The organism is Plantactinospora solaniradicis (assembly GCF_042658085.1).
GTDB classification, from domain to species: Bacteria; Actinomycetota; Actinomycetes; order Mycobacteriales; family Micromonosporaceae; genus Plantactinospora; species Plantactinospora solaniradicis.
Genome location: NZ_JBHSPR010000008.1, coordinates 420,615 through 476,800 on the forward strand (window position 1 = coordinate 420,615; position 56,186 = coordinate 476,800).

Below are 56,186 nucleotides of genomic sequence, written 5' to 3' on the forward strand. Positions count from 1 at the left end.
GCTGGTCGACGGCCGGATGCGGGACCGGTTGGCGGCCACCGGCGCGTTGGCGGTGGACACCGAATCGGCGGCGCTGCTGGCCGGCGCCGCCGGCCGACCCACCGCCTGCGTCCGGGTGGTCGCCGACGTGCCGCCGCATCCGCTGTACCGGCCCGCGACGCTGGGCCGGGTCACCGCCGCCCTGCGGGTCCTTCCGGAGATCGCTCCGGCGCTCGTCGAATGGGCCGAGGCGACCACGGCCCGGCAGGTCGTGCTGGCCTCGCCGCGTTCGTTCTGCGCCGGGGTGGAGCGGGCGATCAGCACGGTCGAGCAGGCGCTGGACCGGCACGGCCCACCGGTCTACGTACGCAAGCAGATCGTGCACAACGCGCACGTCATCGCCGACCTGCAGCGCCGGGGCGCGGTCTTCGTCGACGAACTGACCGAGATCCCCGACGGTGCCCTCACCGTCCTCTCCGCGCACGGGGTGGCGCCGGCCGTCCGGGACGCCGCCGCCGAGCGGGGACTGCCGGTCATCGACGCCACCTGCCCGCTGGTGACCAAGGTGCACAGCGAGGCCCGCCGGTTCGTCGGGCGGGGCAACACCGTCCTGCTGATCGGACACGCCGGCCACGAGGAGACCGAGGGCACCCTCGGCGAGGCGCCCGGACGGATCGCCCTGGTCGAGTCCGTCCGGGACGCGGAACGGATCGAGGTCGCCGACCCGGACCGGGTCTCCTACCTGGTGCAGACCACCCTCGCCGTGGACGAGGTCGCCGGGGTCCTCGACGTGCTCCGGCGGCGCTTCCCGGCGCTGACCGGGCCGTCCTCCGACGACATCTGCTACGCCACCACCAACCGCCAGGCGGCGTTGCGCGAGGTGGCCGCCGTCGCCGACGTGGTGCTGGTGCTCGGCTCGGAGAACTCCTCGAACTCCCGGCGGCTGGTGGAGGTGACCGAGCGCGGGGGGACCCCCGCGTACCTGGTCGACGACGTCGACGCGGTCGACCTCCGCTGGCTCGCCGGGGTACGGACGATCGGCGTGACCGCCGGTGCCTCGGCACCGCCCCGACTGGTCGACGAGACCGTCGCGGCGTTGACCGGGCTCGGCGCCGACGCGGTACGGGAGCACACCACCCGTACCGAGGATGTGCATTTCACCCTTCCCAAGGAGATCCGAACATCATGACGGGGAGCATTTCGCAGGGCGTTTCATCAGACCGCACGACCGGCGGCTCGACGGCCGGACCGACCGGGACGGGGTGCTGAGATGGGTATGCCACTGCGCCAGAGCATCCGGGTGGGCCGCTATCTGCTGGAGCAGAAGCTGCGCCGCCGGACCCACTTCCCGCTACTCGTCGAACTGGAACCACTGTTCGCCTGTAACCTCGCCTGCGCCGGCTGCGGCAAGATCCAGCATCCGGCGGACGTGTTGAAGCGGCGGATGCCGGTCGAGCAGGCCCTCGCGGCGATCGAGGAGTGCGGGGCGCCGATGGTCTCGATCGCCGGCGGCGAGCCGCTGATGCATCCGGACATCGACAAGCTGGTCGCCGAACTGGTCCGTCGACGCAAGTACGTCTTCCTCTGCACCAACGCGGCGCTGCTGCGCAAGAAGCTGCACAAGTTCACCCCGTCCCGCTACTTCTCCTTCGCCGTGCACATCGACGGCCTGCGGGAACGGCACGACGCCTCGGTCTGCAAGGACGGCGTCTTCGACGAGGCGGTGGAGGCGGTACGCGAGGCCAAACGGAAGGGTTTCCGGGTCACCAGCAACACGACCTTCTTCTCGACCGACACCCCGCAGACCGTGATCGAGGTGCTCGACTACCTCAACGACGACCTCGGCGTCGACCAGATGATGCTCTCGCCGGCGTACGCCTACGACAAGGCACCGGACCAGGAGCACTTCCTGGGCGTGACGGAGACCCGGACGATGTTCAAGAAGGCGTTCGCCGACGGGCGGCGTCGCCGCTGGCGCCTGAACCACTCGCCGCTGTTCCTGGACTTCCTGGAGGGCCGGATCGACTTCAAGTGCACCGCCTGGGCGATCCCCTCGTACTCCCTGTTCGGCTGGCAGCGCCCCTGCTACCTGCTGGGGGACGGGTACGCGCAGACGTACAAGGAGTTGATCGAGACCACCGAGTGGTCGGCGTACGGCCGGGGTCAGGATCCGCGCTGCGCCAACTGCATGGCGCACTGCGGCTACGAGCCGACGGCCGTCCTGGCCACCATGTCCTCGCTCCGCGAGTCCCTACGCGCCATCCGCGCCAACTGAGATGTAAGGAAGGGCTGTAAGGAAGGGCCCCCTATTATCGTTTTCTGTAGAAGAAGGGCCCCTTCTTAACACCTCAGCCGAATCGGTCGGCGAGCCGCCGGTAGGTCGCCGGCAGGGTGGCACGGACGGCGATCGGCAGGTACATCCAGCGCGGCAGGCAGACCTCGTGCCGGCCGCTGAGCATGCCGCTGACCAGGGCGGCGGCGGCTCGGTCCGGTGGCACGGGCCGGGGGCGTCGGCGCGGGTACGGGCGACCCCGGCGGGCGAAGAACGGAGTGTCCACGACCGCCGGAACCAGTTCGGTGACCACGATTCCCCGGCCCGTCACCTCCTTGCGCAGGCTGTCGGCGAAGACGCTGAGTCCCGCCTTCGTTCCCGCGTACACCGCCTCTTCGCGTACGCCGAGGCGGCCGGCGATCGAGCCGACGAAGCCGAGGTGGCCGATGCCCCGGGACAGCATGCCGGGCAGTACGGCTCGGGAGAGCAACATCGGGGCGGTCAGGTTCGCGGCCACCAGGGCCTGGATCTGCGCGTCGGTCATTCCGGTGATCGGACCGGCCCAGCCCTGGCCCGCGTTGTTGACCAGGATGTCCACCCGACCGGCGAGGTCGAGGACCCGGGCGGCCAGTTCGGCGGTCCGGTCCGGATCGGTGAGGTCGCAGGGGAGCGCCGTACCGCCGGACAGGCCGGCGGCTTCCGCGAGCCGTTCGGCGTCCCGGCCGCTGAGGAAGACCCGTGCGCCGGCGTCGGCCAGTCGACGGGCCGCGGACGCGCCGATCCCGGACGACGCGCCGGTGACCAGGGCGACGGCGCCATCGAGCCGGCGCGAATTCATACCGGTAGTGTGGCTCATTCGATGCTGGCGTACGGCGCGGAGCGCCGATTGCGCCGGGACGGTTTCGGGATGCGTCCGGACAGTTCGGGATGCGCGCCGATGGCGGGCGGGATGCGTCCGGGGAGCCGCAGGATGCGTCCGGGTGGCCCGGGGGACGCGTCCGGAGGGCCGGGGATGCGTCCGGATGGCCCGGGGATGCGCGTGGCAGGCTTCGGTCAGGAGCCGGCGGACTCGAGGTCGCGCAGCGCGGCTCGGAGGAAGGCCGGCGTGTCGGCCGGCGAGTTGGCCTCGACACAGAGCCGTTCCATCGCCGCGGCGTAGTAGTCCACGTCGTCGCGCTTGTCGAGGTAGAGCGCGCTGGTGAGCTGTTCCATGTAGACGACGTCGGGCAGTTCCTGGTCCGGGAACCGGAGCAGGCTGAACGCGCCTCCGGCGGCGGCGTGCCCACCGGCCTGGAACGGGATCACCTGCACGGTGACGTTGGGCAGCTTGGCGACCTCGATGAGGTGCGTGATCTGACCGCGCATCACGTCGAGTCCACCGATCGGGCGGCGCAGCGCTGCCTCGTCCACCACGACCCAGAGCTGCGGGGCGCCGGGTCGGATGAGCACCTTCTGCCGGTCCATCCGTAGCTCGACCCGACGGTCGATCTCCTCCTCCGGTGCCCCGTCATGGGCGAGCAGCACGACGGCGCGGGCGTAGTCCCGGGTCTGGAGCAGACCGGGGATGTACTGGACCTCGTACGTCCGGATCAGGGCGGCCGAGGCCTCCAGCCCGAGGTACGACTGGAACCAGTGCGGCAGGACGTCTCCGTACCGGTGCCACCATCCCGGGGTGTTGGCCTGACGGGCCAGGGCGAGCAACGAGGCCCGTTCCGCCTCGTCGGTCACCTGGTAGAGGGTCAGCAGGTCCGCGACGTCGCGCTCCTTGAATCCCACGCGGCCCAGCTCCATCCGGCTGATCTTGGAACCGGACGAGCGGATTTCCCAGCCCGCGTCGTCGCGGCTGACGCCTCTGGCCTCACGCAACTTACGCAGCTGGCTGCCGAGCAGGATGCGCAACACGGTCGGGCCACCGGCCATCGCGGCGTCCGCGGCCGCGCCACCCGCATAGACCGGCCCGTCGCCGAGGGTTGGCGCGCTGTCGGCCACCTCGCCGTCCGGGACGGAACCATGGCCGGATGGAGCCATTGTCACGTGTTGCCTCCACATGCTCGACGCAGCCCGCCGGGGGCTGGGCCCAAATCCGTCGGTAAGCATGCCATGGCATGACGGTGAGGAGGGTAGACCGACCGCGCTATTTTTCTCGACCGTCGTCGAACCGGTGGGCCTGAAGGTGTGGAGTAGAAGGCGACTGCCGTCGGCGGCCGGGGTGCGGGGGCACCCTGGACGCCGATGAACCGGCGCTACCGGCGCTACCGGATGAGGTGATCGAAGTCGCCGTCCCGGGCGCCGAGGATGAACGCGGTGATCTCGTCGATGGTGTAGATCAACGCCGGTCCGTCGGGATCCCGCGAGTTCCGGATGGCGATGCCGGCGCCACCGGGTAGCTCGGCCATCTCGACGCAGTTTCCGCTGGGGTTGCTGCGGCGGCTCTTCTGCCACGCGACGGCGGGTAGCTCGCCGGTGGACATGCCGTTGTAGGTCTGATTCATCGGAGTCTTTCTGGAGATCCCGGATGGCTGGTGGTGGGCGTCGCGTAGGCCCGGCTGCGTAGATCCCTCCCCGTGGACGCGTCCTCAGCCGTGACGGTGGGTTCACACCGCCCTCAGGTCACGTCTGCATGACCATCTGCACGTGCATTCGCTCTTGCGTCTGCACCTGACAGCGAGCATGATAGCGCTTGTAAGGGTGTGTCCGTTTGTTCACTTTTCGTGACGGAGGCGGGGGAGCCATTGCCAGCGCAGCGGCAGTGTTGGGGAGCAGGTGGGAGCGCCTTTATGCCCACCGGCCTGGGCAGATGGTCGCCAACACATCGCAACGAAGCGGTTCCGGCCCGTGCTGGGGTAGGCGAACTTCGATCACGGACAGTCATGAACTCGCCTTGGCTACCGGCCTTCGGACAGGGTGGCGGTCCGTCCCCCGACCCGTCCCGGGCCTCCTGAAGGGACACACCACAGTGGACCCCTTCACCCTCGCGGCCGGCGCCGCCGCGGTAGCGGGATTCGGCGCGGCCTGGCGGATGCACAACCGGGTCCGGACGGTGCAGGCCGAGGTGGTGCGACTCCGGGACGAACTCCAGGCGGAGCGGCACGCGGCCAGCCACGATCCGCTGACCGGGCTGCCGAACCGGCGGGCCTTCTATCAGCTCGGCGCCGCCCTGGTCGCCGACCCGGGACGGCCGCAACTGGTCGCGGTGGTCCTCGATCTCGACGACTTCAAGCAGATCAACGACCGCTTCGGCCACGCCGCCGGCGACCAGGTGCTGATCGCGGTCGCCTGGCGGTTCGCGGCGTACGCCGGCAACAACAACCTGGTCGCCCGGCTCGGCGGTGACGAGTTCGCCGGACTGCTCACCGGCGTTCGGAGCGACGGTCGCTGGCTGCACCAGGCCGCGCGACGGTTGGCCGAGGTCGTGTCGGCACCGATTCAACTCGCCGAGCGCGACCTGCGGGTGACGGCCTCGATCGGCCTCGCCCCGGTGCACGGTTGCGCACAACTTGCCGAGGCGCTGAACCTGGCCGATGCCGCGATGTACCGGGTGAAGACCGGCCGAGGCCGGCTTTCCCCGATCGACGACAACGGCTCGATCGCCGTCCGGGCCGCCGGCCCGCTGCCACCCCGCTGTGCGCCGGCCACGGCGCCGCTCAGCTTGCCGGGCACCCTGGGTGCCCGGTTACCGGGTACGTCAACCGTGCCACGCGAACTGATTGAGACGACACCGGGCGCCGAGTCAGGAGGGCAGTGAATATGCCAGTACCCACCGTGGATCCGCACCGACGCGACCCGGCCGAAATCGATCCCGCCGCCAGTTACCGACCGACCGATCCGGTCTGGGTCTACCGGTCCGGCACGTGGCGGGCCGGTGTGGTCGAGGCGGCCTCGGCACTCGCCGCCACGGTCACCTACCGACCGAACAGCGCCCGGGGCACCGGCGTCGACACGCTGACCGCCCAGTACATGATCCGGCGGGCCGACCCCGACCCGTTGCTCGACGAACCGAACATCATGCCCGTCGGGAGGCGCTGAGGGTCGCGTCGTCGGGCGCCGGTGAGGGTCACCGCGCCCGGTGCCGCCGCCCCAGGGCGGCACCGATCCCCGCCACCAGGCCCGTGCCGAACAACGAACCGACCGCGACGAGTGCGGCGCCGATGGGCCACAATCCGTCGCCGTCCGCGTCGGTCGCGGCGTCCACCGTGAAGGACACGGTGAGGACGACCGACACCACCAGGACGGCCAGCCAGGGCCGTCCGCGCCGAGCGGCCTCGAACACCAGCACGGCCAGGACCAGGCCGAGGCCGACGACCTGCCACGCCTGATACGGCCCGGTCTGTGATCCCGTCAGCGGATCAGTGTCCTTGTGCTGGTCCCAGCCGAGGAACGCCCAGTAGGCGAGCACGGTGACACCGGCGAGCGCCACGGCCCAGAGGGGCGCGGATCGGCGGAACTGCGGTACGTCCGTCATACCGTCGACTCTCGCCCAGTCCGGCCGTCCAGGCACGAGTACGCCTACTCAGTCCGGGAACGTCCCGGGGTCAGCCCTTCACCCCTTCACCCCTTCAGCCCTTCACCCCTTCAGGCCGGAGGTGGCGACGCCCTGCACCAGGAACCGCTGGAAGAACAGGAAGAACAGGATGACCGGCACCAGGGCCAGCATCGACATCGCCATCAGCGCCCCGTAGTCGGAGATGGTGGTCTGGTCGATGTAGAGCTGGAGCGCCAGCGGCAACGGGTACTTCTCCGGACTGCTGACGTAGATCAGCGGACCGAAGAAGTCGTTCCAGGTCCAGATGAAGGTGAAGATGGCCGTCGTGACCATGGCGGGTCGGGAGAGCGGCAGGACGATGTGCCAGAAGGTGGCCCAGTGCCCGGCGCCGTCGATCCGGGCGGACTCGTCCAGTTCACCGGGGATGTTCCGCATGAACTGCACCATCAGGAAGACGAAGAACGCCTCCCCGGCGAGGAACTTGCCGATCAGCAACGGCAGGTAGGTGTCGACCAGGCCGAGCCGCTGGAACACCGCGTACTGGGGGATGATCAGTACGTGGAACGGCAGTAACAGCGTGGAGATCATCAGTACGAACATCGTGCCCCGGCCCCGGAATCGGAGCCGGGCGAAGGCGTACCCGGCGAGCGCCGACGACGCCACGGTGCCGAGCACGGACAGCACGGCGAGCACAGCCGAGTTCCAGAAGAAGCGCAGCACGCCGATTCCGGCCAGGCCCTCGGCCGCGCGGCGGTAGTTCGCCACGGTGGGTTCGGTGGGCAGCAGTTGCAGGCTGCCCAGGATGGACTGGGACGGCTTGAAGGAGGCGGCCACGAGCCAGCCGACCGGGTAGAGCACCACGGCCAGGATCGCCAGCGCACCGAGGTGCCAGCCGAGGCTGCCCAGCCAGCGGCGGGACGGGACCCGGCCGGTACGCGGAACGAGGCTGCCGCCGTCCGGGCCCGGCGTTCCGTCGCTCATCGGTTGTCTCCCGCGTAGTGTACCCAGCCTCGGGCGGTACGGAACAGGAAGGCGGTCACCAGACCGACTCCGAGCAGCAGCATCCAGGCCAGCGCCGAGGCGTAGCCCATCCGGAAGTCGGCGAAGCCGCGGTCGTAGAGGTAGACGGTGTAGAACAGCGTCGAGCCGGCCGGGCTGCCGTTCCGCCCACCGATCACGTACGCCGAGGTGAAGATCTGGAACGAGTTGATCGTCTCCAGCAGCAGGTTGAAGAAGATCACCGGCGAGATCATCGGAATCGTGATCGAGCGGAACCGCCGCCAGCGGCCGGCGCCGTCCACCTTCGCCGCCTCGTACAGTTCCGTCGGCACCTGTTTCAGCCCGGCCAGGAAGATCACCATCGGCGCGCCGAACTGCCAGGCCGCGAGCAGGACCAGCATCAGCAGCGAGAAGTCGGGATTGCCGAACCAGCCGCCGGTGTGGATCCCGATTGCGCGGAGCAGGCGGTCGACCACCGCGTCGTCGTTGAACAGTGCCCGCCAGACGATCGCGACGCTGACGCTGGCACCGACCAGCGACGGCCCGTAGAACGCCGCCCGGTAGAAGCTCTGGCCACGGCGGCGGTGGTGCAGCAACAGCGCCACCGCGAGTGCGGCGGCCAGTTTGACCGGCACCGCGACCAGGACGTATCCGCCGGTCACCCGGACCGACTGGAGCCAGCGCGAGTCGTCGAACATCCGCCGGTAGTTCTCCAGCCCGATCCAGTTCGGCGCGGTGAACAGGTTGTAGTCGGTGAACGACAGGTACAGCGAGGCGGCCATCGGCCCGATGGTCAGCAGCAGCATGCCGAGGATCCACGGGGAGAGGAACAGGTAGCCCGCCGGCCCGTCGCCCGGCCGACGGCGCCGGACGACGGGCGTTCCCTCGGCGGTTGCCCCGGTCAGGAGAGGGTCTCCTCGGCCTCGGCGAAGAACCGGTCCACCGCCTGGGCCACCGAGATCCGGCCGTAGTGGAGTTCCTCGCTGATCCGGATGAAGGCGGTCTCCACCGTGCCGGCACCCTTGGGTGGGGCCGGGGGAGCCTTGGTCAACTGGTCGGCGATGCCCTTCTCGTACGCGGCGACCTCGGCGAGCGGGCCCTGGAGCTGGGCGGCGGCGCGTTGCGCGTTGGTTGCCGGCAGGCCGCGGTTGCCGCCGAAGATCCGGCCCACCTCGGGGTCGTTGATCAGGAACGAGATCAGTCTGGCCGCCGCCTCCGGATGCTTGGTCCGGCTGGAGGCGCTGAGCAGCATGGCCGGCTTGAGGTACTGGCCGAGCTGTCCGGGGTTGTCGGTCGGCACCGGGGCGAGCTTCAACGGGGTCTTGGTCTCGGCCGCGTACCGGACGAGGAAGTTGTCCCAGCCGAGTTCGGAGGCGATCAGGTCGTCGACGAAACCGGACCGGGGTTTGATCTGTACCGCCTTGTCGACCGGCAGTACCACCTTCGCCTTGATCAGCTCCTGGCCCTCGGTCCAGAACGCGGTCAGCTGTTCCTTGGTGAAGCCGAGTTTGCCGTCGGCGGTGAAGAGTTGCCCGCCGCGCTGACGCAGCTGGACCTCGAGGTTGTAGATGATCCCGGTGTAGTTGCCGCCGCCGTAACTGCCGGTGGCTCTGGTGACCTTCTCCATGGCGTCGCGGTAGTCCTGCCAGGTCCAGCCGACGGCGGGCGCCGGTACGCCGGCCCGGGTGAAGAGCGCCGGGTTGTAGTACATGCTCCAGGTGTTGCCGCCGACCGGTACGCCGTACAGGGCGCCGTCGACCTCGCCCGCGCCCTGGAAGCCGGGAAGCAGGTCGCCGAGTACGAGGTTGTCGCCGGTCTGCTTCTTCAGGTCGTACAGGACACCGCGGTCGGCGTACTCGCGCAGATAGGAGAAGTCCATCTGGAGCACGTCCGGGGCGTTGCCGCCGGCCGTCTCGGTGGCCATCTTCTGCCAGTACGCCTCGTACTCCTGAAAGCTCGGTGTGACCTTTATGTCCGAGTTCTTCGACTCGAAGAGGGCGATGGCCTGTTTCATCAGGTCGGCCCGTTCGGCATTGCCCCACCACGAGTAGCGCAGGGTGCGGGGGCCGGAGTCCGCGCCGTCGTCACCGCATCCGACGAGCGCCGGCGCGAGGCAGGCGATTACGGCGGTGCCGGCGAGGAATCTGCTGAATCGTTTCATCATGACCTGCGAAGCCTCCCGTCCCAGCGGGCGAAGCACGGGCGTCGAGTACGACCCGGGCTGCTGGTATGAGCCTGTCAGGTACGTTAGGAGATTGATCTACATTCGTCAATGGCTCAATAAAACGTTACAAATCTCGGCGCCGGATGGGACGGGTGTGGTGTGGCGGAGTGCGTCGGCACAGGGCGCCAAGATGGAGCTAATAGGAATAATCCCCATCTTTCTGATCTATAGGATGTTACGGTCCAACTCAGCAGCGCTCTCTGTATCAAGTCGAACCTGGGGAGAGGCCGGACATGCCTAGCCAAGAGGTCGCCCGAGACGTCAAATCTCCGTCCCGGACCAGAGGAAAGCGTCCCGATCCGACCCCCGGCGTATCAATGCCGGATCTGGTCAGGTACCGGGCGGCGGTGGCGGATCTGCTGATCGAGGTGGCGGGACACGCGGGCCCCGACGACCTGCCCAAGCTCGAGACGATCCTGACCGACCGGATGACCGGGCCCGAACTGGGTACCGTGCTCGGCACCCTGCCCGGCGGTGCCGCCGAGGCCGCCGCGCGGCTGCGCCTGGAGGTCCGCGACTACCGCCCGAACAACCGCAGCTCGGCCCGGGACCTGTCGGCGCTGATCAGAATCTTCCTGCTGTCCCGGATCGACGTCATGTGGTGGGGACATCTGCCGGGCTACCCGACCGACGCCGCGCTCTGGAACTCACCGGAACTGGTCGACCTCGACGCGCTGCGGCGCAGCGGACTGCTCCGGTTCCGGTACCGCCGGCAGGCCGACGGCCTGGTCAACCGGGCTGCCCGGGCGGTGGAACGCCGGATCTGGCCACACCGGACGCCCCGCACGGCAGGGCTCCGGTTCGCCCGTACCCGGCCGGAGGTGGTGGCCATGTTGAACGAGCTCGCGGTCGACTTCGCCCGGCGCCGCACCGGCCCCACCCTGCCGCTCTGGGTGACCAGCCTCGCGCGCAGCCTCGAACACCAGCACCGACTCCGCGCACTCGGGTACGCGGCCATGCTGCCGAGCGGACACTGCCTCGGCTACGCGGTGGACATCGAGATGTCGTGGTTCCGCCGGTTCGACGCGCACGGACTGCTCGCCGCCCTGCTGCTGGAACGGCAGGGCTGGGGAGACGTCAACGTGATCGACGAGGGACAGGCCTGGCACGTCTGCGTCAGCCCGCGCGCCGCCATCCGGCTCCGGCGCGACTTCCGTACCGCGCTGGGGGGTTGACGGTCATGTGTGGTCTCGCCCTCGTCCTCGGCCCCGGCGCCGACCGGCCCACCTTCCACCGGATGATGGCGGCGCTCGCGCCGCGCGGCGACCTGGCGGAGACCCGGCTCGACGCCGACCTGCTGGCCGGGGTCCAGCGGCTGCGGATCGTCGACCGGGAGCACGCGGTGCAGCCCTGGCGCTCGGCCGACGGCCGCTGGCTGCTCTGCTACAACGGCGAGGTCTTCAACCATCACGAACTCGCCGCCGAACTCGACCGGCTCGGCCGCCGGCTGCGGACCGCGAGCGACACCGAGGTGGTCCTGGAGGCCTTCCTGGCCTGGGGGCCGGACGCGGTCACCCGGCTGCGCGGGGAGTTCGCCTTCACGATCGCGGACACCGCCACCGGACGGGTCTACCTGGCCCGCGACCCGCTGGGGGTGAAACCGCTCTACTGGTCGCGCCACCTGCGTCGACTGCACATCGCCTCCGAGGTCAAGGCACTGGTGCCGGTCGGCGCGTCGATCACCGAGGTGCCGCCGGGGCACCATGGCTGGGCCGATGCCGTCGCCGGGCCGGACCTGGTGCCCTACGTGGACCTGTCGCGGCTCGGCTGGGGGCCGCGGATCGGTGATCCCGAGGAGGCGGCCGGCCTGGTCCGCGAGGCACTGGCGGACAGCATCCGGGTCCGGGTCGACACCGACCTCACCGTCGGAGTCATCCTCTCCGGCGGGCTGGACAGCACGCTCGCGCTGCTGCACGTCCGGCAGATGCACCACGACTGCGTGGCGTTCACCATCGGCGCCCCGGACAGCGAGGACCTGGCTTACGCCCGCCGGCTCACCGCCGACCTCGGCGTGCACCACGAGGTGATCGAGCTGCATCCCCGGAACATCCGGCTCGAAGAGGTCCGGGAAGCGATCCGGATCTCCGAACTCACCGAATACGGCGACATCATCAACGCCGTCGTCTCGGTGCCGCTGTTCCGGCGGGTGCGGGACCTCGGCGTCCGGGTGGTGCTCACCGGCGACGGCTCCGACGAACTCTTCGGCGGCTATCCGATGTACCACCAGGTCGGCCCCGAGGCGGCCCGCCGGCTGTTCCTACACAAGATCCGCAACCTCTGCCGTACGGAGTTGCAGCGGGTCGACCGGACCAGCCTCGGGCACGGGGTGGAGACCCGGGTGCCGTTCCTCGACCCCGCGCTGGTGGAGCTGGCGATGCGGATGCCGGTCGACCTGAAGATGCGCGACGGCCAGGAGAAGTGGATCCTTCGACACGCCTTCGCCGACATGCTCCCCGACTACATCCGCGACCGGCCGAAGAATCCGATGTCGTACTCGTCGGGTCTGCACGAGCGGGCCCGGCTCTACAAGCCGCTCTTCGCCCGCCAGTACCGCTCCTTCGGCTACGAACTGCTGGAACCGGTACGCCGGGACTTCGACACCGTACTGATGCGTTGCGACCACGACCTGGACCGGGCCGTCGCCGAGGGGGCCGCCCGGCCGGACTACACGGTGTTCGAACACGCCCGCGACCTGGCCGGAGCGGCGAAGTGGAACGTCGCCCCGGCGCTGCGCCGGCTGACCGGCTCCGGCCGGCAGAACTGACCTCCTCCACCGGCCGGAGCACCACGACAGGACCGGTCCGGTCAGTCTTCGCCCCAGTTGTCGACCTGCATCCCGGGTCCTTCCGAATCGGCGACGTCGCCGGTACCGACAACGGCGCCGGTGGAGTCGATCGCCTCCAGGACCAGTCCGCCGACTCCAGGGACGGTCAGCACCAGGCCGGCGTCCCGGACCCGGCCACGGGCGATTTCCTGGCCGCCGCGCACCGCGCGCACCTCGGCGGCGCCGGCCGGGGCGACCACCAGGAGCGACACGGCCGGAGGGGCGTCCGTTTCGGCGGACGTGGGGTCCCGGTCGAGCCTCACCGCGAGCAACCCGTCCGGAGTCGCGGGGTCGGTCCGGGTCCGGAAGAGCACCCCGGTCCCGATGGTGCCGTCGGAGGCGGGTGCCTCGTAACTGATCTCCACCTGGCCCAGCCAGCCGCCGTCGACGGCCGGAGCCGCCAGCACGGTGGCACGGCCGTCGAATCCGCCACCGGCACCCGTCGTCCGACCGCTCCAGACAACGGTCGGTAGGGCGCTGACGGCGTAACCCCAGCCTCCGGTGGCAACGTTCAGCGCCCGCCGGCACTCCGGCTCGTCCACCCTTCCCCGGGCTCCGGCGACGGCCGCCGCGAACTGCGCGTCGCTGACGCCCGTCGGTGCCCAGGAGCCGGGCCCCCGCAGCCGCTGCCGGACCACTCCATCACAGCTGACCTGGAACCACTCCGGTCGCAGGTTCCCGGGTGGGCGAACCAGATAGGAGCCGGTCGGCTCCGGCGTCCAGTCGTCCAGGTCGGTGACCGCAGCGGTGGTGAGGACACAGCCCTCCGGCGCGACCCCGACGTACGCCACCTCGTCGGGCCGGTGCAGAGCGCCGATCGTGAATTCCTCGTACGGCGCCAGTCCGTCACCAACCCGGTCGACGGCGGTGCGACCCAACTCCTGCGGACCGGCGCCCCGGTCCGCCAGCATCCATGCCACGGCGTTCGGCCAGCCGGTGCCGGGATCGGGCTGGGCCCGGACGAATGCGGCGAGCGCGACCCGGTGCGGGCCCACGTCGTCGACGAACAGCACCCGCACGTCCCGGACCGGTGCGGTCAGCCGGTCGAACCGGCCGGCGCGCTGCTCGGCCAGCAGGGTGTCGGAGAGTGCCGCGACGTATGCGGCGTCGCCGCCGACCGTGCCGCGCGGTTCGGACCGGATCAGCCGATCTCCCCAGGCCAGCATGTTCTCCCACGGCTGCCGGGCGGCGGCCGGCGGTGCGTCGGACCCGCCGCCCGGCCGGGTACCGGCGATCGCCACCCCGGTGGCCGCGAGCAGGAGCACCGCGCAGAACGCACCGGTGATCGCCCGCCGCCGGCCCCGGCGGTGCCGGGCCAGCACCCGGCCGTACGGATCCGGTCGCGGTGTCAGGTCTTCGGTCAGCTCGGTCAGCAGCCGACCGATCCGCTCGTCAGGCACCATGATTCCCCCTTGCCGGCATCGCCGCGCCGTGCAACGCCACTCCCGGTGGTGTTTCCAATGCCGCGCGCAGCCGGGCCAGCCCCCGGGACGCACGGCTCTTGACCGAGCCGACGGAGCAGCCCAACGTCTCGGCGACCTCCGACTCCGGCAGGTCGGCCACGTAACGCAGCACGATCACCGCCCTGGTACGCGGAGCCAGTGTCCGCATCGCCTGGTGCAGAACCTGCCGCTCGGCAACGCCGTCCGCCAGGTCCCGCACCGGCCGGTCCGGCAGCACGGCCGTGACCACCTCGCGGGCGCGGTACCGGCGCCACAGGCTGATGTGCTGGTTGACCATCACCCGGCGCAGGTAGGCCATCGGCTCGTCGACCCGCCGCCATCGACGCATCACCTTCACCAGGGCGGACTGCACGAGGTCCTCCGCCTCGTCCGCCGACCCGGTCAGGTGGTACGCCACCCGTAACAGGTCCGGGTAGCGCGCGTCGACGAACTCCCGGAATCCGCCGTCGTCCGATGCCATCTGCTCTCCGCTTCCGTCGACTACCCACCAGGACTCGGGCGTGGGCGGGAAGGTTGAAGGGCGGCGGTGAATATTTTCGCGACCGGCCGGCGGACGCGGCGGTTCAGCCGGGCGGTGCGGTGGACCCGACCGCCCGGTACGCCTCGCCGAGCCGGCGTACCCCGGCGGCCAGCGTCTCCGGATCGAACAGTGAGAAGGACAGCCGCAGGTACCGGTGCCCGGTGTCGGCCACGAAGAACTGCCGGCCGGGTACGTAGGAGACTCCGGCGGCCTCCGCGTAGGGCAGCAGTTCGGTGCCGCCCTGCGGAGCCGGCAGCCGCAGCCAGAGGAACCAGCCGCCGGCCGGTACGGTGAACTCGGCCTGCGGCAGGTCCCGGCGCACGGCGGAGGCCAGCGCGTCGCGCTGCCGACGGTACCGGGACCGGATCGCCTCGACGTGTCGCCGGTACGAGCCGGATGCCGCGAACTCGGCCAGCGTCAACGCGTTGGTGTGGTTGACCCCACCGCCGCTGTCCACATAGCCGCGCGCCGCCAGCGCCCCGACGACCGGTGCCGCCGCGGTCAGCCAGCCGAGCCGGAGTCCGGGCGCGACGCTCTTGGCGAACGATCCGATCCGGACCACCGTCCCGGTCTCGGCGCTGCTGAACAGCGAGGCCGGTGCCGGTGCCGGGTACGCGAGTTCCCGGTACGTGTCGTCCTCCACCAGCGTCATCCCGGTCCGCTGCGCCGCCGCCACCAGCGCGGTCCGGCGTTCGACCGACAGGGACCGCCCGGTCGGGTTGTTGAACGTGGGCACCAGGTAGAGCATCGGTACCCGGCGTCCCTGCCGGGCGATGGCCCGCACCAGTTCGGCGGTGGCAACCGGGTCGATGCCGCCTGCGTCGACCGGGGCCGGCACGATGTCGACCCGATGGTCCGCGATCACCCGCAGGGCGAGATGGTAGGTCGGCGAGTCGACCAGGACGACGTCGCCGGGTCGGCAGAGGATGGACGCGATCAGGTCGAGCGCGTGCGACGCGCCAGCGGTGACGAACGTCTGGCTGGGATCGGGCGCGGCGGCGTCCACCTCGCCCAGCCGCCCGCACAGCCATTCGATCAACGGCCCCGGCCCGGTCGAATGGCCGTAGGTCAGTGCCGAGGCGCCGTACCGGCGCAGCGCGGCCTCGGTCGCCTCGGCCCAGGCCTCGACGGGCAGCGAGGCCGGATGTGGATGCCCCCAGCCGAGGTCGATCGTTCCTTCCCCGGTCCGGAACTGCACGGTGGGCAGCGTCGTCGGGCCCGGTGCCGTCATCGGACCACCATAGCCAGACGTCGGTGGACGGGGTCGGTCCGCCGAACCGGATCGGTCGGCACCGGCACGTGAGTGAACGGGTGGCTCACCGGCGCTCCCGCGAGCCGGAGAGCGCTGCACCGCGTGCGACGTGATAAACACTGCGTTACGATTTCGTCTCTGTCCGCCTGTTCAGAGGAGTGCCTTCGCGACATGGCCGCGGTGACAGCAATCCGGCGCGTGCGGGGTTCGGCCCGGCCGAACCCACCGGCACGCCTCGTCCGGCTGCTTGCCCGTCTCGCCCTGCTCGGCGGCTGTGCGCTCGCCGGATACGTCGTACTCGCCATGTTGGACGGCCCGGCCTTCGCGGATGGACGTACCGGTCCGGACGCCCGGCCGGGGCTGCTCGGCTCGCTGGCCGGACCGGAGTCACCGCTGCCGCGCACCCTGTTGGGCGATCACACTCCGTCCGTTCCGAAGGCCCCGCCGGTACGGGACAGGTCGGCCGCCCGCCCCGAGCGATCGTCGAACGGGTCGGATCGGACCCTGCGGGTCCGGACCACCCGGGACCGGACCGCTCCGCGCGAGGTCGAACGGACCCGGACCACCCCGCGCCGCGTCGAACGGGCCGGGTCCACGTCGGATCGGCACGCTCAGGACCGGCGCACTCCTATCCGGACCGTGCAGGTCCGGGCCGGCTCTGATCGGGCCGGCTCTGATCGGGCCGGTTCTGATCGGGCCGGTTCTGATCGGGCCGGTTCTGATCGCGCCGGTCCCGTCCAGGCCGGTCCCGTCCGGGCGGCTGCCGCGCGGTCACTTCCGCGCGACGCCACTCCCACTTCCACCCGCGACCCGGTCACGCCGAGTCGGGTGCTGGGACTGGTTCAGACGGTCACGGTGCGGGTGCCCGTCGTCGTGGCCGCGTTGCCGGCCGTGGTCGACGGGTTGCCCCAGGTGCTGCCGTCCGCGGTCGAGGGACTTCCCGAGGTCGTCGGTCGGGTACCGACCCTGGCCGCCGCGGTACCGGGCGTGGTCGAGACCATGCCGGAGGTGATGAGCGCCGTTCCCGACGGCGGCAGCGGCAGTGGGACGCTCTCGTCGACAGTGCGAACGGGGCAGCCGGTACATCCGATCCCGCTGGCCGGTCCACCGCCGTCCCAGCCCGCACAGCCGACGTCGGTGCTGGCCGCGGTGGCCGTACCGGCCTTGATCCCGGCGTCGGAACCGGTGGGCCCACCGGCACCGCGAAGCGATCGGATCTTCGAGACCGGGGCGGCGGGGGCCACGAGCCGCACCGTCGCCCGGGTCGCCGACTCCGAGCCACCGTTCGGCCCCAACCCGCCGGTCGGCACCGGCCCGGCCGGACAGCAGGCCACCCCGGTAATCGTCAACGGCGGCCAGTCGGTCACCATTCCGGCCACGATCGGCTGGCAGAACCCTCCCCGGTTCCCGCTGAGTTTCTCCCACCGGGACCTGATCCGTGCCGGCCGCTGGCCCGGCGTGCCGGCCCTGCCCGGCTGACCTCACTCCGTCGGCCTGTTCCCCAGGCCATTCTCGGCTTCCGTCGGGTCCGTGCCCTGACCGGGCGGCGGGCGGAAGCCTCCCGTCGGTCCGTTCCACCGTCGCCGTGCTCGTCGTACGGCGCCCGGCTGGCCGACGGTGCCGTACTCAATCGTGCTCGTGATCGGATCCGGTCGGGTACTCCCCGCCGGACGCCGAGGTTGTCGTTGAGTTTGTGTAGCCGAGATCGGAGTGACTTCGTGATCCGCATTGTGATCGTGGAGGAGATGGGTTTGTTGCGGGGGGCCCTGCGCGCGGTGCTGTCGAATGAGGAGGACCTGGACGTGGTGGCCGACCTCCACGAGGCCGGTGAGCTGGTGGCGGTGGCCCGGGCGCGACGTCCCGATGTTGTCGTGGTCGACCTGGAACTACCGGGTGCCGACATGCTCGCCGTGGTCGCCCGGCTTGCCGAGGCGGCACCCGGCAGCGCGGTGCTGGCGCTGAGCACGCAGCTGACGCCGGAGGCCCTGCAACGGGCCATCAGGGCCGGGGCCCGGGGGTTCGTCGACAAGAATCTGCCGCCGGCGGAGTTGGCCCGGCTCGTCCGGGCGGTGTCGCTCGGGGAGCGGGTGTTCGACCCGGTGGCCGCGGTGGCCGCGCTGAACCCGCCGGAGAGTCCGTTGACCGACCGGGAACTGGAGGTGCTGCGGATCGTCGCCGAGGGTCTTCCGTTGAAGGAGATCGCTCGGCGGCTCTTCCTGGCGCACGGCACCGTGCGGAACCACCTGTCGGTGATCATGCGCAAGACCGGAACGCGTAACCGGCTGGAGGCGGTGCGGCAGGCCCAACGCGCCGGTTGGCTCTGAGTAACTGCCAACCGGTGGTGGCTTCGACCGTTTGTTCGGATCCCAGGTGCCGGGGCCGCCCCCTCGGCACCGCCTCCGACCAGTAATCGGAGCCGGCTCGGGGGGCTGTCGGCGGACAAGCCGCGCCGGCGGCCCCCGGCCGCTTCAACGGGCGTACTCGGCGGGTTCGTGTTTGAATGTTCACGCGGGGTGATCTAGCGATGACGTATAGCAGGGGGGAACGTGATTCGGACGCTGCTCGCTCTGAACGGCGCTCTCATCCGTGGCGCTCTGGCCTTCGTGCTGACCACTCAGGAGGATATCGAGGTAGTAGCGGAGGTCGAACGGGCCGAGGACATCGGTACGGCGTTGCGGACGCAGCGGCCCGACGTGGCCGTTGCCGACGTCAAGCTCTTCGAGGCCGGCGTGCTTTCCAACGGGGGTGCGTCGTCCGGCCCGCCCCCGGTGCTCGTGCTGGTGGATCCGCGTCGGCCGAAGGTGCTCGGCGACGCGCTCCGGGTCCGGTGCCAGCGGCTCGGTTTCCTCGGCAGCGACGTCGCACCGGAGCGGGTGGTCGAGGCCGTACGCCGGCTCGCCCACGGCGGGTCCGTGGTGGACGCCGACCTGGTGGTCGCGGCGCTCAACCGCGACAACCCGCTGACGGCACGGGAGGTGGAGGTGCTGGAGATCGCCGCCGAGGGATGGCCGGTGGTGGAGATCGCCAGCAAGTTGTCGCTCTCGTCCGGGACCGTGCGTAACCACCTCTGCCGGATCGCGGGCAAGACCGGCGCCCGTACCCGGATCGAGGCGGTCAGGATCGCCCGCGAGCGGGGCTGGATCTGACCGATCCGGCACCGGTCTCCTCGTGAGCCGGCCGATCGCCGGCCGGATCGGACCGCTGCGCGGCGGGCACCCCGGGTGGGTGTGCCCGCCGCCGTGGCGCGCGGAGCCTCAGCCCTGCCGGGGCAGCCGGCTCGGCGCGAAGGCCTGCTGGATCCAGTTCGGGTACGCGGGCGGCTGGCTGCTCACCTTGTCGAGTTCGGCGAGGTCCTGCTCGGTGAGGGTCAGTCCGGTCGCGGCGATGTTGTCCGTGAGCTGCTCCACCTTGCGGGCGCCGACGATCACACTGGTGACGGACCGCTGGGCCAGCAGCCAGGCGAGTGCGACCCGCGCCGGGCTGACCTGGTGCCGGGCGGCGACGGTCCGTACGACGTCGAGCACGTCGTGGCCGCGTTCCCGGTCGAAGGGCGGGAAGTCGGAGTAGTCCGGGTGGGCCCGGCGTGAGTCCTGGTCGGCGACCGCGCCGTCGCGGGAGGTCTTGCCGGAGAGGAATCCGCCCGCCAGCGGACTCCATACGGTCAGCCCGACACCCTCCGCCTCTGCCATCGGCACCAGGTCCCGCTCGACGTCCCGGCCGATCAGTGAGTAGTAGGCCTGTACGGAGACGAAGCCGGCCTGGTTGTGCCGGGCGGACAGGCCCAGCGCCTTGCTGACCTGCCAGGCGGCGAGGTTGGCGCAACCGATGTAGCGCACCTTGCCCTGCCGCACCGCGTCGTCGAGCGCGCTCAGCGTCTCCTCCAACGGTGTCAGGTGGTCGAAGTTGTGGATCTGGTAGAGATCGATGTGGTCGGTACGGAGCCGCCGGAGGCTGTCCTCCAGGGCCTGCATCACGTGCAGCCGGGACAGGCCGTTGTCGTTGGGTCCGGTCCCGGTCGGGGCGTGCAGCTTGGTGGCCAGTACGACGTCCCGCCGGCGCTGTCCGAGGACCTGGCCGAGCAGCTCCTCCGACTCGCCGTCGCTGTAGATGTCGGCGGTGTCGATGAAGTTGATCCCCGCGTCGAGTGCCGTGCCGACGATCCGCTCGACGTCGTCCCGTTGCAGGCCGCCCAGTTGACGGTAGATCGGGTGGTCCTTCCCGCCGAAGGTCATCGCACCCAGCGAGATCTCCGATACCCAGACTCCCGTACGTCCCAAAAGACGGTATTTCACCGCTTACCCCCCTGTTGCATCGCTCTAGCCGGGATGACGTGCAGTGCCGCCCTTGCTGGCGACGTCCGCCGGCCACATCGCCGGGCCGGTCATTATGTCGGACACTGTGTCCGGCGCAATGCTACACGCCCCGCGACCTAGACTTCTGGCATGCCATCGGTCACCCGGCGCCGCGCCCCCCACCCCGATCGCCGTGCCTCGATCGAGGCCCAGGTGCTGGCCGCGACCGAGCGGCTCCTGGTCGAGGGGGCGAGTTTCACCGACCTCGGCGTGCAGCGGATCGCCGCCGAGGCCGGCGTCGCCCGGTCGACCTTCTACACCCACTTCCGGGACAAGTCGGAACTGCTCATGCGGCTGGCCGGCACGATGCGGACGGCCGGCTTCGACGTCGCGAGTGCCTGGGAACCGGCCACCGGCCCCGACGCCCTGGCAGAGGCCTTCCAGCGGGTCGTCGAGATCTACCGGCAGTACGCGGCCGTGCTCGCGGCGGTCAACGAGGTCGCCGCCTACGACACCACGGTGCGGGAGTTCTGGCGGTCCGGGCTCAACCGGTTCATCGAGAACACGACCCGACTACTGACCGCCGAGCAGCGCTCCGGTCGCGCTCCGGCCGACCTGGACGTCGTGCACGCCAGCCGGGTGATCGTGATCGGCGGTGAGGTCGCCATCGCGGACCACGTCGCCACGTTCCCGGACGACACCAGTGGCGACGCGGCGTTCGCCCGTGAGCTGGCCGCGATCTGGTGGCACGGGGCGTACCGGCGGCAGCCTCCGACCACCTGACCGCAGGTGCGGACGGGCTCCCGATGCCCGCCCGCCGGCACCCCGGTTCACAGCACGGCCACACCGGTCCGGGCGCTGAACCGGGCGGCGTCGTCCCGGTCGTTGACCAGCGGCTCACCCTTGAGGTTGAGACTGGTGTTGAGCAGTATCGGGCAACCGGTACGTCGTTCGTACTCCCGGAGCAGGTCGTACAGGCCCGGGTGCTGGGCCCGGGTCACCGTCTGGACCCGGCTCGTCCCGTCCACGTGGACGATGCCGGGAAACGAGCGCGGATCCCGGCACCGGGCGGTGAACTGCATGTAGGGCGACGCGCCGACCGGCATGTCGAAGTACCTGGCGGCGACCTCCTGGCGGACCACCGGGGCGAACGGCCGGAACGGTTCCCGTCCCTTCACCCGGTTGACCCGGTCCCGGCTGTCCGGGCCGCGCGGGTCGGCCAGCAACGAGCGGTTGCCCAGCGCCCGGGGACCGAACTCGGCCCGCCCCCGGGCCACCCCGACCACCCGTCCGGCGGCCAGCGCCTCGGCCAGGCCCGCGACCGGGTAGTCGCCCCGGATCCGGGTGCCCAGGTACGGCCCGGTCCAGTTGAGCTGGCAACCGAGTACGGCCGCGGCCGCCCCGAGGCTCGACCCGGCGTCTCCGGGGTTCGGCAGCAGCGTTATCCGGTCGAAGCCGCTGCGCCGGGCGAGAAGCTCGTTGGCGACACAGTTCAGGCCCAGCCCGCCCATCACGGTCAGGGTCGAGGCGTCGCCGACCCGGACCCGCAGCCAGCGTGCCGCCGCGAGCAGGACCTCCTCCGTCACCACCTGGATGCTGGCCGCCAGGTCGGCAAGGTCGGCCCGGGGCTGCCAGTCGCCGATGCCCCGGTGCACGTTGCGGCGGAGCCGGAAGGTGGGCGGGGTGAACTCGATCAGCTCGCTCTTGATCTGCGCGACGTACCGGGGGCGGCCGAGCGCGGCCAGCCCCATCAGGATGTACTCCTCCTCGTTGGGGGTGAAGCCGCACCGTCGGGTGAACGCGCTGTAGAGCAGCCCGAGACTGTGCGGATAGCGGCAGCGTTCGAAGACCCGGTAACGGCCGTCCCGGAACTCGCCCAGGGTCAGCGTCTCGAACTCGCCGATCGAGTCCGCGGTGAGTACGGCGGTGGTCGGTTCGCCGCTGGTGAAGTGGCCCGCGGCGGCGTGTGAGTGGTGGTGCCCGACGTACCGGATCGGTACTCCCCGCAACTCGGGCAGGTCGAGCCGGGCCAGGTAACGCCGGGGCAGGTCGTCGATCGCCGCCGCGTGCCGGAACTGCCCGGCCCGGACGTGCCGGAGCTTCTTCCGCAGCGGATGCTCGTACCAGGCGATCAGGTCCGGTCGGCCCCAGGAGAGCGCCTCGGCGAGCAGCCCGCCGCTCAGCTCGGGATCGTTCTTCCGCCGCGAGTACCGTTCCGCGTGCCCGGCGAAGAGGATCTCGTCACCCCGTACGACGCACGCGGACGCGTCGTGCGACAGCGCGGCGAGTCCGAGTACATGCGTGGCAGCCATCGAGACAACTCTATCCGTATGTGGAAATGTTCTCCGCCTCCCTCGTGATCTAGGCTGGCTGGAATGTGGCTCACCGGGTTGTTGCGCAGGCACCATGAAGCGGCGAAGTTCCTCGTGGTCGGGGGTGTCTGCTTTGTGGCGACAACCGGCATCAACTACACGCTCAAGCTGACCGTCCTGCACGAGAAGCCGGTCACCGCGCTCGCCCTGGCCACCATCGTCAGCACGATCCTGTCGTACGTCCTGAACCGCGAGTGGTCGTTCCGCACCCGGGGTGGCCGGGAACGACACCACGAAGCCGCCCTGTTCTTCTCGGTCAGCGCGATCGGCATCGTGCTCAACGTGATTCCGCTGTACGCCTCCCGGTACGTGTTCCTGCTCCGTGTCCCGGACGTGAGCCGGCCGGTGCAGGAGATCGCCGACTTCGTCAGCGGCATCATCGTCGGGACGTTGATCGCGATGTGTTTCCGGCTCTGGGCGTTCAAGCGGTTCGTCTTCCCGCATCCGGAAGCGCGCCCCCGTGGTCGCGGGCGACAGGGGAGGACGGGACCGCGCAGCAGGGTGGTGCAGCACGAGCCCGACGCGGTGCCGGCGCGGTCCGCGAGTCGCGGGAGGGTCAGGCGGACGGGCCCGCGCAAGTGACGGGTCGGGCCGGCGGGGCCGTCGCGGGTTCGGCCCGCCAGTGGCCGACCAGTTCCCGGTAGGTCGCCGAGCGGGCGAGCAGGTCCTCGTGCCGGCCCAGCATCGGCCGACCGTCCGCGAGGATCAGCACCTGCCGGGCGCGCAGCGCCGAACTGATCCGGTGCGCGACCACCACCAGCCCACCCGGCCGGGCGGCGAAGGCGAGTTCGACCGTCGCCTCGGCCGTCGGGTCCAGATGACAGGTCGCCTCGTCCAGGATCGCCAGCGGGGCGGGGGAGAGGTAGGCGCGGACCGCCGCGACGAGCTGCCGTTCGCCGGCGGAGAGCGCGCCCGGCTCCAGCGTCGCGGTGAGGCCGCCGAGCCGGCACGCCAGCGCGCCCAGGCCCAGTCGGTCGACCGCCGCCGTCACCCGGTGCTCGTCGGCGTCCGGCCGCAGGTAACGCAGGTTGTCGAGGAGCGTGCCGGTGAAGACGTACGCCTCCTGCGGGATCAGCACCCGATGCCTGGCCAGTACGACCGGGTCGCCGTCGACCGGTGCGCCACCCAGCCGGACCGTACCGGCCTGCGGCCGGAGCAGCCCGGCCAGCAGCGCGGCGAGCGTCGACTTCCCGGCCCCGCTCGGCCCCACCACGGCCAGGTGCGCCCCGTCGGACAGCGTGAGGTCGAAGTCGTCGAGGACCGGCCGGGCCTGTGGCCCGTACCGGAAGGTGACGCCACGCAACCGGGCGCGGACCGGGTCCGGCGGGGCCGGCACCGCGGGGGTCGGTGCGGCCCGGGTCGGTGACGCACGCACGGGCGGCGGCGGGATCGCGGTGGAACTCAGGATCCGGTCCAGCGTGACGGCGAACCGCAGACCGCCGCCCGCCACGCCCTGGACCAGCGCGTGCAGCGCGGGTTGCAGCCCGGTGGCGACGTACACCAGGGCGCCGAGCACGGCACCGGCGGTGAGTCCGCGCCGGACCAGCCACGGCGCGGCCAGCAGCAGTACGGCCAGCGGAAGCCAGCCGCCGACCGCGAGGCTCAGGCTGCGGAGTGCGGCCATCCGGGCCAGGGCCCGCTCGGCGGCGGCCTGCCGGTCCACCTGCCGGCCCACCCGGTCGGCGACGACCTCCTGCGCGCCGCACGCCGCGACGTCCCGGTGTCCGGTCAGCGCGGTGCTGGCCGTCTCGCCCAGCCGTTCGTCGGCCCGCACGTAGCTCCGCTGCCGGTCGACCATCGCCGGCAGCGCGGCGGCGAACAGGAACAGCCCGGCGGTCAGCGGCACCGCGACCACGCCCGCCACGACCGGAGTCAGCGAGAAGAGTCCGAGCAGCGCCGCCCCGGCGGTGAACACGAATCCCCGGACGACCATGACGAGGCCGGCGAAGGTGTCCCGGACGATCTCCACCTGATGGGTCAGGCGCGCCACGGCGGCGGTGTCCGGCCGTGCCCCGGCGGCCGTCGAGCGGTGCAGGGCCCCGGTGACGACCCGGTCCGCCAGTTCGTCGCGGAACGGTTCGACGATGTCGCCGAGGCGGGCGTACGCCCGACCGGTGCCGATCGCGCCGATCACGACCGCGACGGCCAGCCCGCCGAGCCAGGTCAGCCCGACCCCGGGCCGGCCGGCCAGGAATCCCTCGTCCAGCGCGCGGGCGGTCAGTTGACCGGCGAGCAGCGCCGGCAGCGCCTCGGCGGCGGACCAGCCGGCGAGCCGGCCGAGCGGTCGGGCCCGGCGCCGCAGCGCGGCGATGGTGAACCGGACGACGGCCTTCACCGGACCGCCTCGACGGGCACGCCGGCCGGCGCGTGACCGGGCACCGCCGGCGGCTGGAAGACGGCGCGGTAGTCCGGGTCCCGCCACAGGTCCCGGTGCCGGCCCACGCCGCGCAGCCGACCGCCGTCCAGCCAGGCGACGAGGTCGGCCGTGGCGGCGGTGGCCACCCGGTGGGTCACGATCATCCGGGTACGTCGGTCCGCGTGCGCGGCGATCGCCTCCGCGATCCGGTGTTCGGTGGCGGTGTCCACGCTGGATGTCGCGTCGTCGAGGATGAGCAGCCGTCGGGCGTGCAGCGCACGGGCCAGGCCCAGCCGCTGCGTCTCGCCACCGGACATCGGCGCGGCGTCGAGCCGGGTCAGGTATCCGTCCGGCAGTCGCTCGACGAACTCGTCGATCGCGGCCGCCCGAGCCGCTGTCACGAGTTCACCCGGGACCCGCCCCGCCCCGGCAGCGGTCTCCGGCTCGCGGCCCAGAGCGATCACCTCCGCGATGGTGTCGCCGATCAGGATCGGCCGCTCGAAGCCGTACCCGACCGCCTCCCGCAGGGCGGACCGGCTCAGCTGGCGCAGCGGGACGCCGTCGAGCAGCACCTCGCCGGTGTCCGGGTCGCGGAGCCGTCCGACGACCGCCGCGAGTGACGACTTGCCGGACCCGGACGGGCCGACGACGGCGATGGTGGCGCCGGAGGGCACCCGCAGGTCGATTCCGTCCAGCACCGGGCGGCCGTCGTCGGCCCGCACGGTCACGCCGGACAGCACCAGCCGGCCGGCACCGGCGGGCAGTGTCGCCGTGCCGTAGGTCCGGACCGGTTCGGCGAGCGCGGCGGCCACCCGTTGCGCACCGGCCCGGGTCCGGACCAGCCGGTTGAGCGTCGCGACCACGGTGCCGAGACCGGCGCCGAGAGCGGCGTACTGCACGGCGGCGAAGAGCTGTCCCGGGGTGAGTCGTCCCTCGGTCACCGACCAGCCGCCGACCGCGACGATCGCCAGTTGCAGCATGGGGGCCACGGCGGCGGTCCGGGCCGACGCCCGGGCCAGGGTGGTCCAGGTGCGGGTGCCGTGCGTACGCAGCTGGGGCAGCGGGGCCAGGACACGGTCGATCTCGGCGCGTACGGTGCCGGCGGCGGCGATGGTCCGGGCCCCGTGCAGCGCCTCGGCCAGCCGCCCGGCGATCCGCCCCTGTACGCCGAGATAGTCGGTGGCGGCGGCGGACGCGTCGGTCAGGAAGGCGCGCATGAGAACGGCGAGCAGCAGCAGCCCGACGCCGAAGGTGACGGCGAGGCGCCAGTCGAGCAGCAGGAGGGCGAGCACACTACCCGCCGAGGGCAGTACGGCGGTCAGCCCGAGTACGACGGTCGCGCCCGCCTGTCCGGCGTCGGCGGCCTGGCCGACCAGCCGCCCGATCAGATCTCCCACCGGGCGTCGGGCGGCGTGCCGGGGGTCGAGGGCGAGCAGGTGTCGCAGCAGCCGGTGCCGGAGCCGGGCGGTGGTCCGGGCGGTGCCGGTCCCGCTGGCCAGGGTGGCGAGGGTGTCGGTGGCGACGATCACCACCACGAGTCCGCAGGCGGCCACCGGCCACCAGGGGGCGGCGCCGCCGAGCGCCGCGTCCACGGCCAGTCCGAGCGCGGCCGGCAGCAGCAGTTCGGCCACCGCGCCGAGCAGCGCGGCGGCCCCGAGGACGATGGTCCAGCCGCCGCCGTAGGTGATCGCCTGCCGGAGTAACCGGTCGCCGTCGGCGGGCACGGGCACCACCCTTCCGATCGCACGGGGTTGCCCTGGGTGGGGACGTCTGCCCACCCAGGGCCCCGGATACTGACCTGATCAGTTACAGGTCGTCACGGACAGCGAGCTGTCGCCGCAAAGCAGCAGGCTCGCCCGGCTGCCACCGCCGCCACCACCACCGGTGCGGTCGGCCAGCTCCATCCCCTGAAGGTCCAGAAGCGCCATGTTGTTCACCTCCTCCTCAGATCTCGATCGGATGTGCCCCACGCGGTAGCGAGGGGAGCTTGGTCGCGCCGGAGAGCGGCGCGAGGAAGGGCAGGGTCACCGGCTCGTCGTGCAGGGCCGCACCCGTGGCGAGCAGGACGCCCGCCGTACCGGTGGCCAGGTCCATCGACAGCCGTAGCAGTTGCTCGCCGGGGAAGGCGAGGAAGCCGCGGTACGGCAGCGCGTGCCAGGCCAGTCGCGACACCTGGACCGCCAGTTCGGCGCGGTCGGCTTCCCGGTCGTGGTCGTCGGTCGCCCGCGCGGCGAGGTAGGCGATGATGCCGGCCCGTCCGGCGAAGAGGCCGGACTGCGCGTAGAACGGTGCCCGGGCGCCGAGCCGGATCGCGGTCGCCGCTTCGGCGAGTGCGGTGTCCGGCCGGTGCCGGAGGTACTGGTCGAGTACCAGTCCGATGCCGACACTGCCGTGTGCCAGGTACGGCATGGTCCGCCAACCCTCGTTGACCTCCAGCGCCCCGTCCGGCCGCAGTACGCATCGGCGCAGGTCGTGCCTTAGCGCGCCGGCAGCCCGATCGAGCAGGGTGGTGTCGCCGGTCAACTCGTAGAGCCGGAGGAACATCAGGGCGGGTCCGCTGCGGCCACGGGTGAGTCCGGCGTACGGGTGCGCCCCGCCGCTGATCTCCGACCCGTACCCGACGGTTCCGGGGTCGCCGTTGCCGTCACCGGTCGGCGTCCCGTCGCCGGCCAGCCGGTCGGCGACCAGCTCCGCGGCCCGCCAGGCGGCCTGCCGCAGGGTTGGTTCGCCGGTCCGGCCGGCCAGCTCGGCGAGGTTGAGCGCGATCCCGGACAGCCCACTGACCAGGTCCTCGCCGAGATCCTCCCAGGGTTCACGGAGGCAGATGTCGAGCACGTCGAGCGCGTCCTGCCGGCGGCCGAGGCACTCCAGCGCGAAGGCGACGCCGTGCAGTCCGTCGTAGAAGCCGCACCGGGTTCCGGACGGCGGGTCGAGGGCCCGCTTCACCAGCCAGTCCTCGTGGTCCGGGTACCGGCCCGCCCCGGTGACGTACAGCGCGTGGAGTACGCCCGCGGCGCCGTACCCGAGGTTGAGTCCGCCGGTGCGGAACTGGTCGATGTCGCCGGGGAACAGCCGGTCGTCCCGCTCCGGGGTGGCGCTGCGCAGGATCGCGCCGGCGAGCCGGTCCCGCAGCCGTGGCCAGGCCGACCGGCCGGCGGCGAAGTCGGCCGCTCCGGCGATCGGGTCCGCCGTTCCGCTCCGCCGGGTTCCGGCGCTTCCGGCGTCTCCGGCAGCCGCGCGTGCGGCAGCGGCACCACGGGGCCCGGCGGCGCCGGACTCGGCGGCGTCGGCGGTGACAGCGCCGACCGGGGCGTCGCCGCGGATCTCGGCGACGGCGGGAAGGAGGAAGTCGCGCGGCACCGGAAAGTGCGCGGCGACGACGTCGGCGAGGTGGGCCGCCTTGGCCGGGGCCAGCCGGACCATCTGGGTCAGCGGCAGGAACAGGGCCAGGCGCAGGCAGGCCAGGGCGTACCGGTCCACGGCCAGGCCGGTCCGGTCGCGCGGCGCGGCGAAGGCCTGGTTGCGGAGCGCGGGTCGGCTCGCGTCGGCGACCGGGGCGGCCACCTCGAAGTCGACCAGGGTGACCCGGTCGTCGGGGCCGACCATCACGTTGAACAGGTGCAGGTCGCCGTAGACGATGCCGTGGTCGGCGATCGCGTCGATGATCTGCTCCACCTGCTCGTGGATCCGCATCGCCCAGGCGGTGTACCCGGCCAGTTCGGCGGGGGTGGCGTCGGCGTCGATCAGCGGGTACCGCTCGACGAGCACCTTGTTGAGCGCCTGACCCTCGATGAACTCCAGGGCGAGGAAGTGGTGGTCACCGAGGACGAACTGGTCGTGGACCCGGGCCACCTGCGGCACGTCGGCGAGCTGGCGCAGCACGTCGGCCTCGCGGGTCAGCCTGGTGATCGCGTCCGTGCCGGTGGCGTCCAGGCCGGCGTGCGGGCGGGCCTCCTTGAGCACGACCTGGGTGTCGGTGCGGGTGTCCCGGCCGACGTAGAGCCCGCCGCCGTTGGAGAAGTGGATCACCCGTTCGATCCGGTACGGCAGGTCGGTGGTGGTGGTGGCGTTCCGGGCGGTGAGGTGCGGGCCGAGGAACTCGGGCAACCTGACCCAGGCCGGTACGTGGAAGACCGGGTCGCGCCGGTCCGGTACCAGGGTGCCGCTGTCGTCCTCGACGGCCGGTACCACCTGGCCGTCACCGCTGACGCAGTAGCGGGCCGCGAAGCCGCCGTAGCGGACGTAGACCGGGCCGGCGCCGTAGCGCAAGTCGCTCAGGATGTACGGCCCCGCCTCGCCGTCCAGCCGGTCCGCGAGTTCCTTGCAGGCGAGTTCGAGTTCGGCCTCGTCCCGGGGGTAGATGGTGACGAACTTGCCGCTGGAGCCCCGCGGCGCGTACTTCGAGTTGCGCATCAGCAGCATCCGGGGGCCGCGGAGGAACTTGAACGAGATCCCTCGCGGTACGCAGTAGTCCCACACCGTCTCCAGGACCCGCTCCGCGTTGTCCAGACAGGCCGAAATGTGGATCTTCCAGCCCTGCTGCGGGAGCTTGCCGCCCTCGGGGCCGTAGATCAGCCAGTCGTCGTTCGGCTCGCGTTCCCAGCCTGTCGGCAGGGGACGGTCGGCTGCGGCGAACCCGGTGGAGACGGCGGAGACGTTGGTGAGCGAATCGTAGAACAGCGGATCGACTGCGCAGTACGCGTCGTAGCGTTCGTCCATCGTCGCGGCTCCTCGGGTGTCCCTGAGCGACCGTGCTTCATCGATGCATCCGAGTCTCCTGGTTGGATCCGAGGTGTTACTAGTGTGTTAAGTCATCCCCCACGGTGCGTCGCGCACGGGTACTTATGACAAATGTCAGGGCCGGACGGCTCTTGACAGCCATCTATATGGCTATATCCGGATGTACGAATGACCGATGCTTGGGAGAGGTCTGCGCCGGATCGTCCGGGGCTGGACACCGCCAGCCGGACCGGTCCGGTTACCGGCGGATTTCGTAAAGATCTATTTACCTCGTCAGGCTGTCATGACATTCTGCCAAAGGTGAGTCTCTTCGAGATCGATCGTTCCGAAGGGAAGCAGACATGTCAGTTCGACGCACGCGCACGGTGGGCGCGCTCGCCGCAGTGGCCACGGTGGTGCTGGCCGCCACCGCCTGCGGGGACTCCGGGGAGCCGGCGGGCAAGGACGCCAAGGACATCACCCTGACCATCAGCGACAACGCGATCGCCGGTGGCAAGAACTCCCGCAGTGCGGACTGGATCCAGAACTGGGTGATCCCGAAGTTCGTCGAGGTGCAGAAGGCCAAGGGCGTCACCGCGAAGGTGACCTTCGTACCCAGTGGGGTCGACGACGAGCAGTACAAGACCAAGCTCTCCCTGGACCTGCGGGCCAGGTCGGGCAGTGACGTGATCTCGATCGACGGCATCTGGGTGGGCGAGTTCGCCCAGGCCGGCTACCTGAAGCCGCTGTCCGAGGTGGCCGGTGCCGAGACCGACGGCTGGGAGGGTTGGGCCCAGATCCCGGAGACGGTGCAGGGACTGGGCAGCTTCGAGGACAAGCGGTACGCCATCCCGATCGGCACCGACGGCCGGGTGCTGTACTACAACAAGAAACTCTTCGCCCAGGCCGGCCTGCCCGCCGACTGGCAACCGCGCAGCTGGCAGGAGATCCTCGACGCGGGCGCGAAGCTCAAGACGCTCCCCGGGGTCACCCCGATCCAGATCAACGCCGGCACGGCGATGGGTGAGGCGACCAGCATGCAGGGCGCGCTGCCGCTGCTGGCCGGGGCCGGCGGCGAGGTCTTCGTGAACGGCAAGTGGACCGGCGCCAGCCAGCCGACCCGGGACATGCTCGACTTCTACGCCAAGGTCTACCGTGGTGGGCTCGGCGACCCGCTGTTGCAGCAGGAGGCCAAGGGGCGGGACAAGTCGTTCCAGCGGTTCGCCGAAGGCAAGATCGGCATCCTCGGCGAGGGTGACTACTTCTGGCGCAGCGTGATCGAGCCGAAGGCCGGGATCGCCAAGATGGCCGACCGGGACACGGCGGTCGGGTACGCGCTGATTCCGGCCAAGACGCCCGGCGCCGGCATCCGGGGCCAGGACTTCGTCAGCATGTCCGGCGGCAGCGTACGGACGCTGAACCCGAACTCGAAGTTCCCTCATCAGGCGTTCGAGCTGCTCAGCTTCATGCACTCGGCGGAGGCGGTGAAGGCCGAGCTGGGCGACGTACCCCGGCTCACCGCCCGGTCCGACGTCAACGCCGAGATGCTGGCCGGTGATCCGATGCTGCGGTTCGTGGCCGAGAAGATCCTGCCGATCACCGCCGCCCGCCCACCGCTGGCGGTCTATCCACAGGTGTCGGTGGCGCTCCAGGAGGCCACCGCGGCGGTGGTCGGTGGCACCGCGCCGGACGCCGCGGCCGCGGCGTACCAGAAGAAGTTGGAGGGTCTGGTCGGTGGCGCGAACAACGTCACCTCCTGATCGGACCACGGCGGCGCCGGACGGACCCGCGGCGCGCCCGGCGGATCCGGGCGCGCCGCTGGCCCGACGGGCCGACGCCGCCGGTCTCGGCCGGGCCCGTGCGGGCGGGTTCGTCCTGCCCAGCCTGGTGCTCATCGTGGTGTTCCTGGTCGTGCCCGCGTTGTGGACCCTCTACCTCGGGGTGACCAACTACCGGCTGACCGGGCTCGCCGCCGCCGATCCGCAGGTGGTCGGGTTGGACAACTACGTCGCCGCGCTCGGCGACGAGCGGTTCCACACCTCGCTCTGGCTGACCCTCCAGTTCGTGCTCGGCTCGGCGGTGCTCGGCCAGGCCGGGCTGGGCTTCGCCATCGCCTGGTCGCTGCGGGACCGGCGCGGGCCGGTACGCCGGGTCGTGGAGGCGCTGGTCCTGCTGGCCTGGATCCTGCCCAGCTCGGTGGTCGCGTTCCTCTGGATCGCGCTGCTCGACCGCGACGCCGGCACCCTCAACGCGCTGCTCGGGCTGCCCGGGACGGCGTGGCTGCTCGACCATCCGATGCTCTCGGTCATCCTGTTCAACACCTGGCGGGGTACGGCGTTCTCGATGATGCTCTACGCCGCCGCGCTCCAGAACGTGCCGCCGTCGCACCTGGAGACCGCCCGGCTCGCCGGGGCGTCCACCTGGCAGCAGCTCCGCGATGTCGTCTTCCCCCGCATCCGGGGGCACGTCCTGACCAACCTGCTGCTGATCAGCCTCTGGACGTTCAACGACTTCACCCCGTTCCTGATCACGGCGGGCGGCCCGGAACAGCGCTCCGAGATCCTTCCGGTGTACGTCTACAAGATCGCCCTCTCCGGCGGTGAACTCGGCTTCGGCGCGGCGATCTCGTTCCTGATGTTGTTGATCAACCTGGTCATCGCCCTGGTCTACCTGCGCACCCTGGGCGAGCGGCGGAAGGCTCGGCGATGACAACGAGCTGGCGGGGCGCACTCGCCCAGATCGGTCGCTACACCTTCGTCTCCGTGGTGCTCGGCTTCTTCGCCCTGCCGCTGCTCTGGCTGGCCACCGCGCCGTTCGACCGGACGCCGACGATCACCACGTCGCTGCCCGAGTTCACCCTGGACAACTTCCGCGCCCTGCTGGACAACCCGTACGCGGTCCGGTCCCTGTGGAACTCGATCGTACTGGCCGGCGGTACGGCAGCCCTGGTGGTGACGTTCGCGGCGCTGGCCGCGTACGCGCTGAGCCGGGTCCGGATCCCCGGCCGGGACGCACTCCTGTACGGCCTGCTGCTGCTCTCCTCGATCGTCACCGGTACGGCGACCATGGTGCCGCTGTTCGAGCTGGCGTTCCGGCTGAACCTGATCGACCGCCAGTTCGGGGTGATCCTGGTCCTCAGCGGCGGGCTGCTGCCGGCGGCCATCTTCATCCTGAAGGACTTCATGGACTCGACCCCGACGTCGTACGAGGAGTCGGCCCGGGTGTTCGGGGCGAGCCCGTTGCAGATCGTCCGGCACATCGTGCTGCCGGTGGTCCGGCCCGGCCTGGCCACGGTGGCGGTCTGGGCGGTGGCCGGCGTGTGGGGCAACTTCCTGGTGCCGTTCCTGTTGTTGCGCAGTCCCGACAAGGCTCCGGCGGCGGTGATCATGTACACCCTCTACACCGAGGGAGGCCAGGCGAACCTCGCACTGCTCTCCACCTTCTCGCTGCTCTACTCGCTGCCGGTCGTGCTCATGTTCGTCTTCGTGAGCAGCCGGTACGGCTTCCGGTTCCACGGAGGGATCAAGCGCTGATGTCCGCCATCACCCTGAGCCGACTGACCAAGGTCTACCCGGGCGGCGTCCGGGCCCTGGACGCGCTCGACCTGTCCATCGCCGACGGCGAGTTCTTCGCGTTGCTCGGGCCGTCCGGCTGCGGCAAGACCACGCTGCTGCGCACGATCGCCGGCCTGGAGGTCGCCACCGGTGGCACCGTCGAGATCGGCGAGCGGGACGTGACCAACCTCCAACCGGGCGTCCGGGACGTGGCGATGGTCTTCCAGGACTACGCGCTGTTCCCGCACATGACGGTCCAGGACAACATCGCCTACCCACTCCGGATCAAGAAGGTGAACCGGCCGACCCGGCAGGACAAGGCCGCCGCGACGGCCGCCGAGTTGGGCCTGTCCGCACTGCTCGACCGGCGCCCCGCCCAACTCTCCGGCGGGCAGCAGCAGCGGGTCGCGCTGGCCCGGGCGATGGCCTGTCATCCGCAGGTCTTCCTGCTCGACGAGCCGCTGTCCAACCTGGACGCCCGGCTCCGGCTGGAGGCCCGGACCTTCCTCAAGCGGCTGCAACGGGAACTCGGGGTCACCTGTGTCTTCGTCACCCACGACCAGGCCGAGGCGCTGGCGCTGGCCGACCGGATCGCGGTGATGGACGGCGGCCGGATCCGGCAGGTCGGCACCCCGGTCGAGGTGTTCCGGCGGCCGGCGAACACCTTCGTGGCCGGGTTCATCGGCTCCACCCCGATGAACCTGCTCGACGCCGAGGTGACCGGCGACGAGGTCACCGTCGCGGGGGTCCGGCTCGCCGTGCCGGAGGCCGCCCGTGGGCTGGTCTCCGACGGCGACCAGGTCGTCTACGGGGTACGCCCGGAGTACCTCGACCTGCACGCCGAGGCGGTGGACGGCGCGTTGGCCGGACAGGTCGTGGTGGTGGAGAACCTCGGCAGCAGTTCCCTGGTCTCGCTGGACCTGCCCGGTCCGGACTCCTCGGCCGGCGCCAGCTGTCAGGTCGTGGTGCCGGAGGGCCGGGAACCGTCGCTCGGGGCGACCGGCTGGGTGCTGCCCCGCGAGGGCCGTTCGCTGCTCTACCGGGACGGGGAACTCCTCGGCGCGCCCCGGCCGGCTCCGGTGGCCGAGGTGCCGGCGTGAGCCGCCGCCGCACGGTGCACCGGGGGCGGTGGACCCTCGACGACCAGGCGGCCGAGGTGCTCCGGTCGGTGCCGGTGGAGGTCCCGGCCGGCACGGCTGCCCTGACGGTACGGCTGGACTACTCGCGCGACGCCGGAGTCCTGGACCTCGGCTGCCAGGGACCGGCGGGCTTCCGGGGCTGGTCGGGCGGTGCCCGGGACGGCTACACCGTGGCCGTGGACTGGGCCACCCCCGGCTACCTCCCCGGCGTTCTGGAGCCGGGCCAGTGGCAGGTGCTGCTGCGGCTGCACCGGATCCCGCCGGAGGGGCTCGGGTACGAGCTGACCGTGACGACCGACCCGGACCGGCCGGCGCCACCCGAGGGGACCGGCGCACCGCCCGGCCCCGACCGCCCGACCCGCCGGGCGCTGCCGGACGTCGACGGGCTGCGCTGGCTCGCCGGTGACCTGCACGCGCACACCGTGCACAGCGACGGGTCCAGCACCGTGCCCGAACTCGCCGCGCTGGCCGCCGGCCGGGGACTCGACTTCCTGGCGGTCACCGACCACAACACGGTGAGCCACCACCCGGAACTCCCTCCGGTCGGCGCCCGGTACGGCATCACGCTGCTGCCCGGCCAGGAGGTGACCACGGACCGGGGCCACGCGAACGTCTTCGGGCCGGTCGGCTGGATCGACTTCCGGGAACCGCCGGACGAGTGGCTGGTCGCGGCGGAGCGGAGCGGTGGAGTGATCTCCATCAACCATCCGCTCGGCGCGGACTGTGCGTGGCGGCATCCGCTGCGGGTCCGGCCCCGGATGGCCGAGGTCTGGCACTCCGGCTGGTGGGACCGGACCTGGGGCGCGCCGTTGGCCTGGGCGCAGTCCTGGCGGAGCGATGTCGTACCCGTGGGCGGCAGCGACTTCCACCGTCCCGGGGAGGGTCCGGTGATCGGTTCGCCCACCACCTGGGTACTGGCCGAGCCAGACGACCTGCTCGGCGGGCTGCGGGCCGGTCGTACCGCCGTCTCGGCCGGGCCGGACGCACCGTTGCTGCTGCGGATCGGCGACGAGCTGCTGGCGCTGGACGCCGACGGCACCGTCCTGGTACGCCCCGACGGCGCTCGCCGGGTGCTGCACGGCGACCGGGTGCTGCTGCCCGGGGTCGACGGGCTGCACCTGCTCGAGTCGTACCGGACGGAGGTGGTCGCGCTGTGCGCGTGACGACGGACGCACCGGAGCCCGGTGACCGACTGGTGGTCTTCGGCGCCTCGACGTCGGGCGCCGAGCCGGTGGTCGACGCGCCGGTGCCGGTGGCTTCCTTCGCCCCGGTCCCGTCGGCTTCCGAGGCGCCCGTTCCGCCGGCTTCCGACTGGGCGGTCCGGGTCGCGAACGCGCCGGTCAGCTTCGGCATCTACCGGGCCGACTCGGCACCGCTGGGCCCGGACGACCTGCTCGCCGGGCTCGCCGAGGCGGGATACCAGGGCGTCGACAGCGGCCCGATCGGCTACCTCGGCACCGGCGTACGGCTCGCCCGGCGGCTGGACCGGGCCGGGCTCGGCCTGGCCGGCGGCTGGGTCGACCTGCGGTTCACCGATCCGGACGGGTTCGCCGCCGACCTCCCGGGCCTGGACGCCGCGCTGGACGTCTTCGCCGCCGCCACCGTCGACGACGACCGGTTCGCGCCCCGGCCGACGCTGGCCTGCCCCGGCAATCCGGCCCGGGGCGCCCGCCCAGGCGTTCCGGTCGATCCGGCCCTGGCCCTGCCGGCCGGAATGTGGCCGGACTTCGCCGCCCGGGTGCAACGGGCCGCCGACCGGTGCCGAAAGCGCGGTTTCGAGCCGGTGTTCCACTACCACCTCGGCACCGATGTGGAGACCGGGGCGGAGGCGGACCGGCTGCTGGAGCTGACCGACGTCTCGGTGTGCCTGGACACCGGCCACCTCTGGCTGGCCGGGGGCGACCCGGTCGCGGCGGTACGCCGCTGGGGCGCGCGGATCCGCCAGGTGCACGTGAAGGACGCGGACCTGACCACGCACGGCCGGGTCCGGGGGGCCGGCGGCGGACTGGCCGAGGTGGTAGCTGCCGGCGGGTTCTGCCGGTTGGGCGCGGGCGGGGTGGACGTCGCCGGGGTGCTCGCGGCACTCCGCGAGGTCGGCTACACGGGTTGGCTGGTGGTGGAGCAGGACGCCCCGGCCGGGCGTTCCGACGTCTCCGCGATGCTGGCCGAGCAGCGGGCCAACCGGGCGTACCTGCGCGGGCTGGGTCTGCCATGACCTCGGCGGAGCGGATCAGGGTGGCGGTGGCCGGGCTGGGCGTGATCGCCCGTACGGTGCACCTGCCACTGCTGGAACGCCGCCGCGACCTGTTCGACCTGGTGGCCGTCGCCGACCTGTCGCCGGAGCGCACCCGTGAGCTGGGCCAGCGGTACGGCGTACCGGAACATCGCCGCTACCGGGACGGCGCCGAACTGCTCGACGCCGGTGGGTTCGACGGGTTGCTCCTGCTCACCTCGGGCTCACACGGTGCACTCGTCGCGGCGGCGCTGCGTCGGGGCGTACCGGTGTGCTGTGAGAAGCCGCTCGCGTACACCCGGGCCGAGACGATCGAGTTGGCGGCCCTGACCGACCCGGCGGCCCCCGCCGGCCGCCCCGGGCCACCCGGACTGATGGTCGGGTACATGAAGCAGTACGACCCGGCCGTGTCCGAGCTGGCGCGCCGGCTCAACGACCTCGGCGGGCCGGCGGCGGTGCACTCCGTCGAGGTGACCGTGCTGCATCCGAGCGGCGAGCGGCAGCTCGGCTACCGCCGGCTGCCGCCGTCGCCGGCCGACGTGGATCCGGACCGGGTCCGGGCGCTCCGCGACGCCGCCGACGGGCTGTTGCGGGCCGCGGTCGGGACGGATCCGTCCGCCCGGGCGCTCTACCAGATCATGATCAACAGTATCTCGCACGACCTGTCGCTGCTCCGGCTACTCACCGGCCCACCGTCGACGGTGGACCACGTGGCGCTCTGGCCGGCCGAGCCGGCGCCGGGACAGGAGCCGTCGGTCGAGATCAGCGGTCGGCTGCCGGCCGGCGGGCGGTACGGCATCCGCTGGCTGTACCTGCCGGACCATCCGGAGTACCGGGAGACGGTTACCGTGCACCACGCCAGCGGCTCGGCCGAACTGGTCTTCGGTACGCCGTACCGGTTTGACCTGCCGACCACACTGACGGTGCGGGACGGATTCGACGGTGGGCGGCGCCGGTCCGGATACCAGGGCACGACCTCGGGGTTCGAGCGGGAGTTGGTCGCCTTCCACAAGATGGTGACGGCCGGTACACCACCCCGGACCGGCGTGGCCGGTGGCGCGGTCGACATCGCAACGAGTCAGCAGGTAGTCCGCCGGTTCGGGGAACTGACTCCAGCGGCGGTGGGCGGAGAGGCGGCGACCGGATGACGGCGGACGGACGGGCGACGGCGGACGAGCGGACCATCGTGGTGGTGCCGCACACCCATTGGGACCGGGAGTGGTACGAGCCGTTCCAGCGCTTCCGGCTCCGGCTGGTCGCCCTCCTCGACGAGGTGTTCGAGCGGATGGAACGCGACCCGCGCCAGCGGTTCACCCTGGACGGGCAGCTGGCCGCGGTCGACGACTACCTGGAGGTACGTCCGGAGCGGCGCGACCAGGTCGCCGCACTGGTCGCCGACGGCCGGTTGGCGGTCGGACCGTGGCAGATCCTGCTGGACGAGTTCCTCTGCTCCGGCGAGAACATCGTCCGCAACCTGGAGCTCGGGTTGCGCCGGTCGGCCGGGTTCGGCGGCGCCATGCCGGTCGGCTACCTGCCCGACATGTTCGGTCACGTGGCCCAGATGCCGCAGATCCTGGCCGGCGCCGGGCTGGCCCACGCCTGCGTCTGGCGAGGCGTTCCGGAGCGGGTCCGTACCTCCGCCTTCGCCTGGATCTCGCCGGACGGCACGGCGATCCGGACCGAGTACCTGCACGGCGGCTACGGCAACGCCGCGGGCCTGGTGGACAACCCGGCGCTGGTGCCGCGGCGGGCCGCCGAACTGGCCGAGCGGCTGGCGGGCTGGCGGTCCGACGACGGGCCGGGAACCCCGATGCTGGCCATGTACGGTGCCGACCACGGCGCCCCGGCGGCGAACACCCCCGACCTGCTGGCCGGGGCGGCCGAGCAGACCGGCCTGCGACTGCGCGTCGGCACCCTGTCCGAGTACTTCGCGGACCAGCCGACGGAGGTCACCGGCCTGCCGGAGGTACACGGCGAGCTGCGCTCGCACGCCCGGGCGAACATCCTGCCCGGGGTCTACTCGGTCCGGGCGCATCTGAAGCAGGCGATGGGCCGGGCCGAGCGGTGTGTCGAGCGGTACGCGGAACCACTCGCCGCACTCTGGTACGACCGCTCCGCGCAGCGCTTCCTGGACATGGCCTGGATCCGGCTGATCGAGGCGAGCTGCCACGACTCGGTGACCGGCTGCGGGTGCGACGAGACGGCCGAGCAGGTGGCTACCCGGATCGCCGAGGCGGAACAGCTCGGCCGGGCGGTGCACGACCTGGTCGGCGCCCGACGTGCGGCGGAGACGCCCCGGGACGGCCACGTGGTGTTCAATCCGACGCCCCGGCCCCGGACCGTCCTGGTCCGGCTGGACGTCGCGCTGCCCTCCGCCGGTACGCCCGTGGCGCTGGAGACCGGGGCCGGCGTGGTCGTTCCCACCCAGCGGCTCGGGGTGACGCCCACGGTGCTCGCCGACGACTCGTGCGACGAGACGGACCTGCCGATGGTGCTGGCCCGGGTGCACGGCGTCGAGCTGTACGGACAGGAGATCACCAGATGGTCGGTGTCGCCGCCGGAGGAGGTTCCCGCCGGCAGCCCGGCGTCGTCCGCCTCGTCGAGTGGCCGCCCGCCCCGGTCCGGAACGCTCACCTTCCACGTCGCCAGCCACGGCGATCCGACGTTCGACGTCGCCGAGGTGCGCGCGGCACTGGCCGCCGTCACGGCCGCTCCGAACGGCGGCGGCCGGGACGAGGCGTCCGGCCCGGACGGCGGTGTCCCCGACCGGGACCGGCGGTGGCGGGTACGGATCCTCGCCGAGCCGCGGGCGGCGGTCGCCGCGCTGGTCGAGGTGCCCGCGTTGGGCTGGACCAGCGTGCGGCCGGTGCCGGTGCCCGCACCGAGCATCGTCTCACCGTCGTCGGTGGTCGCCCGGGGGCGGATGCTGGACAACGGACTGCTCCGAGTCGACGTGGCCGACGACGGCACGTTGCTGCTGCACACGCCGGCCGGGCTGCGGGTCGGCGGGATCGGCCGGATCGTGGACGGCGGCGACGTCGGAGACAGCTACAACTACGCCCCACCGGCGACGGACTCGTCGATCGACAAGCCGCAGTCGGTCCGGACCGCCATCCTGCACGAGGGCCCGGTCGTCGCGGTGCTGGACGTGCTGCGTACCTACCGGTGGCCGGTGGGCGCGGAGCTGGCGGCGGGGAGCCGGTCGGTGCGTACCGAGTCGGTCACCGTGGCCACCCGGCTGGAACTGCGGGCCGGTGAGCCGTTCCTGCGGGTGGCGACGAGTTTCGACAACCGGTCGGAGGACCATCGGGTCCGGGTGCACCTGCCGCTGCCGTCCCGGGCCGACACGTCGTACGCCCAGGGGCAGTTCGCGGTCGTCGCGCGCGGCCTGACCAGCGAGGGCGGCTGTGGTGAGGTGCCGTTGCCGACCTACCCGGCGGCCGGGTTCGTGGCGGCCGGCGGTGCGGACGGCTCGCTGGCGGTGCTGTTGACCCAGCCGAGCGAGTACGAGCTGGTCGACGGCGGACGCGAACTGGCGCTGACCCTGCTGCGGTCGATCGGCATGCTGTCCCGGAACCGGAACGCGATGCGGGACGAGCCGGCCGGGCCGCAGCTACCGACCCCGTTGGCGCAGTGCCGGGGTGAGCGGACCGCCGAGTTCGCGCTGCTGCCGTTCCGGGGCAGCTGGCACACCGCGGGCGTGTCGGCGGCGGCCGAGGCCTACCGGCACGAGGTGCTGGCGTTCGCCGGTGCCGGGCCGGCGGGCGGGGCACTGCCGCCGGACCGCGCGGGCCTGTGGTGCGACGGCGACGGGGTGGTGCTGACCAGCGTCCGGGACCGGGACGGGCTGGTCGAGGTACGGATGGTCGCAGAGCGTCCCCGGGACACCACGGCGATCATCGGTGCCGGCCGCCGGGTCCGGGCCGCGCGCCGGGCCGACCTGTTGGGCCGGCCCGGCGCGATCCTGCCGATCGGTGCCGACGGCGCGGTGCGGCTGCCGCTACGGGCCTGGGAGATCGCCACCGTGCAGCTCGATCTCGAATCGCCGTAGTCGGAGCCGGAGCGGCACGGGGTCACTTCGACGGTTCGGGCACGTCACACTCGAGTTCCGGGTTCAGGCCGATGTAGTTCAGTGGGCCCGCGATGACCGTCACGATGGTGGTCCCGACCTCGGCGCAGTTGTCGTTGTTCCGGTCGAAGTATCCGCGTTGTCCGGCCGCGATCGCGCCGATGATCAGCCAGATCAGTACGATGACGCCGCCTATCGATCCGTACCGCATGAGAGCCTCCCAGCTAGGGAATGGGATCGAGCCCGGCGTGGGGATCCACCGGGTTCGAGGATCCTGATACCCATTCCCGGATCACACGCAAACGCCGTCCGGCCTGGCTCAGCGGAGCCGGTGCGGTCCGGCCCCCTCCGCGCCGAGCACGTCCCGGGGGTTGACCAGCCTGCACTGCTCGAACGACAGGCAGCCGCAGCCGATGCACTCGGTGAACAGGTCGCGCATCCGTTCCAGCCGGGCGATCCGGTCGTTGAGTTCGGTGCTCCAGCACTCGGAGGCGCGGAGCCAGAACTCGCGGGTGGGTGCGACGTCGGCGGGAAGGAAGCCGAGGACCTCTCCGATGACCGAGAGCGGGATGCCCACGCTCTGCGACGCCCGGATGAAGGCGACCTTGCGCAGCGTGGTGCGGTGGTAGCGCCGTTGGTTGCCGGAGGTACGCCGGCTGTTGATCAGCCCCTGCCGTTCGTAGAACCGGAGGGCCGACGCGGGTACGCCGCTGCGCTCGGCCAGTTCACCGATCGTGATCTCTTCCGCCTGCCAGGAGATTCCCGCCACCGACCCAGGCTAGCTTGACTTGAACCTTTGTTTAAGTCCGAGCCTTGGAGGCGGTTCCGCCGGAACCAGCCGGCGACAGAAGAACCGGCACCGTTTCCACAGGGGGAGGAACAGTGACGACCGAACGAGGCACGATCCTGGTCACCGGGGCGACCGGCAACATCGGCCGGCATGTGGTGCGCGGACTGCTGGCGGCGGGTGTCGCCGTACGGGCGGTGGTGCGCGATCCCGAGGGTGCCGGCCTGCCCGACGGCGCGGAGGCGGTACGCGGCGACCTGACCCGCCCGGAGGAACTGGCCGGGGCGCTGGCCGGCGTCGACACGGTGTTCCTGCTCTGGCCGTTCCCCACCGCCGAGGGCGCCGCGATGCTCCTGGACGTGATCGCCGCGCACGCCCGACACGTCGTCTACGTCTCCTCGATGTCCATCCGGGACGACCAGGAGCCGGCCGCGAACGGCGTCTGGGGCGAGATCGAGCAACTGATCGAGAAGTCGGGGCTGACCTGGACCTTCCTCCGCCCCGGAGGCTTCGCCACGAACACGCTGGAGTGGGCGGGCCAGATCCGCGCCGACGGAACGGTCCGCTGGGTGTACGGCGGCGCCGGCCGGTCGTTGATCCACGAGCGCGACATCGCGGAGGTGGCGGTCCGGGCGCTCACCGAGCCGGCGCACATCGGGGCGCGGTACGTCCTCACCGGCCCGGAGGTGCTGACCCAGGAGGAGCAGGTGCGGATCATCGGCGAGGTGATCGGTCGTCCGGTGCGCTGGGTGGAGATCCCGGTGGCGCAGGCGCGACAGATCCTCGTCGACACGTGGGCGAATGCCGACTTCGTGGACGGAGCGTTCGGGTACTGGGCGACGCTGGTCACCGATCCCGAGCCGGTGACCCGGACGGTCGAGGAGGTCACCGGGGTGCCGGCGCGGACCTTCCGGGACTGGGCCGTCGACCACGCCGACGAGTTCCGGCCGCTTTCCGTCCGGCAGATCGCGGACCGGTACGTGTCCTTGATCCGTAAGGGCCGGTTCGACCTCGTCGGCCAGCTGATGGCGCCGGACGTGCTGCGGATCGCGCCGATGGAGACCGGGGGAGCGCCGGTCGAGCTGCGCGGAATGGCGTCGATCATGGACAACAGCCGGCGACTGAACGCCGACACCGAGATGCACCGGGTCGAGGTGGCCGGTCCGTTCCTGGACGGCGACCGGTTCGCCGTCAGGTTCACCTTCGACGAGACGCACCTGCCGACCGGGGTACGCGGCACGACCAGCAAGATGTCGCTCTACACGGTGAGCGGTGGACTGATTGCCCGGGAAGAGGTGCACTACTTCGACCCGCCGCGCATGCTCGGACAGCAGGGAAGAGGAGATTAGATGATCGAGGACGAGGTACGGGACAGTCCGACCGGCTGGGTCTCGGCGCACATCCGTCGGTATCTGGAGAGCGACGGCCGCGACGGGCACGACTACAACGGCTTTCCGACGCTGCTGCTCACCACCCGGGGCCGGAAGACCGGCACGCCGCGCAGGACCGCGCTGATCTACGGCCGGGACGACGACCGGTACGTCGTGGTGGCCTCGAACGGCGCCGCCGTCCACAACCCGCAGTGGTACCTGAACCTGACGACGGATCCCGAGGTACGGGTGCAGGTCAGGGCCGACCGGTTCAACGCCCGGGCCCGACTCGCCGAACCCGGCGAACGCCCCCGGCTCTGGCAGCTCATGGCGGGGATCTTCCCGATGTACGAGACGTACGCCGCCAAGGCGCCCCGACAGATTCCGGTGGTGCTGCTGGAGCGCACCTGAGTCGATCCGCCGCCACGGCCGCTCCCCGTGTTTCGATGAACCCAGGCGGGCGCGCCGGGGCTGTCGAGCCGGCGGAGACAGGGGAGGTGCGATGGACGGTCCACCTTCCGGATCCGCCCCGGCGACCGCGGAGGCGTACGGGCGGGCGGTCAATCGGCACCGCTACGGCGACGGGGCCGAGGTACGGCGGTACGTCGCCGATCCGTACCACCGGATCCGCCGGGAGATCGCCGTGCGGATGCTGCTCGACGGGGTCGCCCCGACGCACCGGGCGGCCCCGTCCGGTCCTGGCGGGCGGGGACCGTCGGCGGGTCGCCCGGCGCTGCTGGAACTGGGCTGCGGATCGGAGAGCATGCTGGCGGACGTACCCGATCCACCCGGGCCGATCGTCGTCGCGGACCTGGCAATCGACGCGTTGGGCCTGGCCCGGCGGCCGTCGGTCGGAATCCTCTGTCTGGACGCGACCCGGCCGCTGCCGTTCCGGGACCGCTCGCTCCGTGGCGTGCTGATGGGTGAACTGATCGAGCACGTCTACGATCCGGTCGCGTTGCTGCGGGAGTGCCGGCGGGTGCTCGTTCCGTCCGGCCTGCTGGTGCTGACCACGCCGAACCTCGCGGCCCTGCAGGACCGGGTCGGCTTCCTGGCCGGCCGGGCGCCACGGCAGGTGAATCCGCTGCACCCCTACCTCTGGCTGCACATCAGACCGTTCACGGTCTCGCTGCTCCGTGAGGTGTTGCGCCGGGCCGACCTGGAGCCGGTCCGGGTGCGGTCCAACTACGTCGGGTGGCGGCTGCGCGGGGGCCGCTGGGTGAAGTCGCGTACCCTGGCCCGGCTGTTGCCGGGGCTGGGTGGCTCGTTGGTGATCGCGGCACGACCGCGGTGAGGTCGTCCTCGATCCACATTGGCGGGTCCGACATCTACAAAGGGCTATTATGAGCAAATCGCCGTCGGCCGGGAGTTGAAATGGCGCGCCTTCTCAGCTGGGTCGCCAGCAATCTCGACGCCTTCTTCGGGTTGGTCGTCGCGATCACCGTCAGCATTCTCGGGCTGACCGACGACGCCAGTGAGGACGTCGTCAACAGCGCGATCCTGCTGATCCTGGCACTGCTCGCGCAGGCCCTGCTGCGGGAGCGGTGGCGACGGGACACCGCCGAGAAGGCGACCCGGAAGATGCTGGCCGAGAGCGCCGCCCGGATGGACGCGCTGCTGCCGCACCTCGCCGCGATCTCCGCGGACGACGGCGTGCTCGCCCGGGCCCGGACCGCGATCGACAGCGTCTCGATGGTACGGGTGCTCAACGGCGCCGAGGTCGGACACGCGCACGCAGAGGCGCGGTCCCAGACCGACCGGTGGCAGTTCAAGGGCGGCACCGGCACCTTCACCCGGGCGGTCACCCTGCCGGAGTGCATCGAGCACGCCCGGCGGCGCAACGGCACCCTCGACTTCGGCATCGAGATCATCGACCCCACCGACGAGCAGGTGTGCGAGCGCTACGCGCAGTTCCGGCGCAGCCTGTCGCCTCGGCCCGACGCCACCGGCGAGCGGTGGACGGTGGACCGGACCCGGAAGGAAGCCTTCGCCACCGTGCTCGCCGCGTGCTGGCACCAGCAACGGTCCGGCCTGCTCAACATCGACGTACGACTGTCCAGTCAGATGAGTACGTTCCGGTTCGACCTGTCGTCGAGTTGCGTCATCATCACCCAGGAGAATCCGCAGACTCCGGCACTCCGGATAGATCGCCGCGAAATCTACTACCATCGTTATAGCATTGAGTTGCAGTACAGCCGCGAGCAGAGCCGTCGGGTCCCGATCGAGCAGGCTAAGCAGGTGCCGCTGGACGACGAGCCGTCGGTCGAGCAGACCCGGAGGCTCTTCATGGCACTTGGTGTCCCCCTACCGCGAGCCTACGGCGATCGGGAGGTATCGGACATCATCGTCAAGGCGATCCAGGCGAGGAATCCGTACGAATGATGAACTATCCCGAGCTCTACCGGGAGATCGGTCGTGGTACCGGGAGCGGCCTGGTGCACACCTGGGTGATCGACGTACTGACCGAGATCGCCGAAGGCCGGCACCAGCTCAGGGCGGTACGCCATCCGCTCGGGTTCACCTGTCTGCCGGTCGATCGCAGCGGCGACGACGGGATCTGCGTACACCTGTGGGCGGCGGACCGCCCGGCCGTGCACCCCGTCACCTCGGCCATCCACTCACACAGCTGGGACCTGCTCAGTCAGGTGCTCTACGGCGAGGTACGCAACGAGATCATCGACGTGGCCGACACCACCGCCGAACCGACGCACCGCGTCCACGAGGTGCACAGCCGGGGCGACCTGGACGAGATCCGGCCGACCGCCCGGCTGGTCCGGGCCGCTGTCGGCACCGTGGAGCGGCACGCCGCCGGTGCCACCTACGCCCTGGAGGCCGGCAGGTTCCACACCTCCGAGGTGCCCGACGGGCGGGAGGCCGTCACCGTCGCGCTCGGCCGGACCGCGCCGGGCGCCTGGGACCTCAGCCTCGGGCCGCTGCGGGGGCGCACCGAGCAGACCCGGCGGGAACGCTGCGACGCGGCCGAGACCGCCCGGGCGGCCCGGTCGATCGCCGAACGGGTGGCGGCACACGCATGACAGGTGACGACCGGTAACGACCGCGGAGAGCTGGAGGACTGGCGATGGAGCGCACGTGGACCGTGGCGGGGACCTCGCTCGACCTTCGGGAGGCGCAGCGGTTCGCCGTCGAGGCGGCCGAGGCGGCGGGCCGGTTGCTCTGGGAGGGCTCCCGGGGCGACCTCAACATCCGCGAGAAGGGCACCGCCGGCGACCTGGTCACCGATCTGGACCTCGCGGCGGAACGGCTGATCGTGGACCGGATCCGGCGACGGTTTCCCGACCACGAGATATTCGCCGAGGAGGGCGGCCGGTACGCCGCCGAGGACGGTGCCTGGACCTGGCTGGTCGACCCGCTCGACGGCACCAACAACATCGCGATCGGCCTGCCCGCGTACGTCGTGGGGCTGGCGCTCTGCGCGGACCGTGTCCCGGTGCTCGGCGTGGTGCACGATCCCGTGTCCGGGCGGACCTGGTCGGCGGTGCACGGCCACGGCGTCTCCGTACATTCCGGTTCGGTCGGTCCGGTACCGCTGCGGGTGCCGCACCGCCCGGTGCCGGCGGCCCCGGTGCTGGCCTGGACCCAGGGACACGAGGTACGCCGGGACGACAGCACCCTGCGCGCGCTGAAGGTGGTGCTGGACAGCACCGCCCGGCGGGTACTCCAACTCTGGGCGCCGCTGCTCTCCTGGGTGATGCTGGCCCGGGGCGACATCGACGGGATCATCGGCTACCGGCCGGAGGCGGTGGACCTGCCGGCCGGGGTGCTGCTCGCGGTCGAGTCCGGCATGGTGGTGCGCAGCCTCGACGGCACGGAGTTCGACCCCCGGATCGGCAACCCGGCGGACCGGCGCAGCTTCGTCGCCGGCCCACCGGAGAGCATCGACCGGCTGGTCAAACTCGTCACCGCCGCGCAGTGGATCGAACCCGAGGTACGTCGACTGACCCCGGTCAGCCTCTCCAGCGTCGGCTGGTGACCGTCGCCAGTTCGGACGACGGCCCGCCGACGCCCACGAGGTGATCCACCTCGTACAGATCCCGGACGACCGGTTGTTCTAGGCTGCGTGGTCATGGATGAGGTGTCTGGGGCGGGGCTCCTGCGGCACGAGCCGCGATACGACGGATTCGTGGCGGCTCCCGGTCAGCGGCAGGAGGTGGCCGAGGCGATCGACCGGCACCTCGCCACGCACTTCGGACCGATCGCGTTCGTCCTGCACGAGTTCGCCTCGCACCTGGTCGGGGTGCACGTTCACGTGATCGGACCCACTGCGGAACGCCCGTACCAGACGCTGGTCACCTCGGGGATGAGTGAGCGGCCGATGACGGTACCCCCGGGGCGTGGAATCAGTCCGTACGCGGAGCTGATGCTGTGCCTGCCGGCGGACTGGCCGCTGACCCAGGCGGCGCTCCACGACGAGCGGACGGGCTGGCCGATTCGGGTGCTGAAGCAGGTGGCGCGGCTGCCACACGAGTACGGGACGTGGATCGGCGAGTGGCACTCCGTACCCAACGGGGATCCCGCACTGCCGTACGCGCCCGGTACGCCATTCGCCGGAGTGGTCGTCACGCCGATGCTCAACGTACAGCCCGAGGCGCGGACCATCGACGTCGCGGACGGGACGCGTATCGAACTGCTCGCGCTGATCCCGCTGCATCCCGCCGAGGTGGCACTCAAGGTGTCGCAGGGCACGGACGCGCTGATCTCGGCGCTCGATCGGGGCGGAGTCAGCGAGCTGCTGGACCCGGCCCGACCGTCGCTCGTGTGACGTCGCCGATCCGAGCTGGGCGCCGGGCAACGGGATCCGGTGGTGGCGTCCGGGTCAGCAGATCCAGCAGTAGAGCGCGCCCCTGGTGCGTTCCGCGTCCGCCGACAGAGCTGCCAGCTCACCGATGAGGTCGTGGGCCAGCTCGTCCTCGATCTCCTCGTCGTCCTCGGCCCGTAGCGCGATCCACCGCTCGACGACGTTGGCGAGCGTGTCGTCCCGCAACTGCGCCAACGCCTTCGTGAGTGGGGGAGGGACGAGCAGAACCAGAGGTCCGTCGCCGTCGCTCAGCACGTCCGGGCCCCCGGCGTCGATGACTTCGTCGAGGTCCCGGTCCAGCAGAATGCTCTCCCACTCCGCGAGCGTCGACCAGACATCGAAGTTGCCGTAGGTGGCCGGCTTCAGGTCTGGCCCGGGACCGTCCTTCGCGACACTGGTGGCAACCGCGTCGTCCGGAGCGACGAAGAACTCGATGATCGAACTCATCCGCTGATGATGCCAGGCCGACCGCGTACCGGGGGCCCGTGCTATCCGGGCTGGACGGAGAGGGCGTGCCGGAAGATGTTCCGGGGATCCCAGCGGGCCTTCACCCGTTGCAGCCGGGGGTAGTTGGCCCGGTAGTACAGCTCGGACCACGGCACCCCGGAGGTGTTCCAGGCCGGGTCCGCCAGGTCGACGTCCGGATAGTTGATGTAGGAACCGTCGTTCGCGTCGTCCGGTGTGGGCACCCCACCGGTGTCGGCGTACATGTCCCGGTAGAACTCGCGGATCCAGGCCAGATGCGCGGTGTCCTCGGCCGGATCGGCCCAGCCCGCGAGGTAGAACAGTTTCATCACCGAGTTGCGCTGGGCGGTGGCGGTCGCCGCCGAGGCGACGGTGTTGATCTGCCCGCCGTAGGTGTTGAGGCTGACTGAACCGGCCGGGTTGGCGTAGTCGGCGCGGGTCAGGTGGTGGTAGGCGGCGGCGAGTTGCCGGTCGGTGAAGCCCCGGCGCAGGTAACCCGCCTTGGTCTTCAGCCGCCATCGCCTGCCGTCGTCGCCGTTGCCCCGCAGCGCCGAGGCGAGCCACGGCAGGTTCTCCTGGGTGCGGACCGGCGCGACACCGACGCCCTCGCCCAGGGCGGTGACGTGCTCGTCGAGCAGCCGCACGGCATCCGGGGCTCCGGCGACCTGGCCGATCAGCGAGTGGTTGCCGGCCGGGCGACGGGACAGCACCAGTTCGCTGTACAGCCTGGCCTGGGCCGTGCCCGGACCGCCGTGACGTTCGCACCAGGTACCGAAGTTCCGGGCCAGCCGGCGGAAACCCCGTTCGTCCATGCCCTCCCACGGCCACTGGACCGTGAAGCTGAGCACCGACCCGGGTGGCCGGGGCAGCAGCCGGGCCGGGTCGTTCCCGGGTACGCCCGGCGACCGGAACCAGTACCGGGTCACGATGCCGAAGTTGCCGCCGCCGCCACCGGTGTGCGCCCACCACAGCTCCCGGTTCGGGTCGGCCGGTTCCCGGCTGGCGAAGACCGTACGGGCGGTACCCGACCGGTCCACCGTCACCACTTCGACGGCGTACAGATGGTCGACGACGAGTCCGTGCAGCCGGGACAGCGGGCCGTAGCCGCCGCCCGCGACGTGCCCGCCCGCGCCCACTCCCGGGCACGAGCCGCCGGGCACCGTCACGCCCCAGCCGAGATACAGGCGGCGGTACACCTCGCCCAGAGTGGCACCGGCCTCCACCGCGAACGCGGTGCGGAGCGGGTCGTAGTAGACCCCGGTCATCCCGGACAGGTCGATCACCAGCCGGACCGCCGGACTGTCCACGAAGTCCTCGAAGCAGTGGCCGCCGCTCCGGACCGCGACCCGACGCCCGGTCCGTACGGCGTCCTGCACGGCGGCGACCACCTGCTCGGTCGAGCCCACCACCCGGATCTCGTCCGGGGTGCCCACGAAGCGCCGGTTTCCGCGTCGGGTCAGATCCGGATAGCGCGGATCGTCCGGACCGACCCGCACCGGACCCAGCGGCGGCGGGCCGCCGGCGATCGACGGGCCGGCGATCGCGGGCCGAGGGGAGAGTCCCTGCTGGACGGTCAGGCCGGCGGCCGTCACCGCGGCCGCGCGCAGCAGGACGTCTCGGCGACTGTGTGCACTCATCTGGTGGGTTCCCTCCGAAGCCGACTCGCCCTGCGAACCAGGGCCGTCGATCACGGTAGGAAGATCTCGGCGGTCCCAGAATCCCGCTGGCAACCGGAGTCCGGCTCCGGCTGGCCGCCGAATCCGCCGGGGGACACCCGCACCGACGAAAAGTAACCGCCTCGTCGCCTCGCCTGCCCCAGGGGTGTTAGGAAGGGGCCCTTCTTATACAGAAAACGATAAGAAGGGGCCCTTCCTTACAGCTCTGCCGCGCAGGACGACGGCGCGGGGAGTGTCGAGTTGGTGGAGGTCGGCGCGGGGGTCCTCGGCGTAGACGGTGATGTCGGCGGGGGCGCCGGGGGTGAGACCGGGTAGGCCGAGATAGGCGCGGGCGGTCCAGGATGCCGCGCCGAGGGCGTCGTGTGGGCGTACGCCTGCGACGACCATGGCGCGGATCTCGTCGGCTATCCGTCCGTGTGGCCGGGTGTCGGTGCCGGCGAGCAGGGTGACTCCGGTCTCGGCGGCGGCGGCCACCAGCGGACCGTGTGCGGTGGCGCCGCCGACGTACCAGCGGCGGTGCGGGCTGTCCGGCGCCGCGCGCATCCGACCCAGTGCCGCGTTGACCGCGGCGAGCGTCGGCGTCAACGCGGTGCCCTGGGCGGCCATCCGGGCCAGGAGTGCCGGGTCGAGGCACAGGCCGTGTTCCAGCGAGTCCACCCCGGCGGCCACCGCTCCCGCGGCGCCCTCCGGCTGGGTGGCGTGCACGGCGACCCGGCCCCCGACGGTGTGCACCGCGTCCACGACGGCGCGCAGCACCGGTACCGGCACCGGTTCGTCACCCGGCGCCCAGTCACCGATGATCTTGGCCCATCCGGTCCGGGCGGCCTGTGCCGCGGCGACCCCGGGCAGCTCCGCGTGGTCGACCCGGTGGCCCCAGTCATCGAAGAACTGACCGTGCTGGGCGATCCACGGTCCGGCGTGTACGGCACGCGGCAGCTCCGGATCGACACCGAACCAGTCCGGTGGCTGCCCGGCGAGACCGGGCGACCGGATCAGTGCCACCCCGGACTCCGTGTGCCGGCGCAGGTCCTCGCGCAGCAGCTTCTCGTCCAGCGGCTGGCCGGGAAGCTCGGCTCCCGGATGGGTGTGCGCGTCGACCAGGCCGGGCAGCAGCCAGCCCTCGGCGACCAGCTCGGCACCCCGGACCGGGTCGGTGGTCCAGCGGTCCCCGTCGGCGAACAGGTCGACCCACTCGCCGTCGGGCAGGGCGCGGCCGCGTACCCGCAGCACGGTCATCGCGGTCGACCGGCGCGTACGGCGATCGGACCCGGCTCGGCCCGACGTGACGATGTCATGGCGGACCACACTACCGCCGGGCGCGCCGGCCCGTGGGGGACGACGTCGGGGCTCCGGGGCGCGGTGGCGGCACTCGGGCATGCTCGGTGTCATGGCTACTGCTTCCGGGACCCGGGTGGACCGGTGGGAACGCCGGACGGCCGGCGTACTGACCACGCTCGCCGTGCTGTTCATCGTGGCGTACGCGGTGCCGATCCTCGAGCCGGACCTGCCCGGCGGCTGGCGGGTGGCCTGCGAGGTGGCCGACGCGGTCATCTGGGGCCTGTTCGGCGTCGACTACCTCGTCCGGCTCGCGCTCAGCGTCGACCGCTGGCGATTCCTCCGGTCCCACCTCTTCGACCTCGCCGTCCTGGTCCTGCCCGTGCTGCGACCGCTGCGGATGTTGCGCCTGGTGACCGCGCTGCTGGTGCTCAACCGTCGGACGGAGGCATGGACCCGGGGCCGCCTCGCCGTCTACGTCGGCGCCACCACCGTGCTGCTCGTCGGCGTCGGGGCGCTGGCGATCCTCGACGCGGAGCGGGGCAGCCCGGACGGCAACATCTCGAGCTACCCGGACGCGCTCTGGTGGGGTGTCGTCACCATCACCACCGTCGGGTACGGCGACTTCTATCCGACGACGGCCTCGGGTCGGCTGGTCGCGATGAGTCTGATGATCGGCGGGATCGGCCTGATCGGGTTCGTCACCGGATCGCTGGCCACCTGGATCGTCGAGCGGATCTCCACCACCGAGAGTTCGACCGAGGCGACCAAGGCCGATGTGGCGGCCCTGCTGACGGAGATCCGACACCTGCGGGCCGAGGTGACCGCGCTGCGGCGGGGCGACGACGCGGGAACCGCCCCGGACCGGTCGCCGGAGCCCACCCGGCGGGTGCCGTACCAGGGGGTGGCGCCGGACGCGTCGTGACGGCGGGACCGGGCCGGGGCCGCTCAGGAGACGAGCAGCAGGGCGCCGACGGTGGCGGTGGTGCAGCAGACCGCCAGTACCAGTCCGGTCGCCATGAACTTGCCCAGTGGCACCCGTACGCCGTAGGCGGCGCAGCGCTCGTACCAGATCAGGGTCGCCAGCGAGGCCCACGGGGTGGCCAGCGGACCGACGTTGGTGCCGATCAGCAGCGCGAGCAACTGGGTGTGGTTGGCGAACGGCACGACGGCCTCGCCGGCGACGTAGGCGGGAAGGTTGTTGACCACATTGGACAGGACGGCGCCGGTGGCACCGGCCCGGAACGCGCCGGCCGCGCCGGGGTCCGTGCCGACCAGCGCGCCGACCAGGTCGTTCAGGCCGTACCGGCCGACGGTCTGGAGCACCAGGAACAGGCCGGTGACGAAGACCAGCAGCCGCCACGGGACCAGGGCCAGCCCCAGCCGCTCGCGGGCGCGTACCGCGAAGCCGAGGATGACGATGGCGGCGGCCACCGCCGAGGCGAGCCCGATCTCCACCCCGAACAGGATGCCGGCGACGAAGAGCAGGCAGGCCGCGAAGGCCGTACGGTAGAGCGCCAGATCGGCCGGGGGCTGCGGCGTCGGCGGCTCGAACCGGTCGGCCCCGCGCTGCCCCCGCCGCCAGTACCAGATCCACAACGCCACCATGGTGACCGTGATCGCGACGAGCTGGGGCAGCCACATCCGGGCGGCGAACGGTATCGGCTCCAGCCTGACCCGCCAGGCGGCGAGGATGTTCGTCAGGTTCGACACCGGCAGCAGCAGGCTCGCCGTGTTGGCCAGCCAGACCGTGGTCATCGCCAGCGGCACCGCCGGGATGCCCAGCCGGACGGCCAGCGCCAGCATCACCGGGGTGAGCAGCACCGCCGTGGTGTCGAGGTTCAGCGCGATCGTGGTGACCGACGCGAAGAGTACGCAGAGCAGGAACAGCGCAAGGTAGCTGCCCCGGGCGACACTGGCCAGCCGGCCGGCGATCACGTCGAACACCCCGGCGGTCGCGGTCAGTTCGGCAACGATCACGATCGTGCCGAGGAAGAGCAGGATCGGCATGATCCTGGCCATCGTGTCGTCCGCCTCCGGCGCCGGCAGGAGACCGGTCAGGACACAGAGCAGCCCGACGGCCAGCAACCCGACCGAGATCCAGTCGAGCACGCCGAGCCGGCCCAGCCACCGCCGCCACCTCGGCGTGCCGTCGTTCGGCGCCGGCATCCCGGCGGGATCCGGCACGGCGTCGGCCGTCTCCGGCGTGGCGTCGGGATCCGCTGCGGCGTCGGCCGACCCCGGCATCCCGGCGGCGAGTGAGCCGGCACCCGCCGGTGACGTGGGCAGGCCGGCGGACGGACTCGACCGGCGGCGGCTGGCGGAGGGGGGCGGGCTGCCCGGATCGATGCCCACAGGGCAGGATCTTCGCACACCGTGCCGCCGGGGACCGAAGGCCGAGCACGATCTACCGGTTCCAGAGGTACGGACGGAGAGCCGTCGGCCGGCATACTGTCCGGGTGGTAGGTCGCGTGCAGCCAGGCCGGGCCGAGCGGTCCATCGATTTCTTCATCAGCTACTCCCCGGCCGACGAGCGCTGGGCAACCTGGCTCGCCTGGGAGTTCGAGGCCGCCGGATACCGGACGATGTTGCAGGCCTGGGACTTCGTGCCCGGCACCAACTTCATCGACTTCATGGACCGGGGTGTCCGGGAGGCGGCGGTGGTGGTCGCCGTCCTCTCCGAACGGTACCTGCGGTCCACCTACGGCAAACTGGAGTGGCAGGCCGCGCTCCGGGCCGACCCGAGCGGCACCGGCAACAAGCTGGTGACGGTCCGGATCGAGGACTGTCCACTGGACGGGCTGCTGGCCACCATCACCTACGTGGACCTGGTCGGCGTCGCCGATCCCGCCCAGGCCCGGGGGCGGGTACTGGACCGGATCCGGCAGGCGCTCGACGGCCGGGCCAAGCCGGACCAGCAGCCGGTCTTTCCGCAGCCCCGGTCGGCGACGACCGGAGCCGGCCAACTGCCGGAGCCGGTCGCGGCCGGGCTCGGACGCCGACCACGGTCCCGGCGTACGCCGATCAACCCGCCGCAGTTCCCGCCGGCCGCCGGCTCCGGGCCGGGTACCCGCAACGCGCTGACCGTGCTCCAGGTGGCCGGTCCCCGGTTCGGTCGGGGGGTGATCGAGCCCGGCGCCCCGGTCACCCCCGGCGAGCTGCAAGAGAACATCATGGGCGAGCTGACCCTGCTGATGAACGACGGCGTGCCCCGACCCGACCTGATCGTCGTGGCCGGCAACCTCACCGAGTCGGGTAGCGCCCGGGAGTTCGAGGACGCGCTGAGCTTCCTCACCGGACTGCGGGTACTGGTCGGGCTGGAGCCGCACCGGCTGGCGGTGGTCCCCGGCGCCCGGGACATCACCCGGGCCGCGAGTCGGGCCTACTTCGCCACCTGCGAGGCCGACGACATCGACCCGCAGCCGCCGTACTGGCCGAAGTGGCGGCACTATGCCCGGCTGTTCGACGAGATCTACCAGGGGCTGGAAGAACCGATCTTCGACAGTGAACAGCCCTGGACCCTGTACGCCGTACCGGACCTCCAGGTGGTGGTGGCGGGGCTCAACTCCACCGTCGCGGACAGTCACCGCGACGAGGACCACTACGGACACCTCGGCGAGGCCCAGGCCAGCTGGTTCGCCCAGTGGCTGCGCCCGTACCAGCAGACCGGCTGGCTGCGGCTCGGGGTGATGGCACACGACCCCGGCGACGCCGGGCCGTACGCCGGAGGTCTGCTCACCGGCCCGGAGTCGCCGCTGCGCGACGGCGCCACCTTCGGCCGGCTGGTCGCGCCGATGCTGAACCTGCTGATGTCCGGGGCCGCGCCGTCCGGTGGCGCGGCCGACACGGCGGTGCCGGTCGCGCCGCCGGTCACGGACGGACGCGCACAGGTGCTCCGGCTCGGTCCGACCGGCCTGACCCGCTGGGTGCTCGGCCGGCACGACCGGTACGACGCCGGCGAGGAGATCCCGCGCCGCTGGTCCCGGGTCGAGGCGACCTTCGGTACCACCGGTCCGGCCCAGGTACCCGGCCAGCGGGTGTCGGGGGTCGACGAGGGCCCGGCCCAGGGGTCCGGGCCAACCGGTCCGGGTCAGGGCGGCGACGACCGGGCGGAGTTCGGGGTGGACGGCCCGGACCAGCGGCCCGACCCGGCCGAGGAACTGCTCGACCGGATCGCCGAGGTCTGCGAGGCGCGGCACGACCGGGTGTTGATCCGGCGGGTCGGCGGGCAGCGGACCGGCGGACAGTCGAACGGCGAGCGGGCCGGTGACCTGCCGCACCTGTTCCTGACCTACCGCGAGGACGGCGTGGTCCGGCAGCAGCGGGTCGGGGTGAGTCTCGGCCAGCCGACCCCGGCCGAGGTCGACGCCTTCGCCCGGCGGGTGCACGCCGCGAACCCGGAGATCAGCTCGGAGCTGGTCTACGACGGCCCCCGGTTGCCCCGCGCCCAGTACGACGACGCGCTGCGCCGGGGTGTCCGGGTGCTGAACCTGACCGAGTTCCAGGGTCTGCTGGACCTGCGCGACTACGTCGCGGCGCAGACCGCCCGGTTGCAGGCCGACCAGCTCTACCCACCCGGCCTGTACGTGCCGCAGCGCTACCGCCATCTCGTCGGCGGGGAGCAGGGCGTCCAGGAGGACGTGGTCGAGGAACTGCTGGGGATGATGACCGCCCCGGACGGCCGGTTCGCCCTGGTGCTCGGCGATTTCGGCCGGGGCAAGACCTTCGCGTTGCGTGAGCTGGCCCGACGGCTGCCGACGGCCGCGCCGGACCTGATCCCGATCCTGGTGGAGCTGCGCGCGCTGGACAAGGCGCACTCGGTCGACGGGCTGGTCGCCGCCCACCTGGCCAACCACGGCGAGCAGGTGATCGACCTCAAGGCGTTCCGGTTCATGCTCCGGCAGGGGCGGATCGTGCTGCTCTTCGACGGCTTCGACGAACTGGTCGCCCGGGTCACCTACGATCGCGCGGCGGACCACCTGGAGGCGCTGCTCCAGGCGGCCGACGGCAACGCCAAGGTCGTGGTCAGCAGCCGTACCCAGCACTT

Annotated in this window: 49 protein-coding genes and 2 pseudogenes (2 of these 51 cut by a window edge); 29 read left to right on the forward strand and 22 right to left on the reverse strand. The window is 71.7% G+C overall.

What is annotated here, in order from left to right:
• On the forward strand, nt 1-1,168 hold the 3' portion of the coding sequence (ispH, locus tag ACFP2T_RS11615; protein ID WP_377420922.1) for a 4-hydroxy-3-methylbut-2-enyl diphosphate reductase. It extends 314 nt beyond the left edge of the window; 1,168 of the gene's 1,482 nt are visible here — the last part of the coding sequence; its start codon lies off the left edge, out of view; it ends in the stop codon at nt 1,166-1,168.
• An 81-nt stretch (nt 1,169-1,249) separates the two neighbouring features.
• The gene (hpnH, locus tag ACFP2T_RS11620) at nt 1,250-2,254 is read left to right on the forward strand and encodes an adenosyl-hopene transferase HpnH (RefSeq protein ID WP_377420623.1); all 1,005 of its coding nucleotides are present in this window, start codon (nt 1,250-1,252) and stop codon (nt 2,252-2,254) included.
• 73 nt (nt 2,255-2,327) lie between these two features.
• Here the strand turns inward: hpnH and ACFP2T_RS11625 are convergent, their stop codons facing one another.
• The 3 genes from ACFP2T_RS11625 to ACFP2T_RS11635 form a co-directional block, all read right to left on the reverse strand.
• Entirely contained in the window at nt 2,328-3,089 is a 762-nt protein-coding gene (locus tag ACFP2T_RS11625) for an SDR family NAD(P)-dependent oxidoreductase (protein ID WP_377420625.1), read from the reverse strand.
• A gap of 215 nt (nt 3,090-3,304) precedes the next feature.
• Complete coding sequence (locus ACFP2T_RS11630; RefSeq protein ID WP_377420924.1) at nt 3,305-4,171, reverse strand: helix-turn-helix domain-containing protein; 867 nt, start codon at nt 4,169-4,171, stop codon at nt 3,305-3,307.
• 332 nt (nt 4,172-4,503) lie between these two features.
• Nucleotides 4,504-4,743 carry a DUF397 domain-containing protein gene (locus ACFP2T_RS11635; RefSeq protein WP_377420627.1) on the reverse strand — a complete coding sequence of 80 codons (240 nt, stop codon included), beginning with the start codon at nt 4,741-4,743 and terminating at the stop codon, nt 4,504-4,506.
• A 464-nt stretch (nt 4,744-5,207) separates the two neighbouring features.
• Here ACFP2T_RS11635 and ACFP2T_RS11640 point away from each other — a divergent pair.
• Both ACFP2T_RS11640 and ACFP2T_RS11645 read left to right on the forward strand, forming a co-directional pair.
• Nucleotides 5,208-5,798 (forward strand): annotated as a pseudogene (locus tag ACFP2T_RS11640) (GGDEF domain-containing protein); the annotation flags it as partial.
• 200 nt (nt 5,799-5,998) lie between these two features.
• Entirely contained in the window at nt 5,999-6,277 is a 279-nt protein-coding gene (locus ACFP2T_RS11645; protein ID WP_377420628.1) for a hypothetical protein, read from the forward strand.
• A gap of 28 nt (nt 6,278-6,305) precedes the next feature.
• Here the strand turns inward: ACFP2T_RS11645 and ACFP2T_RS11650 are convergent, their stop codons facing one another.
• From ACFP2T_RS11650 to ACFP2T_RS11665, 4 genes are all read right to left on the reverse strand, one after another.
• Entirely contained in the window at nt 6,306-6,713 is a 408-nt protein-coding gene (locus ACFP2T_RS11650; RefSeq protein WP_377420630.1) for a hypothetical protein, read from the reverse strand.
• 102 nt (nt 6,714-6,815) lie between these two features.
• Nucleotides 6,816-7,715 (reverse strand): carbohydrate ABC transporter permease, encoded by a 900-nt coding sequence (locus ACFP2T_RS11655; protein WP_377420631.1) that lies wholly within the window; start codon nt 7,713-7,715, stop codon nt 6,816-6,818.
• Nucleotides 7,712-8,539: a carbohydrate ABC transporter permease gene (locus ACFP2T_RS11660; RefSeq protein ID WP_377420633.1), complete on the reverse strand. Its 828-nt coding sequence runs from the start codon at nt 8,537-8,539 to the stop codon at nt 7,712-7,714. Before ACFP2T_RS11660 ends, ACFP2T_RS11655 begins: the two co-directional genes overlap by 4 nt.
• A 95-nt stretch (nt 8,540-8,634) precedes the next feature.
• On the reverse strand, nt 8,635-9,897 hold the full coding sequence (locus ACFP2T_RS11665) for an ABC transporter substrate-binding protein (protein ID WP_377420635.1): 1,263 nt from the start codon (nt 9,895-9,897) through the stop codon (nt 8,635-8,637).
• 377 nt (nt 9,898-10,274) lie between these two features.
• On the opposite strand from ACFP2T_RS11665, the gene ACFP2T_RS11670 reads away from it, so the two are divergent.
• Together ACFP2T_RS11670 and ACFP2T_RS11675 are read left to right on the forward strand one after the other, a co-directional pair.
• Complete coding sequence (locus ACFP2T_RS11670; protein ID WP_377420637.1) at nt 10,275-11,132, forward strand: hypothetical protein; 858 nt, start codon at nt 10,275-10,277, stop codon at nt 11,130-11,132.
• A 5-nt stretch (nt 11,133-11,137) separates the two neighbouring features.
• Entirely contained in the window at nt 11,138-12,721 is a 1,584-nt protein-coding gene (locus ACFP2T_RS11675; RefSeq protein ID WP_377420639.1) for an asparagine synthetase B family protein, read from the forward strand.
• Between the two features lie 41 nt (nt 12,722-12,762).
• Here ACFP2T_RS11675 and ACFP2T_RS11680 read toward each other — a convergent pair whose 3' ends face one another.
• The 3 genes from ACFP2T_RS11680 to ACFP2T_RS11690 form a co-directional block, all read right to left on the reverse strand.
• Nucleotides 12,763-14,184 carry a hypothetical protein gene (locus tag ACFP2T_RS11680; protein ID WP_377420641.1) on the reverse strand — a complete coding sequence of 474 codons (1,422 nt, stop codon included), beginning with the start codon at nt 14,182-14,184 and terminating at the stop codon, nt 12,763-12,765.
• Entirely contained in the window at nt 14,174-14,704 is a 531-nt protein-coding gene (locus ACFP2T_RS11685) for a SigE family RNA polymerase sigma factor (RefSeq protein WP_377420642.1), read from the reverse strand. The genes ACFP2T_RS11680 and ACFP2T_RS11685 overlap by 11 nt, the downstream gene beginning before the upstream one ends.
• A 103-nt stretch (nt 14,705-14,807) precedes the next feature.
• The gene (locus ACFP2T_RS11690; RefSeq protein WP_377420644.1) at nt 14,808-15,995 is read right to left on the reverse strand and encodes an aminotransferase-like domain-containing protein; all 1,188 of its coding nucleotides are present in this window, start codon (nt 15,993-15,995) and stop codon (nt 14,808-14,810) included.
• Nucleotides 15,996-16,187: 192 nt separating this feature from the next.
• On the opposite strand from ACFP2T_RS11690, the gene ACFP2T_RS11695 reads away from it, so the two are divergent.
• The 3 genes from ACFP2T_RS11695 to ACFP2T_RS11705 all read left to right on the forward strand — a co-directional run bounded on the left by ACFP2T_RS11695 (nt 16,188) and on the right by ACFP2T_RS11705 (nt 19,162).
• Nucleotides 16,188-17,495, forward strand: coding sequence for a hypothetical protein (locus ACFP2T_RS11695; protein ID WP_377420646.1), 1,308 nt, complete (start codon nt 16,188-16,190; stop codon nt 17,493-17,495).
• Between the two features lie 239 nt (nt 17,496-17,734).
• Entirely contained in the window at nt 17,735-18,340 is a 606-nt protein-coding gene (locus tag ACFP2T_RS11700) for a LuxR C-terminal-related transcriptional regulator (RefSeq protein WP_377420648.1), read from the forward strand.
• Between the two features lie 222 nt (nt 18,341-18,562).
• Entirely contained in the window at nt 18,563-19,162 is a 600-nt protein-coding gene (locus tag ACFP2T_RS11705; protein WP_377420650.1) for a response regulator transcription factor, read from the forward strand.
• Between the two features lie 108 nt (nt 19,163-19,270).
• Here ACFP2T_RS11705 and ACFP2T_RS11710 read toward each other — a convergent pair whose 3' ends face one another.
• Entirely contained in the window at nt 19,271-20,308 is a 1,038-nt protein-coding gene (locus ACFP2T_RS11710) for an aldo/keto reductase (RefSeq protein WP_377420652.1), read from the reverse strand.
• A 150-nt stretch (nt 20,309-20,458) separates the two neighbouring features.
• Between ACFP2T_RS11710 and ACFP2T_RS11715 the strand changes: the two genes are divergently transcribed.
• A complete protein-coding gene (locus ACFP2T_RS11715) occupies nt 20,459-21,091 on the forward strand; it encodes a TetR/AcrR family transcriptional regulator (protein ID WP_377420654.1) in 633 nt (210 codons plus the stop codon).
• A gap of 47 nt (nt 21,092-21,138) precedes the next feature.
• Here ACFP2T_RS11715 and ACFP2T_RS11720 read toward each other — a convergent pair whose 3' ends face one another.
• The gene (locus ACFP2T_RS11720) at nt 21,139-22,620 is read right to left on the reverse strand and encodes a carbamoyltransferase C-terminal domain-containing protein (protein WP_377420656.1); all 1,482 of its coding nucleotides are present in this window, start codon (nt 22,618-22,620) and stop codon (nt 21,139-21,141) included.
• Between the two features lie 63 nt (nt 22,621-22,683).
• Here ACFP2T_RS11720 and ACFP2T_RS11725 point away from each other — a divergent pair, with 63 nt between their 5' ends.
• Nucleotides 22,684-23,262, forward strand: coding sequence for a GtrA family protein (locus ACFP2T_RS11725; protein ID WP_377420658.1), 579 nt, complete (start codon nt 22,684-22,686; stop codon nt 23,260-23,262).
• Here the strand turns inward: ACFP2T_RS11725 and ACFP2T_RS11730 are convergent.
• The 4 genes from ACFP2T_RS11730 to lanKC all read right to left on the reverse strand — a co-directional run bounded on the left by ACFP2T_RS11730 (nt 23,237) and on the right by lanKC (nt 29,755).
• Nucleotides 23,237-25,015: an ATP-binding cassette domain-containing protein gene (locus tag ACFP2T_RS11730; RefSeq protein ID WP_377420660.1), complete on the reverse strand. Its 1,779-nt coding sequence runs from the start codon at nt 25,013-25,015 to the stop codon at nt 23,237-23,239. The two genes, ACFP2T_RS11725 and ACFP2T_RS11730, sit on opposite strands and share 26 nt — an antisense overlap.
• Nucleotides 25,012-26,760, reverse strand: a complete 1,749-nt coding sequence (locus tag ACFP2T_RS11735; protein ID WP_377420662.1) for an ABC transporter ATP-binding protein — start codon at nt 26,758-26,760, stop codon at nt 25,012-25,014. The genes ACFP2T_RS11730 and ACFP2T_RS11735 overlap by 4 nt, the downstream gene beginning before the upstream one ends.
• 78 nt (nt 26,761-26,838) lie before the next feature.
• Entirely contained in the window at nt 26,839-26,964 is a 126-nt protein-coding gene (locus ACFP2T_RS11740; protein WP_192769447.1) for a SapB/AmfS family lanthipeptide, read from the reverse strand.
• Nucleotides 26,965-26,980: 16 nt separating this feature from the next.
• Nucleotides 26,981-29,755 (reverse strand): class III lanthionine synthetase LanKC, encoded by a 2,775-nt coding sequence (gene lanKC, locus ACFP2T_RS11745; RefSeq protein ID WP_377420664.1) that lies wholly within the window; start codon nt 29,753-29,755, stop codon nt 26,981-26,983.
• Between the two features lie 362 nt (nt 29,756-30,117).
• On the opposite strand from lanKC, the gene ACFP2T_RS11750 reads away from it, so the two are divergent.
• Genes ACFP2T_RS11750 through ACFP2T_RS11785 form a run of 8 tightly spaced genes read left to right on the forward strand, consistent with a single transcriptional unit; the run spans nt 30,118 to nt 40,732 of the window.
• Nucleotides 30,118-31,515, forward strand: coding sequence for an extracellular solute-binding protein (locus ACFP2T_RS11750; protein WP_377420666.1), 1,398 nt, complete (start codon nt 30,118-30,120; stop codon nt 31,513-31,515).
• Nucleotides 31,490-32,464, forward strand: a complete 975-nt coding sequence (locus ACFP2T_RS11755) for a carbohydrate ABC transporter permease (RefSeq protein ID WP_377420668.1) — start codon at nt 31,490-31,492, stop codon at nt 32,462-32,464. The genes ACFP2T_RS11750 and ACFP2T_RS11755 overlap by 26 nt, the downstream gene beginning before the upstream one ends.
• Nucleotides 32,461-33,288 (forward strand): carbohydrate ABC transporter permease, encoded by an 828-nt coding sequence (locus ACFP2T_RS11760; RefSeq protein ID WP_377420670.1) that lies wholly within the window; start codon nt 32,461-32,463, stop codon nt 33,286-33,288. The genes ACFP2T_RS11755 and ACFP2T_RS11760 overlap by 4 nt, the downstream gene beginning before the upstream one ends.
• On the forward strand, nt 33,288-34,409 hold the full coding sequence (locus ACFP2T_RS11765; RefSeq protein WP_377420672.1) for an ABC transporter ATP-binding protein: 1,122 nt from the start codon (nt 33,288-33,290) through the stop codon (nt 34,407-34,409). The genes ACFP2T_RS11760 and ACFP2T_RS11765 overlap by 1 nt, the downstream gene beginning before the upstream one ends.
• Entirely contained in the window at nt 34,406-35,611 is a 1,206-nt protein-coding gene (locus tag ACFP2T_RS11770; protein WP_377420674.1) for a CehA/McbA family metallohydrolase, read from the forward strand. The genes ACFP2T_RS11765 and ACFP2T_RS11770 overlap by 4 nt, the downstream gene beginning before the upstream one ends.
• Complete coding sequence (locus ACFP2T_RS11775) at nt 35,602-36,663, forward strand: sugar phosphate isomerase/epimerase family protein (protein ID WP_377420676.1); 1,062 nt, start codon at nt 35,602-35,604, stop codon at nt 36,661-36,663. The genes ACFP2T_RS11770 and ACFP2T_RS11775 overlap by 10 nt, the downstream gene beginning before the upstream one ends.
• Nucleotides 36,660-37,829 carry a Gfo/Idh/MocA family protein gene (locus tag ACFP2T_RS11780; RefSeq protein WP_377420678.1) on the forward strand — a complete coding sequence of 390 codons (1,170 nt, stop codon included), beginning with the start codon at nt 36,660-36,662 and terminating at the stop codon, nt 37,827-37,829. The genes ACFP2T_RS11775 and ACFP2T_RS11780 overlap by 4 nt, the downstream gene beginning before the upstream one ends.
• Nucleotides 37,826-40,732 (forward strand): glycoside hydrolase family 38 N-terminal domain-containing protein, encoded by a 2,907-nt coding sequence (locus ACFP2T_RS11785; RefSeq protein ID WP_377420680.1) that lies wholly within the window; start codon nt 37,826-37,828, stop codon nt 40,730-40,732. Before ACFP2T_RS11780 ends, ACFP2T_RS11785 begins: the two co-directional genes overlap by 4 nt.
• A 22-nt stretch (nt 40,733-40,754) precedes the next feature.
• Here ACFP2T_RS11785 and ACFP2T_RS11790 read toward each other — a convergent pair whose 3' ends face one another.
• Together ACFP2T_RS11790 and soxR are read right to left on the reverse strand one after the other, a co-directional pair.
• Complete coding sequence (locus ACFP2T_RS11790; protein ID WP_377420682.1) at nt 40,755-40,961, reverse strand: hypothetical protein; 207 nt, start codon at nt 40,959-40,961, stop codon at nt 40,755-40,757.
• A 108-nt stretch (nt 40,962-41,069) separates the two neighbouring features.
• Nucleotides 41,070-41,519: a redox-sensitive transcriptional activator SoxR gene (soxR, locus tag ACFP2T_RS11795; RefSeq protein WP_465264259.1), complete on the reverse strand. Its 450-nt coding sequence runs from the start codon at nt 41,517-41,519 to the stop codon at nt 41,070-41,072.
• A gap of 113 nt (nt 41,520-41,632) precedes the next feature.
• Here soxR and ACFP2T_RS11800 point away from each other — a divergent pair.
• From ACFP2T_RS11800 to ACFP2T_RS11835, 8 genes and pseudogenes are all read left to right on the forward strand, one after another.
• A pseudogene (locus ACFP2T_RS11800) lies at nt 41,633-42,481 on the forward strand (NAD(P)H-binding protein); the annotation flags it as partial.
• 21 nt (nt 42,482-42,502) lie between these two features.
• The gene (locus tag ACFP2T_RS11805) at nt 42,503-42,886 is read left to right on the forward strand and encodes a nuclear transport factor 2 family protein (protein ID WP_377420928.1); all 384 of its coding nucleotides are present in this window, start codon (nt 42,503-42,505) and stop codon (nt 42,884-42,886) included.
• A complete protein-coding gene (locus ACFP2T_RS11810; RefSeq protein ID WP_377420684.1) occupies nt 42,887-43,318 on the forward strand; it encodes a nitroreductase family deazaflavin-dependent oxidoreductase in 432 nt (143 codons plus the stop codon).
• Nucleotides 43,319-43,409: 91 nt separating this feature from the next.
• Nucleotides 43,410-44,201 carry a class I SAM-dependent methyltransferase gene (locus ACFP2T_RS11815; protein ID WP_377420686.1) on the forward strand — a complete coding sequence of 264 codons (792 nt, stop codon included), beginning with the start codon at nt 43,410-43,412 and terminating at the stop codon, nt 44,199-44,201.
• Nucleotides 44,202-44,281: 80 nt separating this feature from the next.
• Nucleotides 44,282-45,289: a hypothetical protein gene (locus ACFP2T_RS11820; protein WP_377420688.1), complete on the forward strand. Its 1,008-nt coding sequence runs from the start codon at nt 44,282-44,284 to the stop codon at nt 45,287-45,289.
• Nucleotides 45,286-45,942, forward strand: coding sequence for a hypothetical protein (locus ACFP2T_RS11825; protein WP_377420690.1), 657 nt, complete (start codon nt 45,286-45,288; stop codon nt 45,940-45,942). The genes ACFP2T_RS11820 and ACFP2T_RS11825 overlap by 4 nt, the downstream gene beginning before the upstream one ends.
• 44 nt (nt 45,943-45,986) lie before the next feature.
• A complete protein-coding gene (locus ACFP2T_RS11830; RefSeq protein WP_377420692.1) occupies nt 45,987-46,898 on the forward strand; it encodes an inositol monophosphatase family protein in 912 nt (303 codons plus the stop codon).
• A gap of 93 nt (nt 46,899-46,991) precedes the next feature.
• Nucleotides 46,992-47,687, forward strand: coding sequence for a suppressor of fused domain protein (locus ACFP2T_RS11835; RefSeq protein WP_377420694.1), 696 nt, complete (start codon nt 46,992-46,994; stop codon nt 47,685-47,687).
• Between the two features lie 54 nt (nt 47,688-47,741).
• On the opposite strand, the gene ACFP2T_RS11840 is transcribed toward ACFP2T_RS11835, so the two are convergent.
• The 3 genes from ACFP2T_RS11840 to ACFP2T_RS11850 all read right to left on the reverse strand — a co-directional run bounded on the left by ACFP2T_RS11840 (nt 47,742) and on the right by ACFP2T_RS11850 (nt 51,100).
• On the reverse strand, nt 47,742-48,170 hold the full coding sequence (locus tag ACFP2T_RS11840) for a hypothetical protein (RefSeq protein WP_377420696.1): 429 nt from the start codon (nt 48,168-48,170) through the stop codon (nt 47,742-47,744).
• A gap of 41 nt (nt 48,171-48,211) precedes the next feature.
• Nucleotides 48,212-49,825: an FAD-binding oxidoreductase gene (locus tag ACFP2T_RS11845; RefSeq protein ID WP_377420698.1), complete on the reverse strand. Its 1,614-nt coding sequence runs from the start codon at nt 49,823-49,825 to the stop codon at nt 48,212-48,214.
• A gap of 204 nt (nt 49,826-50,029) precedes the next feature.
• Nucleotides 50,030-51,100, reverse strand: a complete 1,071-nt coding sequence (locus tag ACFP2T_RS11850) for an amidohydrolase family protein (protein WP_377420700.1) — start codon at nt 51,098-51,100, stop codon at nt 50,030-50,032.
• Nucleotides 51,101-51,251: 151 nt separating this feature from the next.
• Here ACFP2T_RS11850 and ACFP2T_RS11855 point away from each other — a divergent pair, with 151 nt between their 5' ends.
• The gene (locus ACFP2T_RS11855; protein WP_377420701.1) at nt 51,252-52,064 is read left to right on the forward strand and encodes a potassium channel family protein; all 813 of its coding nucleotides are present in this window, start codon (nt 51,252-51,254) and stop codon (nt 52,062-52,064) included.
• A gap of 23 nt (nt 52,065-52,087) precedes the next feature.
• On the opposite strand, the gene ACFP2T_RS11860 is transcribed toward ACFP2T_RS11855, so the two are convergent.
• Nucleotides 52,088-53,494: an ArsB/NhaD family transporter gene (locus tag ACFP2T_RS11860; protein WP_377420703.1), complete on the reverse strand. Its 1,407-nt coding sequence runs from the start codon at nt 53,492-53,494 to the stop codon at nt 52,088-52,090.
• A gap of 116 nt (nt 53,495-53,610) precedes the next feature.
• On the opposite strand from ACFP2T_RS11860, the gene ACFP2T_RS11865 reads away from it, so the two are divergent.
• Nucleotides 53,611-56,186, forward strand: the 5' portion of a protein-coding gene (locus ACFP2T_RS11865) for a WD40 domain-containing protein (RefSeq protein ID WP_377420704.1). 3,289 nt of this gene lie beyond the right edge of the window; the window shows 2,576 of its 5,865 coding nt (coding positions 1-2,576); it begins with the start codon at nt 53,611-53,613; the stop codon falls past the right edge of the window.

What these genes read in the sequence shown, in the direction of transcription:
- hpnH (WP_377420623.1), top strand. Translation starts at nt 1,250, where the DNA reads ATGGGTATGCCACTGCGCCAGAGCATCCGGGTGGGCCGCTATCTGCTG.
- ACFP2T_RS11625 (WP_377420625.1), bottom strand. Translation starts at nt 3,089, where the DNA reads ATGAATTCGCGCCGGCTCGATGGCGCCGTCGCCCTGGTCACCGGCGCG.
- ACFP2T_RS11630 (WP_377420924.1), bottom strand. Translation starts at nt 4,171, where the DNA reads ATGGCCGGTGGCCCGACCGTGTTGCGCATCCTGCTCGGCAGCCAGCTG.
- ACFP2T_RS11635 (WP_377420627.1), bottom strand. Translation starts at nt 4,743, where the DNA reads ATGAATCAGACCTACAACGGCATGTCCACCGGCGAGCTACCCGCCGTC.
- ACFP2T_RS11645 (WP_377420628.1), top strand. Translation starts at nt 5,999, where the DNA reads ATGCCAGTACCCACCGTGGATCCGCACCGACGCGACCCGGCCGAAATC.
- ACFP2T_RS11650 (WP_377420630.1), bottom strand. Translation starts at nt 6,713, where the DNA reads ATGACGGACGTACCGCAGTTCCGCCGATCCGCGCCCCTCTGGGCCGTG.
- ACFP2T_RS11655 (WP_377420631.1), bottom strand. Translation starts at nt 7,715, where the DNA reads ATGAGCGACGGAACGCCGGGCCCGGACGGCGGCAGCCTCGTTCCGCGT.
- ACFP2T_RS11660 (WP_377420633.1), bottom strand. Translation starts at nt 8,539, where the DNA reads ATGCTGCTGCTGACCATCGGGCCGATGGCCGCCTCGCTGTACCTGTCG.
- ACFP2T_RS11665 (WP_377420635.1), bottom strand. Translation starts at nt 9,897, where the DNA reads ATGATGAAACGATTCAGCAGATTCCTCGCCGGCACCGCCGTAATCGCC.
- ACFP2T_RS11670 (WP_377420637.1), top strand. Translation starts at nt 10,275, where the DNA reads ATGCCGGATCTGGTCAGGTACCGGGCGGCGGTGGCGGATCTGCTGATC.
- ACFP2T_RS11675 (WP_377420639.1), top strand. Translation starts at nt 11,138, where the DNA reads ATGTGTGGTCTCGCCCTCGTCCTCGGCCCCGGCGCCGACCGGCCCACC.
- ACFP2T_RS11680 (WP_377420641.1), bottom strand. Translation starts at nt 14,184, where the DNA reads ATGGTGCCTGACGAGCGGATCGGTCGGCTGCTGACCGAGCTGACCGAA.
- ACFP2T_RS11685 (WP_377420642.1), bottom strand. Translation starts at nt 14,704, where the DNA reads ATGGCATCGGACGACGGCGGATTCCGGGAGTTCGTCGACGCGCGCTAC.
- ACFP2T_RS11690 (WP_377420644.1), bottom strand. Translation starts at nt 15,995, where the DNA reads ATGACGGCACCGGGCCCGACGACGCTGCCCACCGTGCAGTTCCGGACC.
- ACFP2T_RS11695 (WP_377420646.1), top strand. Translation starts at nt 16,188, where the DNA reads ATGGCCGCGGTGACAGCAATCCGGCGCGTGCGGGGTTCGGCCCGGCCG.
- ACFP2T_RS11715 (WP_377420654.1), top strand. Translation starts at nt 20,459, where the DNA reads ATGCCATCGGTCACCCGGCGCCGCGCCCCCCACCCCGATCGCCGTGCC.
- ACFP2T_RS11720 (WP_377420656.1), bottom strand. Translation starts at nt 22,620, where the DNA reads ATGGCTGCCACGCATGTACTCGGACTCGCCGCGCTGTCGCACGACGCG.
- ACFP2T_RS11725 (WP_377420658.1), top strand. Translation starts at nt 22,684, where the DNA reads ATGTGGCTCACCGGGTTGTTGCGCAGGCACCATGAAGCGGCGAAGTTC.
- ACFP2T_RS11740 (WP_192769447.1), bottom strand. Translation starts at nt 26,964, where the DNA reads ATGGCGCTTCTGGACCTTCAGGGGATGGAGCTGGCCGACCGCACCGGT.
- lanKC (WP_377420664.1), bottom strand. Translation starts at nt 29,755, where the DNA reads ATGGACGAACGCTACGACGCGTACTGCGCAGTCGATCCGCTGTTCTAC.
- ACFP2T_RS11750 (WP_377420666.1), top strand. Translation starts at nt 30,118, where the DNA reads ATGTCAGTTCGACGCACGCGCACGGTGGGCGCGCTCGCCGCAGTGGCC.
- ACFP2T_RS11760 (WP_377420670.1), top strand. Translation starts at nt 32,461, where the DNA reads ATGACAACGAGCTGGCGGGGCGCACTCGCCCAGATCGGTCGCTACACC.
- ACFP2T_RS11765 (WP_377420672.1), top strand. Translation starts at nt 33,288, where the DNA reads ATGTCCGCCATCACCCTGAGCCGACTGACCAAGGTCTACCCGGGCGGC.
- ACFP2T_RS11780 (WP_377420678.1), top strand. Translation starts at nt 36,660, where the DNA reads ATGACCTCGGCGGAGCGGATCAGGGTGGCGGTGGCCGGGCTGGGCGTG.
- ACFP2T_RS11785 (WP_377420680.1), top strand. Translation starts at nt 37,826, where the DNA reads ATGACGGCGGACGGACGGGCGACGGCGGACGAGCGGACCATCGTGGTG.
- ACFP2T_RS11790 (WP_377420682.1), bottom strand. Translation starts at nt 40,961, where the DNA reads ATGCGGTACGGATCGATAGGCGGCGTCATCGTACTGATCTGGCTGATC.
- ACFP2T_RS11810 (WP_377420684.1), top strand. Translation starts at nt 42,887, where the DNA reads ATGATCGAGGACGAGGTACGGGACAGTCCGACCGGCTGGGTCTCGGCG.
- ACFP2T_RS11815 (WP_377420686.1), top strand. Translation starts at nt 43,410, where the DNA reads ATGGACGGTCCACCTTCCGGATCCGCCCCGGCGACCGCGGAGGCGTAC.
- ACFP2T_RS11820 (WP_377420688.1), top strand. Translation starts at nt 44,282, where the DNA reads ATGGCGCGCCTTCTCAGCTGGGTCGCCAGCAATCTCGACGCCTTCTTC.
- ACFP2T_RS11825 (WP_377420690.1), top strand. Translation starts at nt 45,286, where the DNA reads ATGATGAACTATCCCGAGCTCTACCGGGAGATCGGTCGTGGTACCGGG.
- ACFP2T_RS11830 (WP_377420692.1), top strand. Translation starts at nt 45,987, where the DNA reads ATGGAGCGCACGTGGACCGTGGCGGGGACCTCGCTCGACCTTCGGGAG.
- ACFP2T_RS11835 (WP_377420694.1), top strand. Translation starts at nt 46,992, where the DNA reads ATGGATGAGGTGTCTGGGGCGGGGCTCCTGCGGCACGAGCCGCGATAC.
- ACFP2T_RS11840 (WP_377420696.1), bottom strand. Translation starts at nt 48,170, where the DNA reads ATGAGTTCGATCATCGAGTTCTTCGTCGCTCCGGACGACGCGGTTGCC.
- ACFP2T_RS11845 (WP_377420698.1), bottom strand. Translation starts at nt 49,825, where the DNA reads ATGAGTGCACACAGTCGCCGAGACGTCCTGCTGCGCGCGGCCGCGGTG.
- ACFP2T_RS11850 (WP_377420700.1), bottom strand. Translation starts at nt 51,100, where the DNA reads ATGACCGTGCTGCGGGTACGCGGCCGCGCCCTGCCCGACGGCGAGTGG.
- ACFP2T_RS11855 (WP_377420701.1), top strand. Translation starts at nt 51,252, where the DNA reads ATGGCTACTGCTTCCGGGACCCGGGTGGACCGGTGGGAACGCCGGACG.